Below are 57,295 nucleotides of genomic sequence, written 5' to 3'. Positions count from 1 at the left end.
CTGCTTATTCACTTCTAAAGCGGCCTCAGCCTGACTGACGGCTCCGCGCGCCTGCTCCAGTGCAGAAAGCGACTGATCCTCATTACTCTGTGTCATCACCCCGCTTTTACGCAACGGTGTCACACGATTATAATTCGCCTCGGCTACAACCAAGGTCGCATTCGCACTGTTCAGAACCGCCTGAGCCGATCGCGCCCGCGCCTCTGCCGCAAGTTTATCCTGTGCAGAGTTTGCCAGCGCCGCCTTTTGGGTTTCCAGCATAGCTTCGGCCTGTTTCAGCTTCTGAACATAGATACGATCATCGAGCGTAAACAGCACATCGCCCTTCTTCACCCGCAGATAATCACGGTCCGGTACATCCGTAATATACCCGGCCAGTTGCGGGCTGATAATTGTCACCTGTCCGCGCACATAGGCGTTTTCCGTCATTTCAACGGAGGAGCGAAACGGCGGCAACTGCCACGCATAGAGAATGAACAACACCCCGCAAAAACCAATTGCCAGAATAAAAACGGTTGCCCAATTACGAAAAATCTTCTGCATTTTCAGATACTCACAAATCAAAATTAATTAACTGCGGGCTGATGTGCCGGCAGCGCATGCCTGCGCCCGTAGCGCCAGACCGAAACCAGCACAGGCAAAACAACACGGCGTCCGATCAGGATCGCCAGTGTCGTTGCAGCGATGGCCGAAACGAGCAGAAACAGATCATTATAGGACAACACCGTTGCCTCTTTGACTATTTGCTGGGAGAGCAGAGCAACGCCTTCCGCATGCACATAAACCGGGTCGGTTATCACCTGTGAAATTGCACCGGAAAGTTTAGCAATACGCTGCGTCACAAGCGGATCAGTTAAAACAATCTGATCGTAAAGAGCGCGCATGTGAAATTGCTGCCGCCACGTCACAAAGGTCCCGAAAACTGCCGAGCCGAACAGGCCACCCACACTCTGCGTGAAAATAAAGATCACGATAAAGCTCGTGATATAAGCAGGGCCGTTTTTCAGCGCGCTTACCAAACCTGCGGCCATTGCCGGAGGCAAAAACAATGCTCCGCCAAAGGAAATCATTGCCTGACTGAGATACATCATTTCAGGGCGGATCAGATTATTGGCATGCCCGTCCATGAAAGCACCGGTCATAATCAGAACCAGTGCCACCGCATAAATATAAGCCTCCCTGCCCGGACGGATAACCATCGCGCAGGCAATCCCGCCCATGAAGGAGCTGATAATCAGAACCCAATAGAGCCCCGTGCTCTGCTCATTATAAATGCCAAGCGCCTGAAACATCCCCGTTGCTCCGGCTGTCTGCTCGGACAGGACAACACGAAACACCAGCAACATGCCGGTAAAAGTCAGCGTCTGCCGGCTGGTCAGCCAGCGGATATTAATCAGCGGGTTTTCACGGTTAAACTCAATAGCCGCAGCAAGCGCCAACGCACCAAAGGCGACAGCAAGACAAATTCCTATCCACGGCGCTTCCAGCCACCAATAAAGACGGCCGACAACCAGCATCATAGCCAGCAGACCAAAGCCGATTGCAATCAGCGGATAGCTGATGAAATCCAGCTTTTCGAGCACTTTCTGATGGGGAATTGGTGTTAGTTTCAGTGTGTAAACCGTGGCAAAGCACAGCATCGCCAAACCAATTTCCAGTATATAGAGCTGCGGCCACAATCCGATATCCAGCAACAGCGGAGAAATGATGCGCGCCAGCGGTGCGCCCAAGGTCGTGCATGTCAATGCCAGACACAGACCCCAGCTCATTTTCTTACTCGGCGGAAATGCCTCCAGCATATAGAAAAAGCCCAGTGTCGACATTGGCGAAGCCGCAGCACCAGAAAAGAAGCGTACGATCAGAGCTGAATTCAGATCATGAATGAACCAGTGCAGCGATGTGACGAACACAAAGGTCAAAAGGCCAAGTTCTGTAAAACGGCGCAAGCCATATTGCGTGCGGATTTTCATCAGAAACAATGTCAGGCTGACATTCGGCGCCATATAGGCCGCCAGAAGCCATGTGGTCTCCGCCGTTGTTGCACCCAGACCGCCCTGCAATTGCGGAATATTAACCGCAACCATATTCAGCCCGATGCCTTGTGTGATCCACATCAGCAAAGACGCGCATACAAAAGCAGCAGACAGCAAAAATGGCTTGGCTGGCGGAACAGGCGCTACGGGCGCCGCAGGTGTTGCCGGTTCTTCAGCTTCAGGAGCAACTGTCACCTCTGCAACAGGCACCGGCTTTTCTTCCGGCAACGCAGCTAACGGCTTTATTTCATTTGTTTTTGGATGGTTCACCACAGGCGTATCGGCACTTGCCGGACGCGACACTGCGTCGGTATCATCATGCGCCTCTTTCGGCTCATCCTTCCGGTTTACTCTTATATCTGCCATGATGAAATCAGCTGATTGCTCCCATATTTTGCAAAATTACCCGCATAATGCGCAGCCCCTCGTCCAGATCAGCCTCGCTCAGATCTTTCAGAATGCGGATACGCAATTGCTCGGCGACAACCTGCAACTCCTCCACCTGCTCATAGGCAGCTTCGGTAAGAATGATATGCTTGGCGCGCCTGTCACCTTCTACGGCACGGCGCTCGACAAGGCCTTGTTTTTCCAGACCGTCGATCAGGCGCACCAGCGTCGGCGTTTCAACCTCCAACGCCGCAGCCAGCTCGGTTTGCGTCATGCATTTATGGGTTGAGAGCAAAAACAAAGTCCGGGCGCGCGACAATGTCATGTCGTGCTCTTTGGCAAACGCATCAAATAAAGTGCGCAATTTGCGCCCTGCTACGGACATATCCGTCAAAAAATCGGCGCGTTTCTGGATGATTGGGTTTTTCATAAGTACACACATAAGTAGGATGCTAACTATTTACGCACTAGATAAATTAATTTCTATCCAAATACAAGTCATTATGTTTAAGCTGCAAAGGCATTCTGCAGCCCGTTTTCTTTCAAAAAGAGGATAAACATGTCACTCATCAGATCCGGCAACACATCCGGCTTCATCAAAACAGCAGTGATCGCCGCAGGCTTTATACTCACAAGCCTGAGTGCTTCTTTTGCAGCAGAAACAGGTATTTACGGCAACTGGATTACAGAGCGCATTCAGGGGCACAAAGTGCATTCAAAAGTGCAATCCACGCTTGATATTGCGCAGGACGGCAAAATCTCAGGCACCGGCGGCTGCAACCGTTATATGGGCGGCATGGAAATTACGGGAGACAAGATCAAAGTCACGCCGATTGGCGGAACAATGATGGCCTGCCCGCCACAGATGATGCAGCAGGATGACAAATTCCACGCGGCATTGCGCCTTGTATCGGGCTGGAAAGTCAAAAAAGACCGGCTGATCCTGATTGACACTAAAAATCGTGAAGTGCTGCGCCTGAAGCGCGCCTGACAGACCACAAAAAGAAACGGGACGGTTTACACCATCCCGTTTTCTTACAACTGAAATAACTGTCTATTTATCGCACCTGATCAAGCAGGCGCTTGCATTCTAGCAAATCGAACAGCGCCTCCTGCAACAAGGTACGGTTATCCTTGTTCAGACGTTTTGAATCAGCGCCCGTCGGCCCCTCTTCATCGCCGCGCAGCAGACCAAACAATTTGCGTCCGCCAGAGGACTGGCGCTGCTCTTCAGGATCATAATCCTCAATCGCAGCCTCCTGCGCAGCCACAGCCTGTTTCTGACGCGTGATAGCCTCAACGGCTGCAACATCACCATTGCCAAGCGCAATAATGAATTGTGCATTATTCTCGCGCAGCAGACGCTGCACACCTTTGATCGTATAACCCTGATCATAAAGCAGATGGCGGATGCCCTTGAGCAGCTCCACATCCAGCGGACGGTAATAACGGCGCCCGCCGCCCCGCTTCATCGGCTTGATTTGTGTGAAGCGCGTCTCCCAGAAACGCAGCACATGTTGCGGCAGATCCAGATCTTCCGCCACCTCACTGATCGTTTTAAACGCATCAGGACTCTTATTCATGTACTGCCCCTTTCCGGTCGTAAAGGAGTATCACTCAAACGATACAAATACTTGGATGAATCACATTTCCTGCAAAAACAAGGCACAGCGCTTAATCGCATATAAAATAGTGCTTTTATCCTGAGAAAAGAGATAAATGCGCTGATTATCTAAGCGGTTCTCGATTTAGCAGTTGTAATGATTCTTATTTTTACGAGCATAAAGCAAAATTCATAAGCTGCATAATGCCTTAAACAGAATGCGAGTTATGGTTAAAATTCTCATAACAGCAACACGCATGCCAGCCGCACAAGCCGGTCAAAATCATCCTGCACCTATAAAAAGCAAAACACCGGCCGCTCGCACAGCCGGTGTTTTAAATGTTATGCGCCACAGATCAGGCTTTTGCCTTTTTGCTCTGCCGCTCATGATGCTGATCCAAAATGCGCTGTTTCAGCACGTTGGAAGCCTTGAAGGTCATAACCCGCCTCGGAAGAATAGGAACTTCTTCGCCGGTTTTAGGGTTGCGGCCAATACGCTCATTCTTGTCGCGGACCTGAAATGTTGCAAAAGATGACAGCTTAACTGTTTCACCATTCACAATAGCATCACAGACTTCGTCAAGAATCATTTCAACAAGCGATGCAGATTCAGTGCGCGAAAGCCCTACCTTACGATAGACAGCCTCAGCCAGATCGGCACGCGTGACAGTCTTACCCCCCATGATGAACCTACTCGGCTAGCGTTAAAGGTGATAATCTCTTGTATGTGCAACAGGTTACACAGATGCGACGCCGATGGTCAAGCAGACTTTTGTATCGTTTTGCACTTCTTTTGAACTGATAAACTATTGAAATGGTGTTTGCATGCCCTACCAGCGCAGCAAAACCGCGCCCCAGGTAAAGCCGCCACCCATAGCTTCAAGCAAAATCAGGTCACCTTTTTTGATGCGTCCGTCTTTTACAGCAGTCGCCAAAGCCAAAGGCACTGAAGCCGCAGAGGTATTGCCGTGCTGATCAACGGTGATCACCACCTTATGGTCTGCAATATTCAGCTTCTTGGCCGAAGCATCAATAATGCGCTTGTTAGCCTGATGCGGCACGAACCAGTCGATATCATCTGCACTGAGACCGGTGGTTGCAAAAGAGGCCTCAATCACATCGGTGATCATACCCACAGCATGTTTGAAAACCTCACGGCCTTCCATGCGCAGATGACCAACTGTCCCTGTGGTTGAAGGACCACCATCAACAAAAAGCTTTTCTTTATGCGAGCCGTCCGAGCGCAGATTGGCTGTCAGCACACCGCGATCAGACGTCAGGCCATTGCCCTCACCGGCTTCAAGAATGATTGCCCCAGCGCCATCACCGAACAAAACGCAAGTGGTGCGGTCTTTCCAGTCGAGAAGGCGCGAGAATGTTTCACTGCCAATAACCAGGACGCGCTTCGCCATACCGCTCTTGATATACATATCAGCTGTCGTCACCGCATAGACAAAGCCGCTGCAAACGGCCTGCATGTCAAAAGCAAAACCGTGCTTCATGCCCAGCGCATTCTGAATTTCGACCGCGCTTGCAGGGAATGTGTGATTTGGCGTGGATGTCGCCAGAATGATCAGATCGATATCGGCCACAGTCAGGCCGGCATTTTCCAGAGCGGCCTGAGCTGCTTTTGTGCCGAGCGAAACAGTTGTTTCATGCTCGCCTACGATGTAGCGCTGACGGATACCTGTGCGCTGAACGATCCATTCGTCGGATGTTTCAACAACACCTTCCAGCTCAGCATTTTTTACAACACGCTCCGGTGTAGCTGCACCAATGCCTTTAACGACGGATCTGATCATCAGTAATTTTCCTGTCTGACATATCGGGCACCTTGTCGGGAATCTGGCACAAAGCCAGCCATCCGACGACACCGGATACATATAGTGATTGTATGTGCGCTCATCAGACGATCTGTTCACATTGGACAGATCGCCGGACGGCAACAATATAATAGCAGTCATTACAAAAGCCTGAGCAGAAAGCAATGACTGCCAGAGTCAGCGCTTATATGAAAATCATATAAGGCGAATTTACGATAGCTGAACCAGAGCGTGTCGCGCTTCATCTCACACACGACACCCGCTCAGGATTATTTAGTAGTCGTGTCTCACAGTCAGGCCGGTTTTGCTTCAGCATCAGCAGCATCACTGCCCGCTGCTACCTCATCCGCTTTGTAATGACTGTAGAAAGTGGTCAGATCCGCTTCGATCTTCTGCATGAGACCATTGCGCACCATGTCATAGCCGACTTCAATGGCAGAGCAGAACCCTTCACTGGTTGCGCCGCCGTGGCTTTTAATGACCACGCCGTTGAGACCGAGAAACACACCGCCATTGACCTTATTCGGGTCCATTTTTTCGCGCAAACGATTAAAAGCGCTTTTGGCCAGAATATAGCCGAGCTTGGCCATCCATGTACGATTGATTGCACCGCGCAGATAAGCAGAGATTTGCTTGGCAGTTCCCTCGGCTGTTTTCAGCGCGATATTACCTGTAAAGCCTTCAGTGACAACAACATCCACAGTGCCTTTACCGATATCATCGCCTTCGACAAAACCTTTATATTCAAACCCCGGCAAAGGCGTTGCCCGCAAAGCGGCGCTGGCCTCTTTAACGGCATCGAGGCCTTTGACTTCTTCAACACCAACATTGAGCAAGCCGACGGTCGGGCGCTTAATCTCAAACAAAGCGCGCGCCATACCAGCACCCATCAATGAATAGTCGATCAGCTGACGGGCATCCGCACCGATACTGGCGCCCACATCCAAAACGATGCTGTCACCACGCGCTGTCGGCCAAATTGCTGCAAGCGCAGGGCGCTCAATATTTGCCATCATGCGCAGACAAAATTTTGCCATCGCCATCAACGCGCCGGTATTACCCGCGGAAACGCAAACATCGGCTTCGCCGTTTTTAACCGCTTCAATCGCCTGCCACATGGTGGACTTGCCCCGACCACTACGCAAAGCCTGACTTGGCTTATCATCCATCTGCACAGCAATTTCGCTGAAATGCAGCACTGAGGCAGCCTTTAACTTAGGAAACTTATCCAGAAATGGTTCAACCTGACCAGCCAGACCATAAAAAATAAACCGGATGTCGGGATGACGCTCCAGTGCATTCGCTGCAGCGGGGATAACCACCTCAGGGCCAAAATCGCCCCCCATAGCGTCAATAGAAATTGTGACCACTTGATCGTCCTATACCGGTCCTCACAAAACCATAATGGTTTATTATCAGAGCCTGCCTGCCCGGCATGATTAAAATGCATATTCCGCCGACAAACTGCGCCGGAATATATTCACGTCTAAACTCACAGCCCAGCAAATTTTAAAAATTACTGTGCCTTACCCTGAATTGCGCAAAATAACTTTTTTGCATGCTCGCACAACTTAATTTTAATTTCAGCAGGCAAGCAGCATTTGCAAAGGCGGCAGCTCTCACACCATGTTTTTGAATATAAAGCACTTTACGGGCTTTGCCTATTCAAATTACACGCTGTGTCTGCGCCTCAAAAACAAGGTTTAATTTTTGTCCCGCAATTTTGCCAAACCGGCAAAAGGCGAATCCGGCTTCATATCACCTGCGGCTTCTTCATCCTCATCATCGATAATTTCGATATATTCCGCTTCCGCTTTGCGCGGATAGGGATCAAGTGCCAGCTCAAAGAATTCTTCAGCAACAGCGCCGATATCAATGCTGTCCCCTTCAAAGGTTTCCGGCATATCCGGCCCTTCGGCATCAATCAGCATTTCACCGCTTTCATCAAGACGGATGCGCGCAAGGCGGGAATTTTCCGGCACAAAAACCGTATCAACATCCTCGCTGATCACCGCATCAATGGGCTCCAGCGTTGCAATACAAGCCTGCACGATCTGCGCATCAATATGACCGCGCAGTTTAATGCCGTCTTTTTTCCAATGCGTGATCAGAAACTCCGCAGTAAAAGAAGCAACAGACAACAGCTCATGATTTGCGGCTAACTGAGCGCGTTCTTTTTCATTCGCTTCAATCTTAACCGTAATGCCCTTGCTCGGCACATGAGCCACTGAAACCGGAAACTCAAGCCCTGCACGACCCGAGCCACTATGTCTTGTCATTTTAAGTCCATCTCTGTTCTGCCACCGTGGTAGCATCAATATCTGTATGGTTATTTATGCAAAGGTGAAGCGACCTTCAAGGAACATGCTGTCCGGCTGGCCACGCAAATGCTCATAAACCTGCATCGCATAGGCCGCCATAGCCTTACTATGCTCCCAGACCTTACCTGCTTCAACCAGATCCGGCCGTACATTACGGCTGATTGCTGCGGCCAGTGCCGGAGTATCATTCTTGTCCAATGCATCAGCATAGCTGAGAACGCGCCCGTAATACATGCGCGCCAGTTTTTTCATGCGCTTGGGCACGCCCTGATCGCCGATGCCAAGCTCGCGCAGAGAATGATCAACATCTTTGAAAAACTCTTCGGCAATATCCTGCGTCAGTTCTTTTAAGCCCGCATCTTCAGATTTCAGCCGGTGCATCAGCAAAAAAACGTGTAATGACAGCATTTCATAGCGGCCGATTGGTGTATCGGGCACAAGAAACTCCGCGTAAAAGCGTTTTTGTCGTGCTGCTGCCACGATTTTTTCATAAGCAGACAGTGTAATTGCTTCGTTTACTCGGGATTTGCGTCTTAATAAATTAAGAATCATCGTTTAACGCCCATGCTTTTGTTGCATCCGGATGCAAGGTGGTTTACCCAAGTTCATCTGGATACGGAAGTACCGTTGGGATAATGGTTATGGAGATGTCGTCGTTGCAGCGTATTTTTGCACAAAACCGCAGCAGAAGCTTGCTTGTTACAGGCGCAGCCGTGCTTTTTTCGCTCGGGCTTGCCGGTTGCAATACCGCAAGCACGCTCAATCCTTCAGAAACTTTGACTGAAGGCTATGTCCTTGATGAACAGGCGCTTGATTCTGTTCCGGTCGGCTCCAGCCGTGAGCAGGTTCTGCTGACGCTCGGCACACCGTCAACAACAGCAACATTTGATAGTGAAGTCTTCTACTATATCTCGCAGAAGCGTTATCGTGTTGCCCAGTTCATGACACCGAAGATCATTGATCGCCGTATTCTTGCTGTTTACTTCAACAAAGACGGCAAGGTTTCTCAGATCGCCCATTACGGCCTGCAGGATGGTAAAGTCTTTGACTTCGTTTCCCGCACGACGCCGACCGGCGGTAAAGATCAGAGCTTTATCGGTCAGCTTATGCAGGGTGTTGGCAAAATGCCAACCTCTCTGCCGGGCACGATCTAAGCCTTTAATACCAAACCGCCCTGCGGTTTCTCAGAGTAAAAAACCGCCGCCGGAAACATTCCGGCGGCGGTTTTGTTTAATCAGCCCTTTATTACTGATGTGCAAGCACAGCCAGCAATAACAGAGCCACAATATTGGTGATCTTAATTGCCGGATTAACCGCAGGCCCTGCGGTATCCTTATAAGGATCGCCAACCGTATCACCGGTAACAGAGGCCTTATGTGCTTCCGACCCCTTCATATGCTTCACGCCGTCTGCATCAGTAAAGCCATCTTCAAAGCTCTTCTTGGCATTATCCCATGCGCCACCACCGGAGGTCATGGAAATAGCCACAAACAGCCCGTTGACGATGACCCCAAGCAGTGAAGCGCCAAGCGCCGCAAAAGCGGAAGCCTTGGAGCCGGAGATCAGCAGCACACCGAAATAAACCACCAAAGGCGCCAATACCGGTAGCAAGGACGGGATAATCATTTCCCGAATAGCCGCCTTGGTCAGAATATCCACCGCGCGCGCATAATCCGGCCGTTCTGTGCCACCCATAATGCCCGGCTTTTCACGGAACTGACGGCGCACTTCCTGTACCACAGAGCCCGCTGCACGCCCGACTGCCGTCATAGCGATACCGCCGAAGAGATAGGGAATCAGGCCACCAAAGATCAGCCCCGCCACAACATAAGGATTGGAGAGATCAAAAGAGACTGTGCCCATATCGCTGAAATACGGATAATTCTGGCTATTGGCCGCGAAGAAACTGAGATCGTTGGAATAGGCCGCGAAAAGCACCAAAGCACCCAGACCTGCCGAGCCAATGGCATAGCCTTTGGTTACGGCTTTGGTCGTATTACCCACGGCATCTAGCGCATCGGTTGCCTTGCGCACCTCAGGATCAAGCCCTGCCATTTCCGCAATACCACCGGCATTATCGGTAACGGGGCCGAAAGCATCCAGCGCCACAATCATACCGGCAATGCCGAGCATGGCAGTAACCGCAATGGCAGTGCCGAACAATCCGGCCAGTTGATAGGTCGTGATAATCCCGAACACAATCACAATGGCAGGCAGCGCCGTTGATTCCAGTGACACGGCCAACCCCTGAATAACATTGGTGCCGTGACCACTGACGGAAGCCTGTGCAATGGAATTGACCGGACGCTTGTTGGTGCCGGTATAATATTCCGTAATCACGACGATCAGACCGGTCACAACCAAACCAAGCAGCCCGCAGATAAACAGGTTTGTGCCTGTAATGCTCACTCCGGCCACAGTGCCGATTTCACCCCAACCGATGGTGAGCGTGGTAGCCAGTGCAAGTCCGACGACAGATAACAGGCCGGTAGCAATCAGACCTTTATACAGCGCCCCCATGATGGAGTTATCCGTGCCAAGCCGCACGAAGAATGTACCGGCGACGGATGTGAGAATGCAAAGCCCGCAGATTGCCAGCGGATAGAGAATAATCACCGGCAAAAGCGCACTGCCTGCAAAGAAGATCGCAGCCAGCACCATTGTTGCCACCACGGTCACCGCGTAAGTTTCAAACAAATCTGCAGCCATACCGGCACAGTCACCGACATTATCGCCAACATTATCAGCAATGGTTGCCGGATTGCGCGGATCATCTTCAGGAATACCGGCCTCAACCTTGCCCACCAGATCGCCGCCGACATCAGCGCCTTTGGTGAAAATCCCGCCGCCAAGACGGGCAAAAATCGAAATCAGTGAGGCACCAAAGCCCAGCGCCACCAGAGCATCAATCACCATCCGGTCACCGGAAGCATAGCCCATGCCCGCTGTGAGGAAAGTGTAATAACCGGCAACACCAAGCAGCGCCAGACCTGCCACCAGCATGCCTGTGACAGCACCGGCGCGAAACGCTATCTCCAGCCCCCCTGCCAGACTCATCGATGCCGCCTGCGCCGTGCGCACATTGGCACGAACCGAGACATGCATACCGATGAAACCGGCCAAACCGGACAAAACCGCACCAATCAGAAAGCCAAAGGCCGCATAGGCACCCAGCAACCACCATGTGATTAGAAAAACAATCACGCCCACAAAAAATATCGTCATATATTGGCGCGCCAGATAGGCCTGTGCGCCCTCGCGGATTGCCTCCGCAATTTCCTGCATCCGCGCATTACCAGCATCGGACGCCAGAACCGAACGAATAGCCCAGCCTGCATAGACCAATGCCAATATACCGCAGATAAGAATGAGTATGAGAACTGCCATGCGTATTCCCCTTATTCTTCAGCCTCATAATTCCGGCATTTGGCCGGAAAATTACAATAACGGAGAACGGCATGGAACAAGGCACAGCACAAACAATGAAGCGTCTCGCAACGCTTTCAAAAATGCTCTGCAGTCTGCTCAGACAGAAACAGAAAAATATACAGATATTACAAATTCAGAGTCCGGCATTTCGATTGACCTCATAATCCTGCGTTAAAATTTCAGTCTTCAGGATTATGTTTTTATTCAGCATCTGTCTGATCAGCATGCTTCAGGCTTGTCTTCCGGTATTCTGTGCGCAGGATGCGAAAGCCTGAGACAAAGGTCAAGCGCTTGTTTTCAAAACAAGAAGCAGAAAATTATGCTGACTATACTAAAAAGCCGGCACAAAACTGCACCGGCCATCATGCGTCTAAAACAGAAAACAGAGAACTCATCTGAGTTCCCTGTCAAAACACCGTCAACGCGGGCTTTTCTTCGTTCCGCGGCTCTCGCCACGGATCTCAAATGCCAGACGATCAAGCACAGCATTCACCAGCTTCGGCTCGTCTTCTTCGTAAAATGCCTTAGCAATATCGACATATTCCGAGACAATCACAGCGACCGGCACTTCTTTTTTGGTGCGCAGTTCCCAGATACCGGCACGCAAAATCGCACGCAGTGTCGAATCAAGGCGTGATAGCGGCCAGTCCTCAGTCAGTGACTGACGGATCATCGGATCAAGAATGCGCTGGTCAGCAACCACGCCGGCAATAATTGCGCGGAACCATTGCGGATCGGCATCCAGATACTGATCACCATCAATATCTTTACCCAGACGGAAATTTTCATACTCAGCAGCAATGTCCAGCACGCCGGTGCCGGTGACTTCCATCTGATACAGTGCCTGAACGGCAGCAAGGCGGGCTACGCCTCGCTTATTGGCGGTGCGCGGCGCATTCTGCGGCGTCGCATTGGGGGCGGTCATATCAGACTCCAAATTTTCTCTGTAAATCAATCATTGTCAGGGTAGCGCGTGCAGCAAATCCACCCTTATCTTTTTCACTGCGTTTTGCGCGGGCCCATGCCTGCTCTTCATTTTCAACAGTGAGAATGCCATTACCGATCGCAATGCTTTCTGCCACAGCCAGATCTGTCAGAGCGCGGCAGGATTCATTGGCGACAATATCAAAATGATAGGTTTCGCCGCGAATGACCGTGCCAAGCGCAACATAACCATCATATTCAGTGCCGCCACCCGCCTCAGCATCCAATGCAAAAGAGATCGCGGCAGGCACTTCCAGAGCACCCGGTACAGTCACAACCTCGTAGGTCGCACCGACTTCATCAAGCGCAGCTTTGGCACCATCCAGAAGAGCGTCTGAAAGCGCATCGTAAAAACGGGCTTCAACAATCAGAATATGCGGCGGATAAGCCATATTTCCGGTCATCTCATTCTCCATAATCAGTTGCCTTTATAGCAATTGAATCCACGACTAGAGCGGTTTACGTCCAGATTGGATCATAGCGCTCGCTCTAGATTCTTTATTTGTCGCATTATCACCGGCGTCAAGTTGATCCAACTTGACTGTGAAATGCTCTAATGGCCAAGAACACTGTACTGCTTCCCGCAGACATTGCCGTCCGCGAGAATATATATAAATCATATTCTATAGAAACCTGCGGCACTTACAATGTAAGCAGCCATACATTTTTCAAAGCCTGCGCATTCTTTTAAAATGGCAGCAGGCACCTGCGGCGGCAGATAATTCTCTGCACAGTACCGGTAAACAGCGCCTGAACGATAATAAAGGCTGCTCTACAGCATTATCGCTGAAAAGTAATCCCCGTTCGCGGCTTTTCAGAAATTTTTGTCGCAGAAACAAAACACGAAGCACCACATATAGGAAATATATGGTGCCTCTGTCCGTTCAGACCTGCCTCAGCAAAAGACAGCGCCCATATTTCTTACACTTTGAACTGCGCCAGACGTGCCGCATAACGTGCCAGTTGGTCGATTTCAATATTGACCTTATCTCCGGCCTTACGCTCACCCCATGTTGTCACTTCCAGCGAATGACGTATCAGCAGCACATCAAATTCATTGCCATTAACAGTATTGACCGTCAGGGATGTACCATCCAGCGCAACGGAGCCTTTTTGTGCGATGAAAGGTGCCAGTGCTTCAGGTGCACGAATGGTAAAGCGCACGGCCTCACCTTCCTGCTCTACGCCGATAATTTCTGCCATGCCGTCAATATGACCGGACACCAGATGCCCGCCCATTTCATCACCAAGCTTTAATGAACGCTCAAGATTAACTTTACGTCCGGCTTTCCATTCACCGATCGTGGTCAGGCGCAGCGCTTCTTCCCATGCCTCAACTTCAAACCAGCATGCATTGCTGTCCCGGTCAGGCAAACGGGTTACGGTCAGACAAACACCGGAATTGGAAATGGATGCACCGATATCAATGGTCTTAGGGTCATATGCCGTAGCGATACGCAACCGCACACCTTCGTCCATCGGGCTGACTTCCGAAACTTCACCAATATCTGTCACAATTCCTGTAAACATGCGTAATCCTTCAACAATACGAAACCAAAGCAGTTAACGCCCAGATTGGTAGCCAGATTGGTACGGGGCGTTTGCTCTCGTTTTTTGGGATGCTCCGGTCACTCAAAACTCTTACTTGCGTTTATACTCACTTAAGACGTCAGACGCAAAATGCATCTCGCCAGTCTTTCTGAAGTCAGCATCAATAAAGGCCTGCAAACCTTCCACCGCCAGTGCCTGACCGTCCCCTCCCGAGAGGATCGGATTTGGCCCGTCAAAGATCATCAGACGGTCAACCAGCCCTTGTGCGAGAAAAGCCTGCGCAACTACCGCGCCGCCCTCAACCATCACCGTCGCAATCCCCTGCGCAGCAAGGTCATCCAGCAATTCCGGCAGAGCAATCTTTTCATCTTCGCATTCAGTTGCAAGAATACGGCATCCCGCTTCAATCAGTTGCTGGCGCTTTGCCGGATCTGCAGCATTATTGGCAGCAATCCACAGCGGCACCTGACGCGCCGAGCGCACAAGCTTTGATGTGAGCGGCATGCGCAGCTCACTATCCAGAATAACACGTATCGGCGAGCGATCCTGCAAGCCCGGCAAACGGGTGTTCAGCACAGGATCATCCGCGATCACCGTTCCCACACCAACCATAATCGCATCGGTCTGCGCACGGCGCATATGCACCTGCGCAATACTGACCGCACCGGTAATGGCAATCTGACCACGACCAACGCAGCCGACATAGCCGTCTACCGACAGAGCGAGTTTCAGCATCACTTCCGGACGTTTGCGGAATGAGCGCGACAAATAACCGGCCAGCTCGTCATCACCCTGCTCACGGCAGACATCTGTGATAACTTCCAGTCCGGCGTCGCGCAGAATTTGATAGCCCCGCCCCGCAACACGCGGGTCAGGATCATTGGTTGAAGCTACAACACGCTTGATCCCCGCAGTGACCAGCGCAGAAGCACAAGGTGGTGTGTGGCCATGATGAGCGCAAGGCTCCAGCGTAACATAGGCAGTGGCACCCTTGGCCAGATCACCGGCCTCTGCCAGCGCCTGTGTTTCCGCATGCGGACGCCCGCCTTCAGCAGTAACACCGCGGCCGACAATCACCGGTCCAAAACCGTTATCCGCCACAATCAGCGTCGCAACGGAAGGATTAGTCCCCGTAATGCCCAGATGACGACGCGAATAGCGGATTGCAGCCGCCATAAAGCGCTTATCCAGCTCCGAGGCAATTCCTTCGCCAGAATGGGTCTGACGGGCTGTCGCGTTCTGAGGTTCATTCATATGCCAAATTCCAGTACGGAGCGTTTTGAATATATCCCGATTTTTATTATCAAACGGAAATACTCAAAACCTATTTATTTTATCTCGCATCTTATCTGCAAACCGCTTTACAGTTTTCAGAATGCATTCTGTTTTGAGAGGCGCTGTGTTCAGACTGAACATATATTACACCTCTGATCATAATTCAGAAGCAGGTTTCCTTATTTTGAAAATCCGGAAATGCCTGCATAATCATCTATCATTTTACACAACCGGCAAGCTCATTCCGGCTTCTCCGGTGCGGCAGAAGTATCCGGCTGCCCCAGCTCATCAATGACATTGTGGAAGTCTTTCGCAACGCTGAAATTACGATAAACGGACGCAAAACGAATATAGGCAATATCATCCACGCCTTTCAGCGCTTCCATTGCCAAACGGCCGATCTCTTCTGACGGAATCTCAACCTCGCCGGAACTTTCCAGCTGACGCACAATTCCGGAAATCGCCTGCTCCACGCGGTCAATATCGACCTCGCGCTTGCGCAGAGCCACCTGCACCGAATGCATCAGTTTATCACGGTCAAACGGCACACGGCGTCCGCTTTTCTTAACCACCATCAGTTCGCGCAACTGCACGCGCTCAAAGGTGGTGAATCTGCCGCCACACACCGAACAGACGCGGCGTCTGCGGATAACCGAACCATCTTCTGCCGGACGGGAATCTTTGACCTGCGTATCTTCAGACTGACAAAACGGACAGCGCATCGCTTAACTCTCAACTTGTTCCGCGCATATAGCACGGCAGCCGTTCCGCCCCTGACACAGCCGGAAACGACTATAAATTACTCAGATTGGAATTATCTAATGCAGATAGACCGCTTTGTCATTACCTATATCTGAGACCAATTTCCGCAACCCGTTACGGGCAAGCCCGTTCAAGAAAAACGCCGCGTAACACTTATGTGATACGCGGCGCTTAAAACTACAACATACTCAAATCCGGCTTATCCGAGATAATCATACATCGGGAAGTTAGCTGTCAGATCAACAACCTTCTTCTGAACGGCAGCTTCAACAGCAGCATTGCCTTCATCGGAATTGGCAGTTTTCAGACCATCAAGAACTTCGGTGATCATATCGCCGATCTGTTCGAATTCCTTGATACCGAAACCACGGGTTGTACCGGCAGGTGTGCCGAGACGGATACCGGAGGTAACAAACGGTTTTTCCGGATCGAAAGGAATACCGTTTTTGTTGGTGGTGATATTCGCACGGCCTAACGCTGCTTCAGCGCGCTTACCGGTCGCGTTCTTCGGACGCAGGTCAACCAGCATCAGATGGTTGTCAGTACCGCCGGAAACGATATCGAGACCGTTCTTCTTCAGGTTCTCGGCCAGAGCCTTGGCGTTTGCCACAACATTCTGAGCATAGAGCTTGAATTCAGGCTGCAGCGCTTCTGCCAATGCTACCGCTTTACCGGCGATCACATGCATCAGCGGGCCGCCCTGAAGACCAGGGAATACGGCCGAGTTGAATTTCTTGGCCAGATCACCGTCATTGGTCATGATCATACCACCGCGCGGACCGCGCAGGGATTTGTGGGTGGTGGTGGTGCAAACATGCGCATGCGGCACTGGCGACGGATGCACACCGGCAGCAACCAGACCGGCAATATGCGCCATATCAACCATCAGATAAGCACCGACTTCATCGGCGATCTCACGGAAACGCTTCCAGTCCCAGATGCGGGAATAAGCGGTACCGCCTGCCAGAATCAGCTTTGGCTTTGTTTCACGGGCAAGGCGTGCCACTTCGTCCATATCCAGCAGGTGATCATCTTCACGCACGCCATAGGATACAACATTGAACCATTTACCGGACATATTGACCGGAGAACCGTGTGTCAGGTGACCACCGGAGTTCAGATCCAGACCCATGAATGTATCGCCCGGCTGCAACAGCGCGAGGAACACAGCCTGGTTCATCTGGCTGCCGGAATTCGGCTGCACGTTGACGAATTCTGCACCGAAGAGTTTCTTCGCACGTTCAATCGCCAGTTCTTCAACGATATCAACATACTGGCAGCCGCCATAATAGCGCTTACCCGGATAACCTTCGGCATATTTGTTGGTGAGGATTGAACCCTGAGCTTCAAGCACTGCGCGGGAAACGATGTTTTCCGATGCGATCAGCTCGATTTCGTGACGCTGACGGCCAAGCTCCTTGCGGATTGCGCCGAAAATTTCAGCATCCGCTTCTTCAAGACCCTTATTAAAGAATGCTTCGAGAGAAGCACTGTTCGCCTGCGACATATCCTATTCCTTCCGGTTTCCGGTCAAAAGTCAATCAGACACCATTCCCGCCACCTGTTGCGACGATCATGGAATTCCTTGCTAAAGCGTATCCCGAAAGGTGCGAAGCGGTTTTCGGAACGCGATACGCGTAAAAACAAATAAATAGAGTATTTCCAATGCCCCAGCTTAAAGCGGAAATACTCTGTGCCCTGCCCGCATAACAAAATGCGAAACAAAAATCACGCAGATTTCAATGTGGCTCACGCTTAGCCCATTCCCATGTCGGGTGGCAATATCCCACTTGTCGTGAAGCCTCCATTGCCAGTAGGCGATATACTGTGACGTAAAACGGCTAAAGCCCCATTTATATCGTTTAAATACTAAAAAGCCGCCCGAAGGCGGCTTTAAAATCAGATTATCTCTTTGAAACATGGCATTGAAGCCAAATACTGTCTGTTATCTTTTTTGAAACCGCCCCAGCACACAGACCGGAACATTTTCATCTTTCCCCAGAACAGTTTTAAATAGCAGTGCCGATTGCAAGTTCAGAAGCACCGTCCATCTTGTAAATGTCATCGCGGAACTGCGGAATGCCGTCACCGGTTGACCATGCAGAGATATAAACGAAATACAGCGGCACAGGATCGGTAATCTGGATCGGATTGTTTTGTCCGCTCTTGATTGTGTCCTCAATGGTCTGGCGATCCCAGCCCGCTGTGTTTTTCAAAAGCCACACATCCAGATCGCGGATATTCTGCACACGGATACAACCGGATGAGTCAAAACGCATCAGATTATTAAACGTACCCTTCTGCGGTGTATCATGCATATAAACCGCATGCGCATTATGGAAGTTGATTTTGGTAGACGCCATCGCATTGATTTTGCCCGGATCCTGACGGAACATCAGCTTCACTGCGTCTTCTGTATTCCAGTCCACAGTTTCCGGCGGAACTTCCTGCCCCTGACCATTGTAGAGGCGGATCTTGTTCTTGGTCAGATATTGCGGATCCTTGCGCATCAAAGGAATGATATCTTTGCGGATAATCGACTTCGGTGCTGTCCAGTAAGGATTGAGGATCACTTCATGGATTTTAGAGGTCAGGATCGGTGTCTGACGGTCGATCTTACCAACAACGGCTGTATGGCGCTGTTCAACACGGCCATTTTCAACGGCCTCGATCTGCGCAGCCGGAATATTGACCATGACAAAGCGTGTCTGATCAACATTGGCAAGCGTGCCAAGACGCTGCAGGTTCGTATTAAGCTGGCCAAGGCGCACATCAGCGCTGACATTGAGCGCTTTATAAGTGACATCACCCATCACGCCATCGGCAGGCAGACCATGCCGTGCCTGAAAACGCTTCACTGCGGCGTCAACATAGGTGTCGTAAGAGTTTGACGCGCCGATACCCTCAGGCAGATCGCCGGAGATCATCAGACGCTGGCGCAGAATCGGAACAACCTGACTTTTCATACCTAAGCGCAGGCGTTCATTGCCCGGCACTGTCGGCCAGCCGCCATTGGCAACGATGGTGTTATATTGATTGATGGCCGCGCTGATATAATTCAGCGTCTGCGGGCTCATGATCGGCTGATTGGTCGCAATCGCCTTGGCGCCGCCGGTGCCGCGCGCATCGAATGTATCGCTCCAGTTACCGCGACGACCGGATGACAGCACATCATTGAGGCCGATGGCCTGTGCAAGAGCGCCGGTCGAAACAACCGGCACTGACAGTGCAGCCAGTCCCAGACCAGCCGCTCCGCGCAAAAACAAACGGCGGTCAAGCGCCTTGGATGTTTTGCCGTCTTTTACACTATGCTTCATTCTCTCATCCTTAATCCGCCGCAACAGGATTTTGCTCACAGACATAAAACAGATATTCAAACGTATCAGAGGTATTATCTAAGCGTTACGCAGCTCAGAACATCAAAAACCGGATACCGTTCCTGAAACTGCCTGAACTCAACAGCAGCAGAACTCATTGAACTGACACCAGTTCTGAACGCATATAATCGTCTGCCGGAACTACGGCTATAAACAGTTTTGTGGCTTAAACATGTCTGCAGGCATTCCGGCAAGTCAATATATTTCTCACATGCTGAAAAACACCATCGCCGCGAAGCTTAATCAGTGATTGTGGCCATTTCGCAACGTCCGCCTTATCCGCGTTTGTGCAGATGATTATGGTTTTGCAGTCTGCGTAACGATACATGCATGGATGCAAGCCGCGCTGTGTCCGGCACCTCCCTGCCTGCGCGGACAAGGAAGACATAAGTGTATAGCTCATAAAGGCCATCAGCAACACCCTGCCCTCTGGCAGTCAGTTCCAGCGTTGCAAGTTCCAGCCCCTCCGAATGCTGCATATTACCCGCAGATACAACATAGCCCTGCGCATAAAGACTGGCGAGAATGAAGACCGATTGCGGAGTGACTGGCTCAACCGTCCGCCAAAGCTGCGCGGTATCGCGAAGACCATTGCTGATACAAAACAGCATCAAGGCTTGCTCGGCACTTAAAGGGTAATCTGTATTATCGGAAAATGCTTCCGTGAAAAAAGCCAGAACCCGCTTGTAATGCCTGTTCAACTGCCGTTCGACTTCCAGACATAAGACCTGCATTCCGGAGTTCCGGTTTGCATTCCGGTCGTCCGGGTGTCGTTGTATAGAAACCGGCTCTTGCGTTTGCATTCAGCTTTGTCTCCGCCTAGAGCGTATCGCGTTTATTCTCACTCATGACGCTCGCTCTAGATTTTTTAATTGTCGCATGTTCGCTGACGCGCCATGCTTTAGTTCCGGCACAAACTCAACCTGCCCTAAACTGGTCGTTACAGATGACGACGAGCGTAAAGCTGAGTTTATCTGCCGGAACTTTAGGAAACAGCCGTGAACTTCCGCTTAAGCCACACGGCTAACAAGTGGTTAACAACGGATTATACATGAAAAGCTGAGCCAAGCCGCTCAGTGTACCGGTGTGGCCAGCGCACGTTTACCCTGCAAAAACAAACCGATGCGAAACGCCGCATAGATCAGCAGGAAAGCAATATTGAGCATGGCAAGAGAAGGAAAATATTCAAAGAACCGTGCAAAAACCGTGTAAATCAACGCCTGAGCAACAGCCGTGATCACCCATAGCACAGCGCCCCAAGATGCCCTGATCCACAAACCCGTCGCAACAATAGGCAAAGCGACTGCAAGACTTACGCAGGCTGCCTGCCACTGCCAGGGCATGAGATCGAACCGCCATAACAAGCCCGGATACAGCCCGATCAGCCGCAGCCAGTAATAAACACCACCGGCAAGACAGACCAGCGCCACAAACCGTACAAACAGAACGAACCAGCTATGCAGGGCTGAATCTCCCGTGCGTAATCTCAGCTGATCATCCATCATGCGGCTCTCTACCCTTGTTTATTGTCTTTAAGCGTTAAAAAATCCGGCAATTGCACCTGATCCAGTGATGCTGGGTTCCAGACAGGATTGCCGGTCTTGTCTATCAAAACAGCGCCGACACCGGCATAAAAATCATGCCCTTGCAGCAGAATCTCTGCCAGAGCGTACTCTATTTGCATCTGCCTATCCAAGCGGGCGCTGTAACTCAGCTCTTTATTTGCACGACTAAATGCTTCCGCATCCTGAAAAAGCGTAAAAATTGCCTTCAGACTAGTCGGGGAGCGCTTGCCCAGCACCCCTGTGATAGTTGCAGCTTTTTCATCACCCGCTTCTGCGGCCTGTACAAAATTCGCAATCGATTGCTCGATAGTCCTTGCCTCAAAGCATCGGGCAACGAGCGCTCTGTCCGCTTCCGGCATTTCCCAGTCCGGTGCGCTAAGCTGCATGCCCGATAATATATCATCGGGTTTTTCACCGGCGACCAGCCTCGTACACAGCTCCGTCAACTGTTCCGCTTGCAAGGCATGGGTGGCAATACCGCTGTTCAGACAATCGCCCCAGCGAATGGTCGAACCTGTAAGTCCCAGATAAAAACCAAACCTCTGCGGCAGCGCAGGCAGAAAAGCACTGCCGCCCACATCGGTGAAAAAGCCGATACCGCTTTCAGGCATTGCAAACAGCGTATTCTCCGTCACGATACGATGAGAGCCATGAACCGAAATTCCCGCGCCGCCGCCCATCGTAATGCCGTTGAGCAAAGCGATATAGGGCTTATTGTAAGCACCGATCAGGCGGTTAAGCCGATATTCATCCTGAAAAAAATCATAGGCAGGCTTGCCGCTTTTACCGGCATTATATGCGGCGACCACATCGCCTCCTGCACAGAAGGCTCGTCCTTCACCCTCAACGATCACCGATTTGACCTGCGGGTCATCAGCCCAGTGCAGCAGGGCGCGCTCCATTGCCAGCACCATTTTATGGGTCAGAGCATTCAGGGCTTTCGGGCGTGTTAGCCGGATCAGACCGACAGCGCCGCTTTGAGCGAATGTCATCTCGTCATCGCCGCCGAAATCAAGCGTAACACTGTTTTCATCACGCATATGATCTGTCCTGTCCATGACTTCATCCTCTCCCGCCCTGCATGAATCATTGCAGAGTAGCGCAAGCGCGGCAATGTTTCACACCTTAAAAGCTGTTTTTATCAAGCTGTGACCATGATTTGAGTGTTAAGGCTCCCTGATCTGGCCTGCGCAGTGTATCCGGCTCTGAAAATGAACCCGCACTGCCCCTCCTTACGCCGAAATACGGAAAAGGCATTATGCGTAGTATTGATGAAATCACTCAAAGCCGCCGCTTGCGACGCACCCGCCGCACTGAATGGTCACGCCGTCTGGTGCAGGAAAACACATTAAGTGCGAATGATCTGATCTGGCCGTTCTTTGTTTGTGAAGGCAGCAATGTTGCTACCCCGATTGCGGCAATGCCCGGTGTCAGCCGCTTTTCCGTAGACATGGCTGTGCGTCAGGCAGAAAAAGCCGCCAAGCTTGGCATTCCTGCGATTGCGCCTTTTCCCAATGAGTCTTCGCGTATCAAAACGCAGGATGGTGCCTATATTACCAATCCCGACAATCTGATCAATTCGGTGACCCGTGCGATCAAAAAGGAAATTCCGGAAATCGGCATTATCACCGATGCCGCGCTTGATCCTTTTACCACGGACGGCCACGACGGCATCTTACGCGACGGTATTATTCTCAACGATGAATCCGTTGAGATGGTTGTGCGCGGTGCACTCGCACAGGCTGAGGCCGGTGCGGATATTATTGCCCCTTCCGATATGATGGACGGCCGTATCGGCGCAATCCGTGATGCGCTGGATGCCAATGGTTTTCAGCATCTGCCGATCATGTCCTATGCGACGAAATTCGCCTCTGCCTTCTACGGCCCTTATCGTGAGGCCATCGGCACCGCAGGCGTGCTGAAAGGCGACAAGAAAACCTATTATCTTGATCCGGCCAATACGGATGAAGCACTGCGTGAAGCCGAGCAGGATGTGCTGGAAGGCGCTGATATGCTGATGGTCAAGCCGGGCATGCCTTATCTCGACATTATTCAGCGGCTTAAAAACCAGTTTTCTCTGCCGACCTTTGCCTATCAGGTCTCCGGTGAATATGCGATGATCAAAGCCGCCGGACAAAACGGCTGGATTGACGAAGAGAAAGTCGTGCTGGAAAGCCTGCTCGCATTCAAGCGTGCCGGATGTGATGGTATTTTCACCTATTTCGCACTGGAAGTGGCTGAAAAGCTGAAATCAGCTTAATTCAGAGCACTGCCCCTCGCTCAAGCGCATGTTGTTTCAGGCAGAATGCGCTTTTTTGTATTCTCGCGCTGGCCGGTCACACAATCTTGAAATGACTGCCGTGGCTCCCTATCTCCTTGTTTGTAAGTTTAAAAGGAGAAACCATAAGCCGATGAATGACCGAACAATCAATAATGATATTGTTCTGCCGCGTTTTGAAGACCGCCGCCTCTATGAAGGCGTGCGCACCAGACGCGTATTCGCCTTTCTGATCGACTATTTCATTGTGCTTTTGCTGTGTATCCCTGTCGCGATCATCATCGCCTTCTTGGGTATTCTGACGCTGGGTCTGGGTTGGATGCTCTATGGTATCCTGCTGCCGCTGGTGGCGCTGCCTTATGTATATTTTACAGTCGGCGGACGTAATAAAGCCACCACAGGTATGCGGATGATGGGCATTCGCATCGAGCGTATGGACGGCCATCCGGTTGACGGCCTGTTTGCGGTGGTTCACTCGGTCTTGTTCTGGGCTTCCTGCACAGTGCTTACCCCGCTGATCCTGCTGGCAACCCTGTTTCTGGATTACAAACGCGGCGTACACGATATGCTGCTCGGTGCGGTGATCATCCGTACCAATCCGTAACAACAGCGCGTATTGAATATGAACAGCGCGGGTATCTCCGCGCTGTTTGCATTACCAGCTTTTTTATTGGCTTACTTGCGCTATGAGTGGAACAATCACGAAAGCGGGATTTTACATCCTGCCGAATTCCACTATCATTAGAGCAGCTCCGGTTATGACTGAATCGTTGGAGCCGCTCTAATAATTTGTTTTACGCATTATCCTACGCGAAGGCGTTTTACCCTTTTGCCGGAGATGCTTTAATCATTCTGCAGGCCTTTTGACTGCACAATTTCAGACGTGAGTATCAAGTCGTCTTTATTGTCGTTTTGACGGGCAAATCATGACACAACATCAGCCGCAACCACAACAATTCTACCTCACCGCACCGTCTGAATGTCCGTATCTGGACAACAGGTCGGAGCGTAAGGTTTTCACGCATCTGGTTGGTAGCCGTGCGCCGGAACTCAATGATCTGCTGACGCAGGCCGGTTTTCGACGATCGCAGAATATCGCTTATCGCCCTGCCTGTGAAAGCTGCAATGCCTGCGTTTCCGTGCGCATTCTGGCCGGCGAATTCAAAATGACGCAATCCATGCGCCGTGTCTGGAAACGCAATCAGGATCTGGTCGGCTATGCCAGCAAGGCCGAGCCGAGTTCCGAGCAGTATGCGCTGTTTCATGACTATCTCAATCATCGTCATCAAAGTGGCGGCATGTCCGAAATGTCAGTGCTTGATTATGCAATGATGATTGAAGACAGCCATGTGAACACGCAGATCATTGAATATCGTCTGCGCGGTGTTGATACGATGATCACCGGCAAAGGCGAAGGCCCGCTGATTGCTGCCGCCCTCACTGATGTGATGGGTGATGGTGTATCAATGGTATACTCGTTTTTTAACCCGCACCTGGCTGACCGGTCGCTGGGAACATTCATCATTCTTGACCACATCATGCGCTGTAATGCGCTGGGCTTGCCGCATGTTTATCTCGGCTACTGGGTCAATGGCTCTGAAAAGATGCACTACAAAACCCGCTACAAACCACAAGAACACCTGACCTCTAACGGCTGGCTGCGCACTGATATTGCGGAATAAATAAAAACGCCCCGTATGAAATCATACGGGGCGTTTTATATTGAATAATAAATTCAGTACATTAAGCAGCAAGCTTAAGAAAGAGATTCATTGCTATCGGTATTGGAGCATGAAAAAATCAATCCGCTGAACTGATTTATGCGCAAAGGCGCTTCGCACCTTTACAGCAAATGTGTTAGGCCTTGCGCCCTACTTTATAAGCCATGCCGATAGAAGCAGGTGTTACCGGTGCAAAGCCGTATTTTGTATAAAGATGCTGCGCAGGGCCATCAGCAATCAGGCTGACATAGGCGCTCTCTGGCGCATTTTCATCGAGATAAACCATAATCTCGGTCATGATCAGCTTGCCCAGCCCCTGCCCCTGCTGTTCCGGCAGAACCGCAATATCGCAAACCTGATAGGTTGTGCCGCCGTCGCCGATCACACGCCCCATACCGACAATCTTGTCACCATCTGTAATCTGCACAGCGAATAGTGTGTTCTTCAGTCCGCGCTCCGCAGCTTCAGCGGTTTTTGCGCTCAGGCCGCTCGCAGCGCGCAAATGGCAATAGGTCTGCACATCCGGAACCTGACGCAATACCTGATATTTTGATTCAACCGGCATAATTAACTACTTCTTCCCATTATCAAAAAAGGTAACAGAGCAGGCCCCTCCCAGCCGGAACCCGCTCTGAATTTGTTTTTACGATGCAAACTTACCGGTGCGCGGGAAACCTTTCGGCACCATACGTCCGGCAGAAGCACGCGCCGCTGTCCACTCCAGCAATTCTTCTTTGCTGCGTGTGAATGTGCGGTCTGCTGAATCCTGCCATGTCAGCCCCTGATCCATTGCAAAAGTGCGGATATCGGACACGCCGCCATCCTTGTATTTCTGCAAACGCACACCTTTACCGCGCGACAGTTCCGGCAGTTCAGACAGCGGGAAGACCAGCATTTTGCGGTTTTCACCAACAACAGACACCGTATCACCGGTTACTCGCTGGCAGATCTTCATCTCATCCGGCAGCTTCACATTCATGATCTGCTTACCCTTGCGGGTATTGGCGATCACTTCGCTCTCATTGATTATGAAGCCATAACCTTCATGGGATGCCAAGAGCAGCTTTGCACTCGCATCATGCACAAAGGCAGTCAGGATATCCTGATCATTGTCCATATCTACCATGATGCGGATCGGCTCGCCGTGACCACGGCCACCCGGCAAAGTATTAGCGCCAATGGTGAAGAATTTACCGCCCGTTGTGGCAACCACAATCTTGTCTGTCGTTTCCGCATGGAAAGCCAGCTTCAGCTTGTCGCCCTCTTTGAAAGACAGCGTTGAGAAATCTGCCAGATGCCCCTTCATGGCACGCATCCAGCCTTTTTCAGATACCACAATTGTAACCGGCTCACGCTCGATCATCGCCTGATGAATATCTTCCAGATCATGGCTCGGCGCTTCGGCAAATTGTGTGCGGCGTTTGCCCAGCTTGGTTTCCGGACCAAAAGTCTCACGAACCTTTTTGATCTCAGTGCTGATGGTTTTCCATTGCTTGATTTCCGAACCGAGGAGCTCTTCAAGCTGCGTTTTTTCCAACGTCAGGCCGTCAAATTCCTTACGGATTTCAAACTCTTCAAGCTTACGCAGCGAGCGCAGGCGCATATTCAGGATCGACTCGGCCTGCATATCGCTGAGGCTGAAAACCCGCATCAGTTCCTGTTTCGGCTCATCTTCTTCACGAATGATGCGAATAACTTCATCCAGATTGAGATAAGCGATCAGGTAACCGCCCAAAATTTCAAGGCGCTTAACAATCTCATCAAGCCGGAACTGCGAGCGCCGGATCAAAACCTCTTTGCGATGATCAAGCCATTCTTTGAGTACCTGACCAAGCGACAGAACATTCGGCACCCGCCCGTGGGACAGCACGTTCATGTTCAGGGAAATACGGCTTTCAAGCTCTGTGAGCTTGAACAGCGATTCCATCAGCAATTCAGGATCAACCGTGCGGTTTTTCGGCTCAAGCACAATGCGGATATCTTCGGCCGACTCATCGCGGATATCGTCGAGCAAAGGCAGCTTTTTAGCCAGCAGCAGCTCGGCGATCTTTTCGATCAGGCGGGATTTTTGCACCTGATACGGAATTTCGGTGATCACAACCACCCATGTTCCGCGACCGAGATCTTCCTTTTCCCATTTCGCGCGCACGCGGAAAGACCCGCGACCGGTGCGATAGGCTTCAAGAATATTCGCCTGAGGTTCAACGAGCACACCACCGGTCGGCAGGTCGGGTCCCGGCACCAGCTGCACCAGTTCCTCAATCGTTGCCTGCGGATTGCGGATCAGCAATAATGCCGCATCGCAAAGCTCCGCCACATTATGCGGCGGAATATTGGTGGCCATACCAACGGCAATACCGGAAGAGCCGTTGGCCAGAAGATTTGGGAAAGCACCCGGCAAAACGACTGGCTCTTCATCTTCTTCATTATAGGTCGGGCGGAAGTCGATGGCATTTTCTGTAATACCTTCGAGCAGCAAAGCCGCAACGTCGGTCATACGCGCTTCGGTATAACGCATCGCCGCCGGATTATCGCCGTCGATGTTACCGAAATTGCCCTGCCCGTCGACCAGAGGATAACGCACAGCAAAATCCTGCGCGAGACGCGCCAGCGCATCATAAATTGATGCATCGCCGTGCGGGTGGAATTTACCCATTACGTCACCGACAATACGCGCGCATTTTGCATAAGCACTGCCCGGATTGAGTCGCAGCAGACGCATAGCATGCATGATGCGGCGGTGAACCGGCTTCAGACCGTCGCGCACATCCGGCAGCGCACGATGCATGATCGTGGACAGCGCATAGGCCAGATAGCGCTCTTCAAGCGCCGATTTCAGATCAACCGTTTCAACGTGATCGTCGCCGCCAGAAGGCGGAATCAAATTTTTTCCCATGATTCATGGTTAGCAAGCGGCTGATTCTGCGGCAAGTCAAGATGTGTTTACACCCGCAAAACGGTCAGGTTTTCCGCATTATTCTCGTTATTACATCAAAAATACATCGAATATGCCAACAGATTTTATCTGATACCCAAGTGTGACTTGCAGTGACAGAAACCGGCTGTTACGAAAAAGACAAAATTGTCATGTTATAGGCAAGTACAGTATTTCGCATGTAAATATAGGCAATCACCCAAGGAGCCTTCTTATGTCGGTTATGAAACCGCTTTATACCGCTACCCGTACACTTTCCGTTGCTACAGCACTCACTGTGATCTTTGCAGGTTCAGCCTATGCACTGGACGGAAATGATGTTGCAAAGCGTTTGCAGGCCCGTTTTGAAGAACAGGGTGCAAAGATCGAATTCAGCAAAGTTGATACTGACGGTTCAACAATCACTCTGCGCGACACCAAGATTGATTTCAAAACGCCTGAAGTTGAATCTATCGCTGTTGGTGATGTTGTGCTTTCCGATGTCGCTGAAGATGGCAAAGGCGGCTACACCGCTGAGAGCGCCACTCTGCAGGACATCGAGAAAAAAGACGATAAAAGCACCTTTGTTGTGAAGGGCATTGAAATCGGCAAAATCCATCTGGCATCAGATGACGAACAGGACCCTGTTGTCAAAATGATGTACTACCAAACCATGAAGGCCGACAGCCTGACCGTCAGCGAAGACGGACAGGAAATGGTCAACATGAAAGACCTGTATGCCAGCTCAACACCTTATACAAAAGGCACCCCGATTTCCGTTAATTTCGGTGTGAAATCCATTGATCTCGACATCGAGAAAATGGACGCAATGCGCAAAAAAGCTGAAGAAACTGCCGATGCAGCAGATGCTGATGCGACAGAAGAAACAGCTGAAGATACAGCCACACCAAACCCGCTGCTTGATCTCGGCTATAAAAAGCTGAGCATGGTTGTAACATCCACAGCCGCATGGGAGCCGGAAAAAGGCGATTTCTCCATCGACAAAATGGAGTTTGACGTCAAGGATGTTGGCAAGCTCGACACCACAATGAAGCTTGGCGGCTATGATGTTAAATTCATCAAGGCAGTTCAGCAGGCGAGCGCCGAACTCAACTCCAATAAAGAAAACTCCGATGCCGTTGGCATGGCTATGCTTGGTCTGATCCAGCAGCTTTCCGTCAGCGACCTGTCGATCCGTTATGACGATTCATCCCTCACCCCTAAACTGCTGGAATATTATGCCAAGCAGCAGGGCATCTCGAGCGAAGATATGGTCAACCAGATCAAAGGCATTGCACCTCTGATGGTTGGCTATCTCGGCCATGCGGATTTCGCCATGCAGGCAACCACTGCGGTGAACACCTATTTTGATGATCCTAAGTCTCTGACAATCGCTGCTAAGCCGGAAGCGCCTGTTTCCTTCGCTCTGATTGCAGCAACTGCAACCGCTGATCCTAAGAAGCTTCTCGACCTGCTGGCCGTTAAGCTGACAGCCAATCAGTAAGATTGAGCGACATATAAACAAGAAAAACCCGGCTTTAAGCCGGGTTTTTTATTGCCTAAAACCGAGAGCATTTCACAGTCAAGTTGGGTCAACTTGACGGCCGTGACAATGCGACAAATCAAAGAATCCAGAGCGTGTGCCGCGACCCAATCTGGACGCAAACCGCTCCAGAACATAATTATTATGTGTTAGAGCGCCCAATGGCGAGCACGGCTCTGCGCAATAAAAAACGCCGCGTCCGTTAAGACGCGGCGTTTCAATATGTTACCCTTAAAAAGGATTAGTCTTTTTTCAGCGGGTTCACGCGGATATGCAGATCACGCAGCTGAGCCGGTGTTACTTCCGCAGGCGCGCCCATCAGAAGATCAACAGCCTGCTGGTTCATCGGGAACAGCGAGATATCGCGCAGGTTCTTTGCACCAACCAGCAGCATAACCACACGGTCGATACCGGCAGCCATACCACCATGCGGAGGCGCGCCGTACTGGAATGCACGGTAAAGGCCGCCGAAGCGATCTTCCACATCCTGCTGACTCAGACCAACCAGTTCAAACGCCTTGACCATCACTTCAGGAAGCTGGTTACGGATCGAACCGGATGCGATTTCAAAACCGTTACAAACCAGATCGTACTGGTAGGCTTTGAGCGACAGCGGATCCTGCGTTTCCAGCGCTTCCAGACCACCCTGCGGCATAGAGAACGGGTTATGAGCGAAGTCGAGCTTCTTGTTATCTTCGTCCCACTCATAGAACGGGAAGTCGATAATCCATGCCAGTTCGAAACGATCACGGTCGGTGAGGTTCAGTTCATCACCGGCGCGGTTACGCGCATCACCGGCAAATTTATAGAACTTCGATGGCAGACCAGCCACGAAGAAGCAGGCATCGCCATCTTCCAGACCCATCTGGGTACGGATCGCTTCAACGCGTTCTTCACCGATATTCTTGGCAATCGGGCCTGCGCCTTCAAGCTTGTCGCCTTCTTTACGCCAGAAGATATAGCCGAGACCCGGCTGACCTTCACCCTGCGCCCATGAGTTCATGCGATCACAGAAAGCACGCGAACCACCGGTTTTGGCAGGGATAGCCCATACTTCAACCTTAGCGTCATTGGCGATCATGTTCGCAAAAACTTTGAAGCCCGAGCCGGCGAAATGGTCAGTCACAGCCTGCATTTCGATCGGGTTACGCAGATCAGGCTTGTCCGAACCATAAGTACGGATCGCATCATCATAAGCAATACGACGGAACTGCTGTGTCACCGGCTTGCCATCGGCAAATTCAGTGAAAATATCACGCATCACAGGTTCCATTGTCTCCCAGATTTCTTCCTGAGTGACGAAGCTCATTTCGAGGTCGAGCTGGTAGAATTCACCTGGCAGACGATCAGCACGCGGATCTTCGTCGCGGAAGCATGGTGCAATCTGGAAATAGCGGTCGAAACCGGCCACCATCAACAGCTGCTTATACTGCTGCGGCGCCTGCGGCAGCGCATAGAACTGACCTTCATGAATACGGCTTGGCACGAGGAAGTCGCGCGCGCCTTCAGGCGAAGAAGCAGTCAGGATCGGCGTGGTGAATTCGTTGAAACCGATATCGTTCATATGACGACGCATCGAAGAAATAATCTTGGTGCGCTTCATGATGTTTTTGTGCAGCGTATCGCGGCGCAAATCGAGGAAGCGATACTTCAGGCGAATATCTTCCGGATAGTCCGGCTCACCGAATACCGGCAGAGGCAGTTCCTTGGCAGCGGCCAGAACTTCGATCTCTTTGGCAACGATTTCGATTTCACCGGTTGGCAAATTCGGATTCACAGCCTCGCCTGCACGCGCAGTTACTTCACCGTCAACGCGGATGACCCACTCACCGCGAACAGTTTCAGCAACTTTAAATGCCGGGCTTTCCGGATCAGCAACGATCTGGGTCAGACCGTAATGGTCGCGAATATCGATAAAAAGGATACCGCCGTGATCTCGGACACGATGAACCCAGCCGGAAAGACGAACTGTCTGGCCGACATCCGACTTGCGGAGGGCTTCGCAGGTATGGCTGCGGTAACGATGCATGTTATCTGCCTTCAGAAGAGTGGTAAAAAACGTAAAATCGAGGATAAAATCTGATTTTTATGTTGTCGGACAAGCGCATTTTGGCCGCAAAAAGTCAAGAGTTAGACCCTTATACAGCCAAATTGATTCAATCTGAATGTTCTATAACCGGTCTCAACTGCGAGCAACAGACAACATAGAGCGCATTCCGAAAAGTGTTAAACGGTTTTCGGCGCAAAATGCACGCAAAACAAAGGGACGAAGCATTTCCAACTGTCCAATCTGAACCGGAAATGCTTCAAATCGAAGAATCGTAGTTAAGTCACAATATATGTGATTTTTAAGTTTAGTTTTCCGCGACAAAGCAATTGTGATTGGTTATAGAAAAACAATGGAACTGATTACGACGACACAAGGTCTTGAAGAGGCCGTTTCACAGCTTTCAAAATCTGCTTTTGTGACTGTGGATACCGAATTCATTCGCGAAACCACTTTCTGGCCGGAGCTTTGCCTGATCCAGATGGCATCGCCGGACACGACAGCTCTCGTAGATGCACTGGCACCGGGAATTGATCTACGTCCGTTTTTCGAGCTGATGGCAAACAAGGCGATCGTCAAGGTTTTCCATGCCGCGCGGCAGGATATTGAAATCGTTTTTCATCTCGGCAATCTGATCCCTGAACCGGTGTTCGACACACAGGTTGCGGCGATGGTTTGCGGCTTTGGCGATGCGATCTCCTATGATCAGCTGGTCGCCCGCATTACCGGCGTTAATCTGGACAAGTCGTCCCGCTTTACCGACTGGCGCCGTCGCCCGTTGAGCGACAAACAGCTGGATTATGCGCTGGCCGATGTTACGCACTTACGCGATGTTTATCTCTATTTGCAGGATCGCCTGACAAAAGAAAACCGCGGCGACTGGGTGAGCGAAGAAATTCGCATTCTCACCGCCCGCGAAACCTATGACGTGCATCCTGACGATGCATGGAAGCGTCTGAAAATCCGCCTGCGCAAGCCTGCTGAACTGGCCGTTATGCAGCGCGTTGCCGCATGGCGTGAACGTGCTGCACGCGAGCGCAATGTTCCGCGCGGACGCGTTATCAAAGATGACACGATACAGGAAATCGCCCAGCAACAGCCGCGCGACTCTGAAGCACTGTCACGGCTGCGCACCATTCCGAAGGGCTGGGAGCGTTCGGCCTATGCCAACGGGCTGGTTGAAGCCATCAATGATGCTTTGAGCTTATCAAAAGAGGATATGCCGCGCCTGCCGAAGCAATATAACGCACCGGAAGGCACAGGGGCTGCTTCTGATGTTCTGAAATTGCTGCTCAAAATCATCACGGAAGATCATGGCGTGGCTGCAAAAGTTGTCGCCTCATCCGATGATATTGATCAGATTGCCGCCAAGGGCGATGCTGCTGATGTACCGGCGCTGAAGGGCTGGCGCCGTGAATTGTTCGGGGAAAAAGCACTCCGGATGATCGAAGGTAAAATCGGTATCAAATTCGAGAACCGCAAGATCAAGGCAGTCTCACTGGATTAACAATGGACCACGCAATCAAAGTCAGCGTCTTTCTGGGCATCAGTCTGGATGGTTATATTGCAGGCGCTGACAATGACTTGTCATGGCTTTCAGCAGTCGAAACTGACCTGCCGGAAGATACCGGCTATAATGCACTTATGGCTAGTATTGACGTGCTGGTTATGGGGCGTAACACCTATGAAACCGTGCTGACATTCGGCTTCTGGCCCTATGAGGGCAAACAGGTTGTTGTGCTGACCAGCCGTCCACTCGCTCCACTTCATGGTGAAACCAGCTTTAATGGCTCACTCCGCGAACTGCTGACAGAACTTTCGGCACGCGGGCTTAAGCATGTCTATCTCGACGGTGGTAATGTTGTGCGCCAAGGCCTGCAACAGCAACTGGTCGATGAACTGACCTTAAGCTGGGTGCCAGTCACAATCGGCAAAGGCGTACGGTTATTTGACGGCGATATGTCCATGAACCATTGGAAGCTGACAAGCCATCAGGCTTTTCCGAGCGGGCTGCTGCAAGGGCGTTATAAATTCGATAAAGCGATGTAAAAAAGCCGGTTCTCACGAACCGGCTTTTTTATTCATTCAACCGCAAACGCTATATTTTGCTCTATTCAATTGCAAAACGAAGTGTTTTGCCGGTTACCTTAGCCAGAACATTCAACCGGTTATCCAGCCGTTCTGAGACCAGATCGCGATAAGCTTCCGGCACCACCAGCGCCAATGCATCGCCGTCTTCACGCAATTTAAGCTGCGGTATAACCCCTGGCATCGACGCGGAAAACAGATAAACTACCCGCAACAAAGCCCCCAGAATGCGCGCACGCTCACGAAGACGCGGCGTAGCAATGCGAATGATTTCAGGTGCAACCTCATCATCCATCACACCTTCATGGCGGTAGTAATTGGCCAGCGCCATATAGGCGCGCCCCGGATGATCAATACCAATGAAAGAACCGTGAGCAATAATATTCAGCGCCTGCGGCCCGCGATAATCGGGATGCGCCCGCCAGCTGATATCGGCCAGAAGACAGGCCGCACGACGATAGCGGCTTTCATCCTCGGTCTCGTCATAACCCAGCTTCTCAAAGGCATAGCCTGTCCAGTCAGCCAGCTCATGAGCATGGCGCGGCGAACGCGAGCGCAGCACAGCCTGCTCTTCGGCAGCGGAAAGCAACGGATCGAGCTTCTGCTCTTTTTTGGCTAACAGCGAATAGAGATAACCTTCACGCACACCCATTGCCGAAAACACGATCTGCGCGGGTTCCATACGCTTCACAACTTCCATCAGCACTGTCGCACCATAGGACAACAATTGCCGGCGGTTTTTCGACACAGCCTCAATGCCGCGCATATGGTCAATGTCAAACCGCGCCACACGGTAGAGGAAGTGATAAGCGTCTTCCGGATCCATCGCATAGCCATGCATAACATGGAGCGGATAATGTTTGGCGCTCATATGCAGTTTGGCGAGATTTCGCCATGTGCCGCCCACCGCATAGAATGTGCGCCCCTTTCCTTCTTTCAGGAAAGAAACATCGCCGACATATTTGCGGGTAATTTTGGCAGCTTCTGTAATCTTGCCGCCGGATAAATCCTGAAGGCGCAAGCCGCCCAGCGGCAGTGTAATACCGCTGCCAATTGCTTTATCCGGATTGTCCCCATGCACATCCACCAGCTCAAGACTGCCGCCGCCAAGGTCACCGGCAATACCGTCAGGATGATGAAAACCGGAAATAATACCGAGCGCGGAATAATAAGCCTCTTCGCGTCCGGACAGGATCTGAATGTTTTCACCCAGAATTTCTTCCGCCCGCGCAATAAAGTCAGGTCCGTTTTCAGCCTCACGGGCAGCGGCGGTAGCAATCGTATAGATTTTTGTCGCACCGGCCTGTTTGGCGAGTGCACGGAAACGCCGCAGCGCTTCAAGCGCACTGGCAACCGACTTGTCATTCAGACGACCGGTTTGTGCCAGCCCCTTGCCCAGGCCGCTCAGAATTTTCTCGTTAAAGAAAATCGTCGGAGAACGCACAATACCTTCATAGATAACCATACGCACGGAGTTGGAACCGATATCAATGACTGCGACCGGTTCCAGACCTTTCAAACGGCCCTGTGCCAGTGTCAAAGTCATGCGTTACGGTTTCGCTCTGCGCGAACGCGGTTGTGGCGCGCAATCAAACGCGGTGCTGACGATTTCAGAGACTTGCCGCGACCGGACAGGCTGGGATTGGTCATGAAATATTCCTGAGCGTTAAAAGCTTCTTCCCCGTCCACGGGTTTAATCCGCTTGGAGGTTCCGTCTGAAAGTACCTCAAAGCTTTGTTGATTATCGTAGAGATTTGCAAGCATAATCTGCGATAAAATCTGTTGATGCACGGTCACATTTGTAACAGGCACCAGCGTTTCTACGCGACGGTCGAGATTTCGCGGCATCATATCCGCTGAGCTGATATAGACAATCGCCTCTTTTGACGGCAAATCCTGCCCGTTACCGAAGCAAAAAATACGCGAATGCTCAAGAAAACGGCCGACAATTGATTTAGCGCGTATATTTTCAGAAAGCCCCGGCACTTGCGGACGCAGACAACAAATACCACGCACCACCAGATCAATTTGTACCCCTGCACTGCTGGCTTTATACAGTGCATCAATAATCTGCGGATCAACCAGCGAATTCATCTTCATCCAGATCGCCGCCGGCCGACCTGCTTTCGCGTGCTCAATCTCATTTTCAATATGGCTCAGTATCCGGCGGCGTAACGTAAAAGGCGAGATGGCCAGCTTCATGCCATCGGCCGGCTGCGCATAGCCGGTGATGAAATTGAAAATATGAGCCACATCGCGGGCAGTATCCGCATCTGATGTGAAGAAGGACAGATCGGTGTAAATCTTCGCGGTGATCGGATGATAATTACCGGTGCCAAGATGCACATAGGAGCGCAGTTTTTCGTCTTCACGACGCACAACGAGCGACATTTTAGCGTGGGTTTTCAACTCGATAAAGCCGAACACCACCTGTACGCCCGCGCGTTCCAGATCGCGTGCCCAGCGAATATTCGCTTCCTCGTCAAAGCGGGCTTTCAGCTCCACCAGCGCGGTCACCGACTTACCGGCCTCAGCCGCATCAATCAGCGCACGCACAATCGGCGAGTTGTTAGACGTGCGGTAGAGCGTTTGCTTGATCGCGAGCACATTCGGATCAATTGCAGCCTGACGCAAAAACTGCACCACCACGTCAAAAGATTCATACGGGTGATGGACAACAATGTCCTTCTCGCGAATTGCCGCTAAGCAATCCCCGCCATGCTCGCGGATGCGCTCAGGAAATCGCGGATTGTAAGGGATGAATTTCAGATCATCGCGGGGAATACTGACAATCTCTGAGATCATTGTCAGTGCCAGCAATCCCGGCAGAATACTGACACGGCTCTCGGACACACCGAGCTCCATTGTCATAAAGACCCGCAGCGCCTCCGGCATATCACTGTCAAATTCAATGCTGATCACCTTGCCGCGACGACGGCGCTTCAGCGCTGTTTCAAAATGGCGTACCAGATCTTCAGCGTCTTCTTCCACTTCAATATCACTGTCGCGAATGATGCGGAATGTACCGGCACCACGCACTTCGTATCCCGGAAACAGGCGTTCAATAAACAGGCTCACCACATCTTCAAGCGTGATGAAGCGGTAGGTTCCGGACTCTGACGGTATCTGTACAAAACGGCTGAGCGCGACCGGCAGGCGCAACAGCGCCACCATCGGATGCTTGTCCGTTATGCGGGACAGTTGCAGCCCCATCGAGAAGCCAAGGTTCGGAATGAACGGAAACGGATGCGCAGGATCAAGCGACAATGGTGTGAGAACCGGAAAAATCGTATCCAGAAAATGATGTTCAAGCCATTTCTTGTCATGTTTTTTCAGGCGGTCAGAGCGGATAATCTCAATCTTTTCCTGTGCCAGTTCATGACGCAGCATTTGCAGCGTTTCCTGCTGCGCAGCCTGCAAGGTTGCAACCTCTGCCAGCACGAAATCCAGCTGTTCCTGCGGCGTGCGGCCATCGGCCGAGCGTGTGGCCACGCCTGCTCGCACCTGACCGGCCAGACCGGCGATGCGCACCATAAAAAACTCGTCTAGATTGGCAGCCGAGATCGACAGGAAGCGCAAACGCTCCAAGAGCGGTTGATGCTTGTTCACCGCCTCGGCCAGAACACGCTTATTAAACTGCAACCACGAAAACTCACGATTGACAAAACGCTCAGGGCTTTCAAACAAATCCGGAACCATGCTTTCCGCATGCCCGCCCGCAGCAGCGACAATTTCTGTTTTTGCGACTAATGCCGGCACGTTACCCACAGGTTCAGCCTCTTTCACCGATCCATGACTTTTTTTATGCGACACGTTAACAATCCCTCTGAAATCGCCGGAAAAACCGAGGCGATAGTCGACCCTACAAACAGTGTTTCTGTTACGGTTCGTTTATGCATTCTGTATGACAATTTCTTAACAAAGCGGAGATTAAAGCAGAAACAATAAAAAACACTTCCGCTCCTTCATTATTCGCGATACATCAGAGCCAAATTATGCGTCAGAGCGGTACGATATTCTTTAGTTTCTGCGACTTCTCTCACGCTTTGTTGTTGCCCGTTTGCGCTGCGAGTGATTCCGCTCAAAGAACAAATGCTATAAGGTAATGCCATTACCGGAGTTGTCACATGTCTGATCATATCATCCCTCATTTCCAGAATGATGCCGGCCACAATGCTATCAGCATCGGCGTTAAAGAATTCATGTGCGTCGGCGCCAATCCGCCGTTTGACCATCCGCATGTTTTTCTCGACATGGGTGATGCAGAGGAAGTTGTCTGCCCTTATTGCTCAACGCTCTATCGTCATGACGCGACTTTAAGTGCAGAGCAGACCATTCCTGCCGGTTGCAATTTCAACGACCCGCTCGTTGCGGCAGCTGAATAACTCAAATTGACACCTGGTGAAAAATCCGCCCCCGCTTTTCACCGTTCATAACACGGACAAGGGCGACCATGAACAGCCAGATTGATAAGCGCATACTCATTGCCGGTGCCGGTCTTGCGGGTCTCACGACTGCTCTGGCGCTGGCGGATCGCGGTTTCTCCGTTCTGATCATGGAAAAAGCCCTTGCGCTTTCTGAGGTCGGTGCCGGATTGCAACTGGCTCCCAATGCGACCCGTCTGCTTGAGCGGCTGGGGGTTATGGAAGACCTTCTGCCACAGGCGGTCAGCCCTGATGCCCTCTACCTGATGGATGGCGTAAAAGCACAGCCGTTAATGCGCATGGAACTCGGCGCGCGGGCAGCGCAACGATGGCAGGCGCCCTACATCACCTGTCATCGCGCAGACCTGCAAGCAGCTCTGCTTAAAGCCGTGCGCAGACAGCCGCTTATTACCCTTCATCTGGGCGCCAATGTCCTGTCGCACCATGTTATGGCTGACAAGGTCACGATCCGCGTTGATCTCAATGATCAGATCACAGACTATAGCGGGCAATTACTGCTCGGCTGTGATGGTGTGTGGTCGGCACAGCGCAGCAATCTGGCCGTTGCCGGTCAATCCGCACCCGATCAAAACCGTGCTCGTTTTACCAATCATATTGCATGGCGTACAACCCTGCCCGTTACGCAGGTTCCGCAAAACTTCCTCAGCAGTCTCAAAGATAACCTCTCAGTCTCTGCATGGCTCGGTCATGGCGCACATCTGATTGCCTATCCGATTAAAAACGGTGAGGCTTATAATTTTGTGGCAATTACCGATGGCGAAGATATCGGCACGAGCTGGGATCTGAAGGGCGATAGTGCAGCGCTGATCCGCAGTTTTACAGGCTGGTCACAGGCAGTCACGGATGTGCTCAAAGCCGCGCCGCAATGGACATTCTGGCCAATGTTCCAGATGCCCGAGCCAAAAATGGTGATTGATAAACGCTTTGTTTTGCTGGGCGATGCCTCCCATGCCATGACACCTTTTGCGGCGCAGGGCGCGGCAATGGCCGTTGAAGATGCTGCATCTCTTGCTGCACATTTATCACCGGAACAAACCGACCATAGCAGTGCCCTTGCCGCTTTTGAACGGCAAAGGCTGGCGCGTATTGCCAAAGTTGCCCGCCGCGGCCAGCTTAACCGCATTGCCTATCATGCAGGCGGGCCACTGGCACTCGGCCGCAATTTGCTTTTCAAGCTGCGCAAGCCTGAGAGCTTTCTGCATGATCTGGACTGGCTCTATCAATATGATGCTGCGGATATCAAATCATAATCCGCAGCATTCATCTGAGCGCCGGTAAAATCCGGTTTTACGATTTTGCCATAGCCTGCTTTGCAGCTTCCATATCCATCCACATAACCTCCCAGATATGGCCGTCTAAATCTTCAAAACTGCGGCCATACATAAAGCCATAATCCTGCACTGCCGACGGATCTGCTTTCCCGCCTGCATTTGCAGCTTTACTGACAATAGCATCCACTTCCTGCTTATCTGATGCTGAAATACAAACCAGCACTTCGCTCACCGAACGGGCATCTGCAATGCTTTTCGGGGTGAACTGGCGAAATTTCTCGTGGCTCAACACCATGACATGAATGACTTCCGACAGCACCATGCAGGCTGCGGTTTCATCGCTGAACATTTCATTTTTAGTCGCGCCAATCGCCTCGTAAAACCTTATTGCCTGAGCAACATTGCTGACTGGGAAATTGACAAAAATCAGTCTGCTCATAACATTCTCCTCCTTGTTATTATTAGCGGACACCATAAAATTCTCTGAGGCAGTGTCAGAAAACTGCAACCCGATTTTGACCGGAGGTAAAAATTGACGATCTATCGCAATGCATTATCCGGTGATGCGGTTCGACTTGCGGCATTATCAATTGAGGTATGGCTGAACACTTATGCGAAAAGCGGCATCAGCAATATATTCGCCGATTATGTTTTACAGCGTTTCACGTCAGAGAATTTTCAAAGCATCATAGCTGATGCTGAGAGACAGGTCATCCTTTGTGAGGAAGATGACCGGCTGCTTGGCCATATTGCACTTGATTACAAACCCACCCTGCCTGACAGCCTCACGACACGCACAGGTTCTGCTGAAATCACAACACTTTATGTCAGATCCCGTCATGCCGGTCGCGGCATTGGAAAAGCATTAATGCAACAAGCCAGAAATGCCGCATCAGCTCGAAATCTAGGTCATATCTGGCTTTCAGTCTTGCATGACAATCAACGTGCGCTAAACTTTTACCAACAGCAAGGCATGGAAAGACAAGGCTCGGTCTGGTTCGAGCTTTCCGGTGAGCGCCATAAGAATTTTGTGTTGATACAGCCTGTATAGGTAAATCTATCCAAGGGAGGAAATACGATGTCGACAGTTAAGCCGATACTCGGGCGGATACTCGGATTGGATCATATTCAGCTTGCAATGCCCGCTGGCGGCGAGGACAAAGCCCGCACTTTCTATTCCGGCCTGTTAGGCATGACCGAGGTCGCAAAACCGGACAATCTTGCAAAGCGTGGCGGATGCTGGTTTGAGCTCGGCTCAATCAAGGTTCATATGGGTGTGGAGCGGGGTTTCACGCCTGCGCAAAAAGCCCATCCCGCATTTTTGGTCGATGATCTCTCAGGCTTTCTGAAAACACTGGCGGCTCATGAAATTGAGGCGACAGAAGACGAACCGATCAGTGGTTATCATCGCGCCTATATCAACGACCCTTTCGGCAACCGCCTTGAACTGATGCAAAAACTCTGATCACAGAGTTCCGCATTGTTGAAACATCAGGCTTGATGAGCCTTTAACAAAGCCCTGTTTTTCATAAAATGGTATCAGGCGCTCCGGACAATACAGTTCAAAACTCTGCACCTGATGTAAATCAGGGTGATTGAGTATGCGTGTCATAATCTCCTGCCCAAGCCCCTGCCCGCGCACGCTATCATCCACGATCACATCAAATATCAGCGCTTTGAACGTGTAATCCGTCAGCACACGAGCAAAAGCAATGACACGATCCTGCATATCACAACAGGCAATAATCAGACCGCAATGGTCAAGCATTTTGATTGCATCATCGTAGGAACGGTTTTGCGTCCACCATTCTTTCGTGTAGAGCTGATAAAAACTCTTGTGATGTTTTTGTTCCAGACGGTTGAGCCACTGATATTGCAATTCTGCTCTCCTTGTTCTGCCCGACAGATGTTTTTTAATATGAATTTTACAGGCATATTTTATAATAGGTGCGAATTTGACAGCGGAGCGCGCCCCACATGAATACCGTTCAGTTTGAACAAGTCTGCCCGATTTTCAGAATCTTCGACATTGATAAAGCCAAAGAATTCTATCTCGATTATCTGGGATTCCAGTGTGATTGGGAGCATCGTTTTGCAGCCAATATGCCGCTTTATATGCAGATTTCACGCGGCAATCTCATTCTTCACTTAAGTGAGCATCATGGTGACGGCAGCCCCGGCGCCAATATTTTTGTGCGCCTGCAGGGAGTGGATGCCCTGCATCAGGAGATCAGCGCCCGTAAATACCGTTTTCTGCGCCCCGGCATAGAAAGCCAGCCTTGGGGGCGTATTCTGGCCGTGATTGATCCGTTCGGAAATCGCATTCAGTTTTGCGAAGGCCCTCACGACGAATAGCAGAAATAAAAACACCCGCAGTTTTCGCTGCGGGTGTTTTTTATTCAAAGTACAGAACTGATTAATGCAGAATCTGGCTGAGGAAGAGTTTTGTACGTTCATGCTGCGGATTATCAAAGAATTCAGCTGGTGAATTCTGCTCCACAATCTGTCCCTGATCCATGAAGATCACGCGATTGGCAACCTGACGTGCAAAGCCCATTTCATGGGTTACGCAGATCATGGTCATGCCTTCTTCCGCCAGACCAACCATTGTATCCAGCACTTCTTTGATCATTTCAGGATCAAGAGCTGAGGTCGGCTCATCGAACAGCATAATACGCGGATTCATGCAAAGGGAGCGGGCAATCGCCACACGCTGCTGCTGTCCACCGGAAAGCTGACCCGGATATTTATTGGCCTGTTCCGGAATCTTCACGCGTTCCAGATAATGCATCGCAATTTCTTCTGCCTTTTTCTTCGGCATTTTGCGAACCCAGATCGGAGCAAGCGTACAATTTTCAAGAATTGTCAGATGCGGGAAGAGATTGAAATGCTGGAAAACCATACCGACTTCGCGGCGCACTTCGTCAATCTTTTTCAGATCATTGCTAAGCTCTTTGCCATCGACAATGATCTGGCCTTTCTGATGCTCTTCAAGGCGGTTGATGCAACGGATCATCGTTGATTTACCGGAGCCGGATGGTCCTGCAACGACAATGCGCTCCCCACGCATCACCCGCAGATTAATGTCGCGCAGCACATGGAATTCACCATACCATTTATGCATTCCGACAATATCGACTGCCACATCGGTTTTGGATATTTCCATAATTGCTCCCGTTTCTTCAGCGGTCGGCTTCAGCAAAGCGCCCGATTGCATGCTCATTCTTATTTCCTCACTGATCATCCGTGACTTAAATCACGGATGATTTTCCCAATTTATTACCGATGGCCCGTATCCAGCCTTCGTTCCATATATAACGAATATCGCGACATACAGAAACAGAAAATCCAGAAGACAAATCCGGCAAAGACAAGACCCGTTGCCGGTGTCTGTGGTGTTGCCCAACTGGCATCCGAAAAATTCTGCCTGACGATTCCAAGCAGGTCGAACATACCGATAATGTAAACAAGACTTGTGTCTTTGAACAAGCCGATAAACGTATTTACAATGCCCGGCAGAGCAAGTTTCAGCGTTTGTGGCAGAATAATAAACAATGTTTTCTGCCAATATCGCAGGCCGAGTGAATCCGCACCCTCATACTGCCCCGCAGGGATAGCCTGCAAACCGCCGCGGATAACCTCAGCCATATAGGCCGAAGCGAACAGCGACACGCCGACAAGTGCCCGCAAAAATTTATCAAAGCTGGTGCCTGGCGGCATGAAGAGTGGCAGCATCACGCTGGCCATAAACAACAGAGCCACCAGCGGCACACCACGGATAACCTCAATAAAGATCACGCACAGTGCCTTGATAACCGGCATATTGGAGCGCCGCCCCAGAGCCAGCAAAATCCCCATCGGCAGAGATACAGAGATCCCGACAACGGAAAGGATCAGCGTGACAAGAAGACCGCCCCAGAGTGATGTTTCAACATGAGGCAAGCCAAAGGAGCCGCCAACCAGCAGAAAATATGTGAAAACCGGAAAGACGATAAACAGCAAAAATGCGTTCAGCATTTTATGCGGCAGCTTACCGATCAGCATAGGGATAAGCAGGAGCACAAAAACCAGTGCCACAAGCTGCACCCGCCAGCGTTCATCTACCGGATAACGCCCGTAGAGGAATTGCTGGAGTTTGGCATCGACAAAAGCCCAGCATGCGCCGGACCAGCCATCGGGCTGCAAACCACCCTGCACGGCAGTCGTGCAGAATGTGCGGTCAGTTCCCGTCCATACCGCATTCACAAACAGCCAGTTAATCAGTCCCGGTAAAAACCAGACAATCAGTGACAGCCCCATAATCGTCAGGATCGAATCTTTGACCGAAGAAAACAGATTTTCTCTCAGCCATGACGCAATTCCCTTCTGATTGGCAGGAGCCGGCATCGGATCAACCATTTGGGAGCGAACGTAATGCAAGCCAGTATTTGTCATCTTACCGCTCCACCAATGCCATTTTTGCGTTGAACCAGTTCATCAAGCCGGAAGTAACAAGGCTGATCCCCAGATAAACGACCATCCAGATTGCAACCACCTCAACTGCCTGCCCTGTCTGATTGAGCACTGTGCCGCCTACCGCCATCAGATCAGGATAACCGATGGCAATGGCCAGAGACGAGTTTTTGGTAAGATTGAGATACTGGCTCGAGAGCGGCGGAATAATAATCCGCATCGCCTGCGGCACTACAACCAGCCGCATCGCCTGCGGTCTGCGCAAACCAAGGGCGGCAGCAGCTTCAGACTGCCCTTTATTGACCCCTTTAATACCACCACGCACAGTTTCAGCGATAAAGGACGCTGTATAAAAGGACAGCGCCAGATAAAGCGCCAGAAACTCCGGCTTAACCTGTGTCCCGCCTGTCAGATTGAAAGAGCCAAGTGTCGGCATATCAAAACTGACCGGCATTCCGGTGATCAAAAATGTGAGAAGCGGAAGCCCTAGAACCAAAGCAAAAGCATAGCGCCAGAACGGGAAAATCTGTCCGGTTCTGATTTGGCGTGCACGCGCCCAGCGATGCAAAACAAAAGCCGCAACGAGCGCCAGTATGAAAACCGCCAGTGTGAGCCATGCTTTCTCTCCCCAAATCATGGACGGGAAGAAAAAGCCGCGTTTGTTCAGATATGTTCCAAGCGGCAGCGCATAACTACCCCGCACCTCCGGCAAAACGGCCAGAACGCCGAAATACCAGAAAAAGATAACCAGCAATGGCGGGATGTTACGAAAAATTTCGACATAGATTGTACAGATTTTAGCGATCAGCCAGTTGCCAGAAAGACGGCCGATACCGACCAGAAATCCGATCACCGAGGCTGTGATGATCCCTAAAACCGCTACATAAAGTGTATTGAGAAGCCCAACCAGAAAAGCGCGCGCATAATTTGAATCTGCGTCATAACTGATCAATGACTGGCTGACATCAAAGCCGGCGCGGCTTTTTAAAAAATCAAAACCTGAAGCAATGTTCAGTTTTTGCAGGTTAGCCGCCGTATTACCTATTATCCAATAAACCAAACCAAAAACGGAAATAAAAACCACTGCCTGATAAAATAATCCGCGCATTTTCGGATTATTCAGGAGGGAAACCCGCGTTTCCTGTCGCTTGCCGGTTACGACACCTTGATCTGCCATGCGCACCTCATTCCCCGCTGTCAGATATTTGACCAGATATTTGAAATGTCTGCTGTCTGTCTTCGTCCTCAGCACCAATTGTACCTTGGTGAAAAATGCAGCAGGAATATTTGGCCAGTCTGAGGTAATACCGTCAACACCGATATCACAAATCAGCTATCTTATTGTTTTTATTGCACTCTCATAGACATGAATGCCTATGCAGAATGGAACGCTAAAATGATTAAGTCTGCAATTCAGATACAAAAGGCCAGTCTGCATCACATAATGTGATGCAGCTGCCCTCTTGCATTATAGTCTTAAAATCAACGGATAGGTATACCGTATTGCAGACCACCTTTGGTCCACAATGCATTGATGCCGCGTGCAATCTTCAGCGGGCTGGTTGTTCCGATATTACGTTCAAAAATCTCGCCGTAATTGCCGACATTTTTAACGATCTTTACAACCCAGTCATTTTCCAGACCCAGATCGATACCAATCTTGGTTTCAGCCTCTGTTCCGAGCATACGTTTGATTTCTGGTGAATCAGACTTTTTCATCTCTTCAACATTAGCCTGTGTAATGCCTGCTTCTTCAGCGTTCAGCAGCGCATTGTGCACCCAGCGTGCCACATCAGCCCATTGGGCATCACCCTGACGGACAACAATACCGAATGGCTCTTTGGAAATAATTTCCGGAAGCACAACATGGTCATCCGGGTTGGAAAGCGCCAGACGCACGCCATAAAGGCTGGACTGGTCCGTTGTATAGGCATCGCAGCGACCGCTGTCATAAGCAGCATTCGCTTCTTCGATTTTTTCAAATACAACCGGATTATATTCCATTTTATTGGATTTGAAGTAATCGGCCATATTCATTTCAGTTGTTGTGCCAGCCTGAACGCAAATTGATGCGCCGGAAAGCTGCAACGCTGATTTGATATCCGGAAGTTTCTTGCTGTTGACCATAAAGCCCTGGCCATCAAAATAGTTCACACCGGCAAATTCCAGCCCCAGTGATGTATCACGGCTGATTGTCCAGGTTGTATTACGGATAAGAATATCGATTTCACCAGACTGCAGGGCGGTAAAGCGCTCTTTAGCATTCAGCGGGGTGAATTTAGCTTTCGTTTTATCACCGAAAATAGCAGATGCTACCGCACGGCAGTAATCCACATCAAAACCGGACCATTCGCCTTTATTATCCGGCGCAGCAAAGCCCGGCAGACCGGTGTTCACACCGCATTGCACAAAGCCTTTTTTCTTAACATCGTCCAGTGTGCCAGCCGTTGCTGCAGAAGCAGTAAAAGTCAAAGCAGCCAGACCAGCCAATTGGATTAAAGTCGTTTTTTTCATGTGATGCTCACCCTCTTTATCGTTTAATTTATAATCGTATTCAAAAATTAATTTCGGCATTCTGTCATGTCCGGACAAATCAATAGATTTGCACGGATATTACTCTTGTCTCTACAGACTTAACCTCCGGTCTCCGCCGTTCAGTTCAGCCTGCGACCCGCAATCGCGGAGACGGCATGCAATTAAAACTGTGTCTATCGAAAGCTATTATTTTCCGCGGGTCAAGCCTGCAAACACGAAAAATTGTTTATGTGAAATGAAGAGCTGTTTATCCGCTTCGTTGAAACTGCGTATTTGTGCGACGGATGCGTAGTTTTTACCCTGCTTTGTACTTAAGTTCAGGAAGCACCTGCCCGCAGTTTAAGCGAAATAATAAACCGGACTGCGCTAAAAAACGAGCCAGAATCAAAGTTGTAACGGTACCGATTCCGAAGCCGATCAAGACATCGCTGGGATAATGTGCCTGCACAAAAACCCGGCTTGAGGCAATCAAAGCCAGTCCGGCATAGGCAAAAATCCGGTAACGAGGGAACCAAAGCGCCAGCAATGTTGCGAGCACCGCAGCCGTGCACGCATGACCGGACGGGAAGCTGACATAGGCATGACTGAAATCAAAAGGTTTGAAGCCAAATGGCCCCACTGCATCAATCAAAAACGGTCGTGGTCTGCCTACAATATATTTCAGAATATTCACAATCAGTCCGGCACCGAGAATCGCTGAAATGGCAAACAGGCTATGGCCCGCAACTGAACCCAGACGATTATAGTTATGCATCGCTTCCGGAATTTTCAGACGAAATCCCTCCTGCCCCCGCATCCGCCATCGCACGATCAATACCGTCACAATAACGAGGGTAAACAACACAACATAAGGTGCGGCCAGAACCAGATTAGTCAACTTTTTCAATAGCTGTATCGGAAGCCAATCAATTGAAACAGCAAGACGGGACAAGTTCCCGTCAAAAGGCACGACTAGTCCGGCAACAACAATCGTTATGAGCACCGCAACGGATATAACAGGGAGCCATAATTTTGGCTCAGCAACAGCTTTTTGCTCTGTTGTGCGCCGCATAAAGCCTGTTTTCAGCGCCGTTTTAAATTCTGAAAACTCGTATTGTAAACTCATCAAACACTCACACCGGAATTGTGTCAGACAATATTTATCTATTGTAACTCTGACTTAATTTTCTTTATGCGCCAAATTACTTCGGCTGCTTCGCTTTTTAAAAGCATAATGCTCTCGGCAAAAAACAAGGTTTATGCTCTAGTCTCATCGTCTATTCTCAGAATCTGGACAGAGATGAACCACGGACAGATTAACCTGTTGAAATTTTATACTTTTTTCTGACAGATCGATTCCGTTCTCAGCCCTGCCCAACTCAGACTCACACAACATGATACAGACTAAACAGGCAGCAGGAGGCGTTTTTATGGTCACTTCAGGAAAGGCAACAAGGGATTTGGGTATCAATACGATACTCACGCATTGCGGTAACGATCCTCATGAGTATCACGGTTTTGTAAACCCGCCGGTTGTGCGCGCCTCCACCGTTCTCTTTCCTGATGCCGGAACAATGGCATCCGAAAACCAGAAATACACCTATGGCACGCACGGCACGCCAACGACAGATGCCTTGTGCAACGCTATTGACCAGCTTGAAGGCTCCGCAGGTACATTATTGGTTCCCTCTGGTCTGGCCGCAGTGTCCGTTCCCCTGCTCGCATTCCTGAAGCAAGGCGATCACATTCTTTTTGTTGATACAATTTATCATCCGACACGCCGCTTTGCGAACAGCATGCTCAAAGGCTTTGGCATTGAAGTTGAATATTACCCGCCGCATATCGGTGCGGATATTGCCACTCTGATCCGTCCGAATACCCGTGTTGTCTTCACAGAATCACCGGGCTCCAACACATTTGAAATTCAGGACATTCCGGCAATCGTAAAAGCTGCCCACGCACATGATATCGTTGTCATGATGGATAATACCTGGGCAACACCGCTCTACTTTAAAGCGCTTGATTACGGTGTGGACATTACAATTCATGCCGGCACGAAATATCCTTCCGGTCATTCGGATGTGCTGTTCGGAATGATTTCCGCCAATGAAAAGCACTGGAAGCAACTGGAAGACTCCTACACAGCGCTGGGCATGTGTGTAAATTCCGATGATGCGTATCAAATTCTGCGCGGCTTACGCAGCATGGGACTTCGCCTTAACCACCATCAGCAAAGCGCTTTGACCATTGCCCGCTGGCTGGAACAGCAACCGCAGGTTGCCCGCGTTCTGCACCCTGCTCTCGAAAGTCATCCTGATCATGCGCTGTGGAAACGTGATTTCAAAGGTGCCAGCGGCGTCTTCTCCATTGTGCTCGCGTCGGGTGGTAAGGAAGAGGCTCACAAACTGCTCGACAGCCTGAAACTATTCGGCCTCGGTTATTCGTGGGGTGGCTATGAAAGTCTGGCAGTCCATGTGAATCTGGGTGACCGTACAGTTGCTGCACATACTTATGAAGGCCCTGTTATCCGTCTGCAGATCGGGCTTGAAGATACGCAAGATCTGATCAATGACCTGCAACAGGGACTCACCACAATCTCAGCGGGATAAAGCTGCCTGTTTCATCAGGGCTGTCAGACTTAAAAAGCAATTCAGCAGAGCTTCTTGCGAGCTCTGCAATCTGCAATGGCCTAAATTTTCTAAAAGCGAAGACAAAACAGTGGCTTTGTCTTCGCTTTTATCATGTGACATTCATGCATTTTTGAAGGCAAGTGCTGATTTGCCTCTTGCACTCCTGCACTGAAAATTCTAGACAACATCTTGTCCTTTGAGGATAACGGAGCGTAGCGCAGCCTGGTAGCGCACCTGATTTGGGATCAGGGGGTCGGAGGTTCGAATCCTCTCGCTCCGACCATGACAAGTACTGAATATTTTAGTGAATTTTGTCGTCAGTTTAACAGACCAGCAATCATAAGATTTGACGGTCGCTTTTGTGCCCTGAGGTATATGAATATGGTAGCCCGTATTTATCGTCCAGCCAAGACAGCCATGCAATCCGGTAAAGCTAAAACCGAAGCCTGGCTTCTGGAATATGAGCCTGAAGTGGCCCGTAAAATTGAGCCGCTGATGGGTTATACTTCTTCCAGCGATATGAAGAGCCAGATCCGCATGAGCTTTGAGAGCCTCGAAGAAGCCCTCGCTTATACGCAGAAATATGGCATTCCATACCGGATTGAAGAACCTAAAGAAGCCAAACGCCGCAAGGTCTCCTATACGGATAATTTCCGTTCAGACCGTCAGCAGCCTTGGACTCATTGATTTAAAACCGCTTCAGAAATATGCGGTCCCGTAGCTCAGCTGGATAGAGCACCGGCCTTCTAAGCCGACGGTCACTGGTTCGAATCCAGTCGGGATCGCCATATAAATCAATACCTTATTGATAGTATAGCAAAGGCTGGTTTACAGCTTTTTTCTACCGGTTTACATTTTTATTCATTTTCTGTTCTCACGGTCACCACCCCACATTAACAATTCACAGCTCTGTCAGGCCATGAATAATCCCTGTTGACTCTTTCGCGTTTTGAGAACATTTGTAGAACAAATTAGTAATTATTAAAACTTTTACCCTGCTTTTGCGCACTCGTTTGCGCCACGGAGGAGTGCGCCTAAATGGGCAACTGGAAAACCAATTACAGGGTCAGTGATTTATCTGACACTCAAAAGCTGGAAATGATCTGTAAAAAATGCAGCAGGCTTGTTTACATTAACAAGGCCACGATCTGCACAGCCAAAGGTCGTGAACAGCTCTATCTGGATGAAATAGAGAAACGCGCCCGATGCAAAGCACGAGGCTGCAAAGGTCAGATGCGCATGGCTATGGTTCGGATGGATGAAATGTCCGGCTTTACCGGAGGGCTGGCATGATGCCAACTTTACGCAGCTTAAGTCATCTTGACCTGCTGCGCCTGACCTGTGGAGGGTGTGGACGGGTCAGAGATATACCGTCGCGATTCATGGCCATGATGTGCGGGGAAGAAACAGAAATACTCACTATGCCACGTCGAATGAGGTGCCATGTCTGCGGTTATCGCGGCATCAGTAGCGTGGATATACTTGCTGGTCAGGTCGATCTACAGGGATCGTACTTTATTTATCAGGAAGATGACGGTATGAGGAGATTGTTTTGAATAAGGACTCAGCACAATGAGCGATGATACCCCGCCATGGGAAAACAAACCGGCCAAACAGGAGGCACTCTATATCCACTGGTGTATGCACGAGGGTTGTAAGAAATGGGGTGGCTGGGGATTTAACGGCCGGTATGGCGTCGAATGGTTCTGCTTTGACCACAAAGAGGACGGCAATAAAGCAGTTAAGTGACTTACATATACTGACGCTCTATAGACTGCTGTTTTAATTCTCCAACATGAGGGATTGACCAACTCATATTGGGTCGTACTGCTTAAATTCAACCACAACTTAAAATTGATATAAATAGAATTAAAAACTAATGATTGACAAAAAATATTAATAGTCCATATTGGTGTTATCGATATTTTACTTGTTTAGCTTTGCTTTTTGCGCAGCATCTGCGCCCTTAACGAACCTTTCATCTCAAAAATCGCTATCATACTCGTAACGCTATCCTGCGTTATGAGCACCTTATGTTGCTATGAAAGGGTTCATTATGACCACCGGCACAGTTAAATGGTTTAATTCCACAAAAGGCTTCGGCTTCATTCAGCCTGACAACGGCAATGCAGACGTATTTGTTCACATTTCAGCCGTTGAACGCGCTGGCATGCGTGAAATCGTTGAAGGCCAGAAGCTCGGTTACGACCTTGAGCGTGATAATAAGTCAGGCAAAATGTCAGCTTGCAATCTGCAAGCAGCATAACTTGGTGTAACTCACTCCTTTGACCACGGATGTACTGGCACTGGAGAGAATACACATAATGAGAGGTCAGGCATTTTTGTCTGGCCTTTTTTATTTCTCACATCAAGATTGGCTACCAGATGAAATCAATGCATAGCTTATTACGTCAAAATGCAGAAATTGCCTTTGAGAAAACACAACTTCAAAGCAGTGTTCATGCACGTATCTCCGATGAAATCGAAGAAAGTGTGAAACTTCGTGATGAGAAGACCGCGCGATTAAAAGCACAAAGACTTGCTCAAGCGGCGATCACTCCACCGTTAAAAACAAAGAAAACGAAACCCACGAGTATCGTTAAGGCACATTAAAACCACCCTTTAGCATGAAGCTGACAACTCCAAGGATCAGAGCGCTTATTATAAGCCAAACGACCTTCGCCAGAGTATCACTCACACCGGATATCTTCTTTTCCAGATCATTGAACCGGTTGTCCATGTGCTTCCACTGCTCATCTTTGCGTGCACCTGCGATTTCAGACTGAACCTGAAACTTCTCCAGAACCACAAGGCGCGGGAGAATACCGGTCAGCTGCTGCTCAAGATTTACAACGCGGGAACGAAGATCGAAATCATTCTCTGTTGGCGACATTACCAGCACCCCGCCTTGTTTCCGTAGGCATTGTGACCGGCAATGCCTTTGCCCGCGCTCTGGTCATTACCTGCCATATAGACAGCGGTTTCCGGTTTAAGGCTGATTTTCTGCCATCCCGCGCAATTGTTCGCACTGGTCTGACATCCCGCCAAGCTCAACACACAGAGCAACGCTGTCCAAATTTTCGATTGTCTCATTAATCCCTGCCCTGTTCTGAATTGCCTGTGTGACAGCTTGAGCAGCTTTTAATGCCGCATCCTGTTTGCCGTCATGTTGCCCGAGCGCATAAAAAAAGAGGCCTGAAACTGCCCCTCCGATAACCGCACCAGTGATGTGTTGAAAGTTGATCTTCATGCCGCCTGATCCTGCATGCGCTTGATGAGGAAATAAACACCGGTGGCAAATGCTCCGACCATGATAATTGCAAGCGCCCATTGGATCGGACCCGAGCCGGAAGCCATACCGCCAAGACCGGATAAAAGGCCGCCAATTGATGCCCATGCCTCTGGCTTTTTAAATGTTTCCATGAGAGATTGATCTTTGGGGTTGGCCTTAGCCGAGGAAGTATTCACATCGGTATTTACTTGGAATCCCCGTATGAGCTGACGTGATTGCGCCTCCACACTGATCACCCGCTTTTGCCAACCCCGACCAAACACCGGCCAAGTTTTCAATGTCTTCATGAACCGAAGACGCTCCGCCGCATAAGCGGCGATCAGATCGCCCTTATATGCCTTCACAGCCGCAACGGTATGAGCGCCGACAATACCATCAGCCGTCACGCCAACAATCCGTTGTAGCGATTTAATCGCCTGTGCTGGGCCACTGTTCACACCATAGTCAAAAGCCATGAAGTCAATGCCAACCGGAAGCAGATCGCCGCCGGATTGCACCCAATAGGAGCGCCGATAAATCTTTGCAGCTTCTTCCTTGGTGAGTGCTTTGACCTGTGCAGGTGTAACGCTGGCAACACCACGGTGAGCGGCCAATGTCCTGTGTGTGATGCCGTACTTCGTGGCACCGCCCGGGTCTTTCGGATTATTCACATATCCGCCCTCATGACCAAACATCAGGTCAAGCGCGGTCGTTAAGGTCTCACGCATAGCGTTCCTTTCATAAAAAAAGCCCCGCAAAAGCGAGGCATCAGTTCATTGTTGAAAATAATAATTACAAAGCTTAACTGCTACAGACAAATGAATATGCGTTTTCACATGACTGTTGCTGTCATGTAACAGCTATTTTTCACTTGCCAGTGTAGAAAATAACTCAAGAATCATCTTTTGGGAGATCAATATGTTTAAAAGCCTTACCCTTGCAGCATCCGCCGCACTTTTGTTCACCAGCTCCGCTATGGCCGCCGATGCCGTAGTTTATAACGAACCAGCACCAGTTGTGGTTGACACCTTCTCTTGGACAGGTGGTTATATCGGTGTGAATGCCGGTTATGCAGGCGGAAAATTCAAAACTGATTTCAACGAATTGCTTGGCGACCTGTCACTCAAAGGTAATGCCAGTGGTTTTATCGGCGGTGTTCAGGCCGGTTATAACTGGCAGTTTGACCAGGCAGTTGTTGGTATTGAAACTGATATTCAAGGCTCCGGCGTAAAATCCGATTTTGATGTCAGTGTCCCAGGCGGTACATTGGTGAACCTCGGAACAAAGGTAAGCTGGTTCGGTACAACACGTGTCCGTCTTGGTTACACACCGGTTGACCGCTTTATGGTCTACGCAACTGGTGGTGTTGCATATGGTAAAGTTAAAACCTATGCGAACGATTACATGGGTGGCTCGTCTCAGTCTGACACCAAAGTTGGCTACACTGTTGGTGCCGGTGCAGAATATGCAATCACAAACAACGTGACGCTTAAAACAGAATATCTGTACACTGACCTTGGTAAGCTGAAACTCGATGCTTATGATGGTGTGCGCGATGTTCGTATCGGCGAAGCTAAATCTCAGTTCCACACTGTGCGCGTTGGCTTGAACTACAAGTTCTAATTCTTTGTATTCGGAACTGCATTGCAGCCTCAGATCAACGTCTGGGGCTGTTTTCGTTTTAAGCGCTTAACGCCTGCTGCCACATTACATCAACCTGCTCCTGCGTTAATGACAGATGCGCTGCCACTTCGTTGAGTAATGGGTGCAAACGCAGGTATTCAGAAGCGTCCTGCCACTCGATTACAGCTTCATCACCCATTGCCAGAATGGCGGTATATTAGTGTCCACGTCGAAGCGCAAAATCCTCTTGCCCCTAAACCATCCTGCTCTGACCTTCGACCGTCAGGAGGGGAAAGAAATTCAGACTATTCCGCCTATTTTTACAAACAATCAAAGTTGCACTTATTGGAAATGACAATGTAAGATTTCTATGCTAATTGCGAGAAATGTTACAGTTTTATGACAAATTTATCACTTATTTATTTTCCAGAAGAAAAGACACTTGGCTCTTTATATTCTTAGTATTCACGGCGCTGGCATTTGAACGTTTTAATTTTCCACGTGACGCCGAAAGCAGAGCGCTAATCGATAGCTTCCCTTACTACGCAAGTATCACAATTTGGGTAGCTATTTACTCCTTACTGTCTATAGTAATCACCCCTATACCCAGCTTCCTGATACTATCAGGGAGCATCTACGCCATATACAAAACATCAAAATTAAAATTAATTGCCACTGGTGAACCTCTTATACTTGGTGATATTAGTCATATTAACCACATTTCTATAGCCGCGAAATACGCACCAAAATTTTTTATTATATTAATATTAATATCATTAATTTCATTATTTTTCTACATGATATTTAGAATGTTAAAAATGAGTAACCTTAAACGACTACTAGCAGTCGTCTGCGTATCTTCACTAATACTCTCATATCAGGTAATTTCACAGTTAGTTTCTTATTACCAACAAAACGGATCATTAAAATATTATGCAGCTGTATGGCAGCATAATGCAAATGCAAATGGTTTATTATTACATCTAATTCAAACCGGACAGAGACCGATCCCTGATAAGCCAACCAAAGCACAAGCAGAATTATTCAATCAACTTGCTGAAAAGCCCTCTATTAATGCGGCTACTAATACATTCATTGCGATTCTTTGTGAGTCATGCTGGCACGATGATCAGCTTTTCTCTGATGAGTTTGACCCCTTAACCAAAGAGGGCATGATTGGTATGCGGGGGATTTCCCCTATCTTTGGGGGAGGTACCGTTAACTCCTCGTTTGAAATTTTGACAGGACTCCCAACTCTTAATGGTTCAGTTGGAGGTATAATCTATCAGGAATATAGGGACTTATTACGCAAAAACACTGTAACACTTCCAAGCATACTCGCAGAAAATGACATTCATACTGAATCGCTGCATAATCACGATGGAAGCTTTTGGTTCCGGAACAGAGTAGAGCCTCGGTTAGGTTTTAACCAGTTCTTTGGGTTAGAAGACATGCCCCCTCCTATGAACTATCCCAATGGATTTCCTAGAGATAAGGTTCTATTCGATTTTGCGTTAGACAGAATTGTGGCTTCTAACAACAAAAATATTTTTTTACACTTAGCTACAGTTCATGGTCACGGTCCTTATGACGAAGTCAATGGTGATAATGGGCATGGATCTTACATAAGTAAGATGAAAGCAACCGTTGAAGACCTCGTGGAGTTCATTCAAAAAATCAAGAGGATTAAGCCGGATACAGTGATATTAGTCTACGGAGACCATAAACCGGCTCTTCCCTCTCTTTCGCCTTTTCTTAATGAGTCAAGCCACATCCGTGGCGATGTGCCTATATGGGTTCTGGACAGCAATCAAAATAGAGTAAGTGCGCTAAAACACAGTATTGATGGGAAACCATTTTACTGTTTTCCATCCGCTATATCAAAAATATATTATAATTTCGATTATGCGGTATCAAATTTTACGTCTGATGCATGTACGCAATACGAACCTGAGCAATACCTTGATTTAAGCGCATCCATCCCAGGATGGGTTTACACCGCTGCATTGCTAAAACTTTAGATATTGCCTTATCAATATTTAACCTACGCCCTAATGCCGCACGATTTTATTAAGTATAAAAGCTGATGACTGGAAAAACCTTAACGATGATGTATTGTATCTACCAATTAAAAGGTGTCATGCGCTTCATTAGTTTTTCATGGTTAAAAATGCAGTCGATGTGTTGTAGTAGATATCCCCTTGCAAAAGACCAGCCGCCCCCGCAGACGCATCGTCTGGATACTTCCGGTCACTAAATACCCCCCTCATATTTACGAGTGTGTTCGTGGTGAAGTCAGGCAAAACTTGCCACGAATCAGCCCCATTCGTTCGAACAGAACTAGACACACTAAGGACCCCACCCGCTCCCGGGTTGTAATACCTGTTGGGCAAGTCGGCGTTCACGGACGGTGAATTTACGACAACGCAGTCGGAGAAAGTGACTGAACCGTTAAAGGAGGCCACATTCCAAATGGCGGCTCCGGGAGAAGTTGAATCCGGCTGGAATAGACAGCCATCGACCTTCACTCCTAGAAAATTCACCGCTCCTCCTGAATTATAGGTAGCAAACACCCCGGTTTTACACATCTCCATCCAACAGCCATAAAACTGACAAGGGCGGATGAGGGACCCGTCAAACGTGACATCAAAATTGTTCTGAACCCACACGCCGCCGAAAAAACGAGGCCCTCCAATACTACCACCAGCAAGATAGGCAATACGAACCCCGTCTCCACACACACGAAAAGTACATCCATAGAAGTTCATGCCTGAACCCTGAATGAAGGCACCCGCGCCAGTACACTGTATAAAATCTACCTTGGTAAGAGAACTATCAAATAAGGCAAACACGCCCGCTCCATCCAAACCATTCAAGTGGTTTACAAACTGCACGTCGCTCATTTGAAGATGACCAACGGTCTCGCCTGTTCCTACCACCGTTTGCTCCACATAAAGACCAACTGTCTGCCCCTGTACCCCATCTACCCTGAATCGTTCCAAGGATACACCTGACAACCATAAATTTATCATGCTAATCATACGCACCATAGACCCGGTTGCTTTAATGGTGCTTGATGTCTGCCCTTCACCCCTCATTGAAACGTGGTCTTTCCAGATCAGTGATGATGATATTAGGTGAACCCCGTTAGCTAGTCGGACCATCCCCCCGGAAAACTTTGCGGAACAATAGTCAATCGCCGCCTGTAAAGAGGCCGTGTCATCGTTAGCTCCATCAGCCTTAGCTCCGAACATTTTTACGCTAGGCTCTTCCTCAGATAGCTCCCACCACGCGCCATCTGCTGACTGCACTTTACCTGCGTGGGCAGGCTCAGAGATTACACGCTTATATAGCGCGTCTCCACCATCACCGGTGGCGTAATAACCGG

Annotated in this window: 58 protein-coding genes and 2 tRNA genes (1 of these 60 cut by a window edge); 23 read left to right on the top strand and 37 right to left on the bottom strand. The window is 49.9% G+C overall.

Translation table 11 applies throughout. From position 1 onward, the window contains the following. The 3 genes from P8H26_RS04140 to P8H26_RS04130 form a co-directional block, all read right to left on the bottom strand. On the bottom strand, positions 1-543 hold the 5' portion of the coding sequence (locus P8H26_RS04140; protein ID WP_289631612.1) for an HlyD family secretion protein. 504 nt of this gene lie to the left of the window's left edge; the window shows 543 of its 1,047 coding nt (coding positions 1-543); it begins with the start codon at positions 541-543; its stop codon lies off the left edge, out of view. A 23-nt stretch (positions 544-566) separates the two neighbouring features. Then, positions 567-2,228 carry an MFS transporter gene (locus P8H26_RS04135; RefSeq protein ID WP_374708227.1) on the bottom strand — a complete coding sequence of 554 codons (1,662 nt, stop codon included), beginning with the start codon at positions 2,226-2,228 and terminating at the stop codon, positions 567-569. Positions 2,229-2,406: 178 nt separating this feature from the next. Continuing rightward, on the bottom strand, positions 2,407-2,850 hold the full coding sequence (locus tag P8H26_RS04130; protein ID WP_289631610.1) for a MarR family winged helix-turn-helix transcriptional regulator: 444 nt from the start codon (positions 2,848-2,850) through the stop codon (positions 2,407-2,409). 129 nt (positions 2,851-2,979) lie between these two features. Here P8H26_RS04130 and P8H26_RS04125 point away from each other — a divergent pair, with 129 nt between their 5' ends. Further along, the gene (locus P8H26_RS04125) at positions 2,980-3,411 is read left to right on the top strand and encodes an META domain-containing protein (protein WP_289631609.1); all 432 of its coding nucleotides are present in this window, start codon (positions 2,980-2,982) and stop codon (positions 3,409-3,411) included. Positions 3,412-3,478: 67 nt separating this feature from the next. Here the strand turns inward: P8H26_RS04125 and P8H26_RS04120 are convergent, their stop codons facing one another. From P8H26_RS04120 to P8H26_RS04095, 6 genes are all read right to left on the bottom strand, one after another. Then, complete coding sequence (locus P8H26_RS04120) at positions 3,479-4,003, bottom strand: MerR family transcriptional regulator (RefSeq protein WP_289631608.1); 525 nt, start codon at positions 4,001-4,003, stop codon at positions 3,479-3,481. Between the two features lie 376 nt (positions 4,004-4,379). Beyond that, on the bottom strand, positions 4,380-4,706 hold the full coding sequence (locus P8H26_RS04115; RefSeq protein ID WP_289631607.1) for an integration host factor subunit alpha: 327 nt from the start codon (positions 4,704-4,706) through the stop codon (positions 4,380-4,382). 147 nt (positions 4,707-4,853) lie between these two features. Then, the gene (locus P8H26_RS04110) at positions 4,854-5,825 is read right to left on the bottom strand and encodes a beta-ketoacyl-ACP synthase III (RefSeq protein WP_289631606.1); all 972 of its coding nucleotides are present in this window, start codon (positions 5,823-5,825) and stop codon (positions 4,854-4,856) included. A 314-nt stretch (positions 5,826-6,139) separates the two neighbouring features. Next, positions 6,140-7,216 (bottom strand): phosphate acyltransferase PlsX, encoded by a 1,077-nt coding sequence (gene plsX / locus P8H26_RS04105; protein WP_289631605.1) that lies wholly within the window; start codon positions 7,214-7,216, stop codon positions 6,140-6,142. A gap of 333 nt (positions 7,217-7,549) precedes the next feature. Continuing rightward, positions 7,550-8,125: a DUF177 domain-containing protein gene (locus tag P8H26_RS04100; protein WP_289631604.1), complete on the bottom strand. Its 576-nt coding sequence runs from the start codon at positions 8,123-8,125 to the stop codon at positions 7,550-7,552. Positions 8,126-8,179: 54 nt separating this feature from the next. Then, positions 8,180-8,719 (bottom strand): ubiquinol-cytochrome C chaperone family protein, encoded by a 540-nt coding sequence (locus tag P8H26_RS04095; RefSeq protein WP_289631603.1) that lies wholly within the window; start codon positions 8,717-8,719, stop codon positions 8,180-8,182. A gap of 89 nt (positions 8,720-8,808) precedes the next feature. Between P8H26_RS04095 and P8H26_RS04090 the strand changes: the two genes are divergently transcribed. Beyond that, positions 8,809-9,321, top strand: a complete 513-nt coding sequence (locus P8H26_RS04090) for an outer membrane protein assembly factor BamE (protein WP_289631602.1) — start codon at positions 8,809-8,811, stop codon at positions 9,319-9,321. Positions 9,322-9,412: 91 nt separating this feature from the next. Here the strand turns inward: P8H26_RS04090 and P8H26_RS04085 are convergent, their stop codons facing one another. The 11 genes from P8H26_RS04085 to P8H26_RS04035 all read right to left on the bottom strand — a co-directional run bounded on the left by P8H26_RS04085 (position 9,413) and on the right by P8H26_RS04035 (position 22,168). Then, the gene (locus P8H26_RS04085; RefSeq protein WP_289631601.1) at positions 9,413-11,554 is read right to left on the bottom strand and encodes a sodium-translocating pyrophosphatase; all 2,142 of its coding nucleotides are present in this window, start codon (positions 11,552-11,554) and stop codon (positions 9,413-9,415) included. A gap of 460 nt (positions 11,555-12,014) precedes the next feature. Next, positions 12,015-12,521, bottom strand: a complete 507-nt coding sequence (gene nusB / locus P8H26_RS04080) for a transcription antitermination factor NusB (RefSeq protein WP_289631600.1) — start codon at positions 12,519-12,521, stop codon at positions 12,015-12,017. Between the two features lies 1 nt (position 12,522). After that, entirely contained in the window at positions 12,523-12,984 is a 462-nt protein-coding gene (locus P8H26_RS04075; RefSeq protein WP_289631599.1) for a 6,7-dimethyl-8-ribityllumazine synthase, read from the bottom strand. Between the two features lie 517 nt (positions 12,985-13,501). Then, the gene (locus P8H26_RS04070) at positions 13,502-14,110 is read right to left on the bottom strand and encodes a riboflavin synthase (RefSeq protein WP_289631598.1); all 609 of its coding nucleotides are present in this window, start codon (positions 14,108-14,110) and stop codon (positions 13,502-13,504) included. Between the two features lie 111 nt (positions 14,111-14,221). Continuing rightward, the gene (gene ribD / locus P8H26_RS04065; protein ID WP_289631597.1) at positions 14,222-15,385 is read right to left on the bottom strand and encodes a bifunctional diaminohydroxyphosphoribosylaminopyrimidine deaminase/5-amino-6-(5-phosphoribosylamino)uracil reductase RibD; all 1,164 of its coding nucleotides are present in this window, start codon (positions 15,383-15,385) and stop codon (positions 14,222-14,224) included. 260 nt (positions 15,386-15,645) lie between these two features. After that, positions 15,646-16,128, bottom strand: a complete 483-nt coding sequence (gene nrdR / locus P8H26_RS04060) for a transcriptional regulator NrdR (protein ID WP_289631596.1) — start codon at positions 16,126-16,128, stop codon at positions 15,646-15,648. 239 nt (positions 16,129-16,367) lie between these two features. After that, positions 16,368-17,675, bottom strand: a complete 1,308-nt coding sequence (gene glyA / locus P8H26_RS04055; RefSeq protein ID WP_289631595.1) for a serine hydroxymethyltransferase — start codon at positions 17,673-17,675, stop codon at positions 16,368-16,370. Between the two features lie 502 nt (positions 17,676-18,177). Then, entirely contained in the window at positions 18,178-19,485 is a 1,308-nt protein-coding gene (locus P8H26_RS04050; protein ID WP_289631594.1) for a murein L,D-transpeptidase, read from the bottom strand. Positions 19,486-19,820: 335 nt separating this feature from the next. Beyond that, entirely contained in the window at positions 19,821-20,279 is a 459-nt protein-coding gene (locus tag P8H26_RS04045; protein WP_289631592.1) for a hypothetical protein, read from the bottom strand. Between the two features lie 339 nt (positions 20,280-20,618). After that, the gene (locus P8H26_RS04040; RefSeq protein WP_289631591.1) at positions 20,619-21,050 is read right to left on the bottom strand and encodes a DUF6163 family protein; all 432 of its coding nucleotides are present in this window, start codon (positions 21,048-21,050) and stop codon (positions 20,619-20,621) included. A gap of 8 nt (positions 21,051-21,058) precedes the next feature. After that, entirely contained in the window at positions 21,059-22,168 is a 1,110-nt protein-coding gene (locus P8H26_RS04035; RefSeq protein WP_289631590.1) for an enoyl-CoA hydratase/isomerase family protein, read from the bottom strand. 200 nt (positions 22,169-22,368) lie between these two features. On the opposite strand from P8H26_RS04035, the gene hemB reads away from it, so the two are divergent. The 3 genes from hemB to P8H26_RS04020 all read left to right on the top strand — a co-directional run bounded on the left by hemB (position 22,369) and on the right by P8H26_RS04020 (position 25,070). Further along, a complete protein-coding gene (gene hemB, locus P8H26_RS04030) occupies positions 22,369-23,370 on the top strand; it encodes a porphobilinogen synthase (RefSeq protein WP_289631589.1) in 1,002 nt (333 codons plus the stop codon). Positions 23,371-23,521: 151 nt separating this feature from the next. Beyond that, positions 23,522-23,992, top strand: coding sequence for an RDD family protein (locus tag P8H26_RS04025; RefSeq protein WP_289631588.1), 471 nt, complete (start codon positions 23,522-23,524; stop codon positions 23,990-23,992). 322 nt (positions 23,993-24,314) lie between these two features. After that, positions 24,315-25,070: an arginyltransferase gene (locus P8H26_RS04020; RefSeq protein ID WP_289631587.1), complete on the top strand. Its 756-nt coding sequence runs from the start codon at positions 24,315-24,317 to the stop codon at positions 25,068-25,070. Between the two features lie 175 nt (positions 25,071-25,245). Here the strand turns inward: P8H26_RS04020 and P8H26_RS04015 are convergent, their stop codons facing one another. Then, complete coding sequence (locus tag P8H26_RS04015; RefSeq protein ID WP_289631586.1) at positions 25,246-25,674, bottom strand: GNAT family N-acetyltransferase; 429 nt, start codon at positions 25,672-25,674, stop codon at positions 25,246-25,248. Positions 25,675-25,752: 78 nt separating this feature from the next. Continuing rightward, on the bottom strand, positions 25,753-28,005 hold the full coding sequence (gene parC, locus P8H26_RS04010) for a DNA topoisomerase IV subunit A (protein ID WP_289631585.1): 2,253 nt from the start codon (positions 28,003-28,005) through the stop codon (positions 25,753-25,755). A 253-nt stretch (positions 28,006-28,258) separates the two neighbouring features. Between parC and P8H26_RS04005 the strand changes: the two genes are divergently transcribed. Further along, entirely contained in the window at positions 28,259-29,527 is a 1,269-nt protein-coding gene (locus P8H26_RS04005) for a hypothetical protein (protein ID WP_289631584.1), read from the top strand. Between the two features lie 280 nt (positions 29,528-29,807). On the opposite strand, the gene aspS is transcribed toward P8H26_RS04005, so the two are convergent. After that, positions 29,808-31,595 (bottom strand): aspartate--tRNA ligase, encoded by a 1,788-nt coding sequence (gene aspS / locus P8H26_RS04000; RefSeq protein WP_289631583.1) that lies wholly within the window; start codon positions 31,593-31,595, stop codon positions 29,808-29,810. Positions 31,596-31,965: 370 nt separating this feature from the next. On the opposite strand from aspS, the gene rnd reads away from it, so the two are divergent. Together rnd and P8H26_RS03990 are read left to right on the top strand one after the other, a co-directional pair. Beyond that, a complete protein-coding gene (gene rnd, locus P8H26_RS03995; protein WP_289631582.1) occupies positions 31,966-33,120 on the top strand; it encodes a ribonuclease D in 1,155 nt (384 codons plus the stop codon). A gap of 2 nt (positions 33,121-33,122) precedes the next feature. Then, positions 33,123-33,662: a dihydrofolate reductase family protein gene (locus P8H26_RS03990; RefSeq protein WP_289631580.1), complete on the top strand. Its 540-nt coding sequence runs from the start codon at positions 33,123-33,125 to the stop codon at positions 33,660-33,662. Between the two features lie 61 nt (positions 33,663-33,723). Here P8H26_RS03990 and ppx read toward each other — a convergent pair whose 3' ends face one another. Together ppx and P8H26_RS03980 are read right to left on the bottom strand one after the other, a co-directional pair. Next, complete coding sequence (ppx, locus tag P8H26_RS03985) at positions 33,724-35,247, bottom strand: exopolyphosphatase (RefSeq protein WP_289631579.1); 1,524 nt, start codon at positions 35,245-35,247, stop codon at positions 33,724-33,726. After that, positions 35,244-37,400: an RNA degradosome polyphosphate kinase gene (locus tag P8H26_RS03980; protein ID WP_374708226.1), complete on the bottom strand. Its 2,157-nt coding sequence runs from the start codon at positions 37,398-37,400 to the stop codon at positions 35,244-35,246. The genes ppx and P8H26_RS03980 overlap by 4 nt, the downstream gene beginning before the upstream one ends. Positions 37,401-37,828: 428 nt before the next feature. Between P8H26_RS03980 and P8H26_RS03975 the strand changes: the two genes are divergently transcribed. Together P8H26_RS03975 and P8H26_RS03970 are read left to right on the top strand one after the other, a co-directional pair. After that, entirely contained in the window at positions 37,829-38,086 is a 258-nt protein-coding gene (locus tag P8H26_RS03975; RefSeq protein WP_289631578.1) for a zinc-finger domain-containing protein, read from the top strand. A 68-nt stretch (positions 38,087-38,154) separates the two neighbouring features. Then, positions 38,155-39,396, top strand: a complete 1,242-nt coding sequence (locus P8H26_RS03970; protein ID WP_289631577.1) for an FAD-dependent monooxygenase — start codon at positions 38,155-38,157, stop codon at positions 39,394-39,396. Between the two features lie 37 nt (positions 39,397-39,433). Here P8H26_RS03970 and P8H26_RS03965 read toward each other — a convergent pair whose 3' ends face one another. Beyond that, positions 39,434-39,856 (bottom strand): VOC family protein, encoded by a 423-nt coding sequence (locus tag P8H26_RS03965; protein ID WP_289631576.1) that lies wholly within the window; start codon positions 39,854-39,856, stop codon positions 39,434-39,436. Between the two features lie 93 nt (positions 39,857-39,949). Here P8H26_RS03965 and P8H26_RS03960 point away from each other — a divergent pair, with 93 nt between their 5' ends. Both P8H26_RS03960 and P8H26_RS03955 read left to right on the top strand, forming a co-directional pair. Further along, positions 39,950-40,468: a GNAT family N-acetyltransferase gene (locus P8H26_RS03960; RefSeq protein WP_289631575.1), complete on the top strand. Its 519-nt coding sequence runs from the start codon at positions 39,950-39,952 to the stop codon at positions 40,466-40,468. Between the two features lie 27 nt (positions 40,469-40,495). Beyond that, positions 40,496-40,882 carry a VOC family protein gene (locus P8H26_RS03955; protein WP_289631574.1) on the top strand — a complete coding sequence of 129 codons (387 nt, stop codon included), beginning with the start codon at positions 40,496-40,498 and terminating at the stop codon, positions 40,880-40,882. Here P8H26_RS03955 and P8H26_RS03950 read toward each other — a convergent pair whose 3' ends face one another. After that, entirely contained in the window at positions 40,883-41,296 is a 414-nt protein-coding gene (locus P8H26_RS03950; RefSeq protein ID WP_289631573.1) for a GNAT family N-acetyltransferase, read from the bottom strand. Between the two features lie 98 nt (positions 41,297-41,394). Between P8H26_RS03950 and P8H26_RS03945 the strand changes: the two genes are divergently transcribed. Beyond that, complete coding sequence (locus P8H26_RS03945; protein WP_289631572.1) at positions 41,395-41,772, top strand: glyoxalase superfamily protein; 378 nt, start codon at positions 41,395-41,397, stop codon at positions 41,770-41,772. Between the two features lie 61 nt (positions 41,773-41,833). Here the strand turns inward: P8H26_RS03945 and P8H26_RS03940 are convergent, their stop codons facing one another. The 5 genes from P8H26_RS03940 to P8H26_RS03920 all read right to left on the bottom strand — a co-directional run bounded on the left by P8H26_RS03940 (position 41,834) and on the right by P8H26_RS03920 (position 47,509). Beyond that, complete coding sequence (locus tag P8H26_RS03940; protein ID WP_289631840.1) at positions 41,834-42,583, bottom strand: amino acid ABC transporter ATP-binding protein; 750 nt, start codon at positions 42,581-42,583, stop codon at positions 41,834-41,836. Between the two features lie 113 nt (positions 42,584-42,696). Then, positions 42,697-43,851, bottom strand: a complete 1,155-nt coding sequence (locus P8H26_RS03935; RefSeq protein WP_289631571.1) for an amino acid ABC transporter permease — start codon at positions 43,849-43,851, stop codon at positions 42,697-42,699. 1 nt (position 43,852) lies between these two features. Continuing rightward, on the bottom strand, positions 43,853-45,046 hold the full coding sequence (locus P8H26_RS03930) for an amino acid ABC transporter permease (protein WP_289631570.1): 1,194 nt from the start codon (positions 45,044-45,046) through the stop codon (positions 43,853-43,855). 305 nt (positions 45,047-45,351) lie between these two features. Then, positions 45,352-46,383 (bottom strand): amino acid ABC transporter substrate-binding protein, encoded by a 1,032-nt coding sequence (locus P8H26_RS03925; protein ID WP_289631569.1) that lies wholly within the window; start codon positions 46,381-46,383, stop codon positions 45,352-45,354. Between the two features lie 316 nt (positions 46,384-46,699). Continuing rightward, on the bottom strand, positions 46,700-47,509 hold the full coding sequence (locus tag P8H26_RS03920) for a phosphatase PAP2 family protein (protein ID WP_289631568.1): 810 nt from the start codon (positions 47,507-47,509) through the stop codon (positions 46,700-46,702). 304 nt (positions 47,510-47,813) lie between these two features. Here P8H26_RS03920 and P8H26_RS03915 point away from each other — a divergent pair, with 304 nt between their 5' ends. The 8 genes from P8H26_RS03915 (at position 47,814) to P8H26_RS03880 (ending at position 51,626) form a co-directional block, all read left to right on the top strand. Beyond that, positions 47,814-48,992 carry a cystathionine beta-lyase gene (locus tag P8H26_RS03915; RefSeq protein ID WP_289631567.1) on the top strand — a complete coding sequence of 393 codons (1,179 nt, stop codon included), beginning with the start codon at positions 47,814-47,816 and terminating at the stop codon, positions 48,990-48,992. A 227-nt stretch (positions 48,993-49,219) separates the two neighbouring features. Then, positions 49,220-49,296 (top strand) — tRNA-Pro (locus P8H26_RS03910). A gap of 98 nt (positions 49,297-49,394) precedes the next feature. After that, the gene (locus P8H26_RS03905) at positions 49,395-49,700 is read left to right on the top strand and encodes an ETC complex I subunit (protein WP_289631566.1); all 306 of its coding nucleotides are present in this window, start codon (positions 49,395-49,397) and stop codon (positions 49,698-49,700) included. A 24-nt stretch (positions 49,701-49,724) separates the two neighbouring features. Further along, a tRNA-Arg gene (locus tag P8H26_RS03900) sits at positions 49,725-49,801 on the top strand. 250 nt (positions 49,802-50,051) lie between these two features. Then, positions 50,052-50,306, top strand: a complete 255-nt coding sequence (locus P8H26_RS03895) for a hypothetical protein (RefSeq protein WP_289631565.1) — start codon at positions 50,052-50,054, stop codon at positions 50,304-50,306. A gap of 279 nt (positions 50,307-50,585) precedes the next feature. Beyond that, the gene (locus P8H26_RS03890) at positions 50,586-50,762 is read left to right on the top strand and encodes a hypothetical protein (protein WP_289631564.1); all 177 of its coding nucleotides are present in this window, start codon (positions 50,586-50,588) and stop codon (positions 50,760-50,762) included. Between the two features lie 307 nt (positions 50,763-51,069). Next, on the top strand, positions 51,070-51,279 hold the full coding sequence (locus P8H26_RS03885) for a cold-shock protein (protein WP_028233511.1): 210 nt from the start codon (positions 51,070-51,072) through the stop codon (positions 51,277-51,279). Between the two features lie 119 nt (positions 51,280-51,398). Then, entirely contained in the window at positions 51,399-51,626 is a 228-nt protein-coding gene (locus P8H26_RS03880) for a hypothetical protein (RefSeq protein ID WP_289631563.1), read from the top strand. Here the strand turns inward: P8H26_RS03880 and P8H26_RS03875 are convergent. The 3 genes from P8H26_RS03875 to P8H26_RS03865 form a co-directional block, all read right to left on the bottom strand. Beyond that, complete coding sequence (locus P8H26_RS03875; protein WP_289631562.1) at positions 51,613-51,906, bottom strand: hypothetical protein; 294 nt, start codon at positions 51,904-51,906, stop codon at positions 51,613-51,615. The genes P8H26_RS03880 and P8H26_RS03875 overlap by 14 nt on opposite strands. 96 nt (positions 51,907-52,002) lie before the next feature. Then, the gene (locus P8H26_RS03870; protein WP_289631561.1) at positions 52,003-52,263 is read right to left on the bottom strand and encodes a hypothetical protein; all 261 of its coding nucleotides are present in this window, start codon (positions 52,261-52,263) and stop codon (positions 52,003-52,005) included. Then, complete coding sequence (locus P8H26_RS03865) at positions 52,260-53,012, bottom strand: glycoside hydrolase family 108 protein (protein WP_289631560.1); 753 nt, start codon at positions 53,010-53,012, stop codon at positions 52,260-52,262. The genes P8H26_RS03870 and P8H26_RS03865 overlap by 4 nt, the downstream gene beginning before the upstream one ends. 190 nt (positions 53,013-53,202) lie before the next feature. On the opposite strand from P8H26_RS03865, the gene P8H26_RS03860 reads away from it, so the two are divergent. After that, positions 53,203-53,907, top strand: a complete 705-nt coding sequence (locus P8H26_RS03860) for an outer membrane protein (protein ID WP_289631559.1) — start codon at positions 53,203-53,205, stop codon at positions 53,905-53,907. A 58-nt stretch (positions 53,908-53,965) separates the two neighbouring features. Here the strand turns inward: P8H26_RS03860 and P8H26_RS03855 are convergent, their stop codons facing one another. After that, positions 53,966-54,106, bottom strand: a complete 141-nt coding sequence (locus P8H26_RS03855) for a hypothetical protein (RefSeq protein WP_289631558.1) — start codon at positions 54,104-54,106, stop codon at positions 53,966-53,968. Between the two features lie 187 nt (positions 54,107-54,293). Between P8H26_RS03855 and P8H26_RS03850 the strand changes: the two genes are divergently transcribed. Then, positions 54,294-55,928: an LTA synthase family protein gene (locus P8H26_RS03850; RefSeq protein WP_289631839.1), complete on the top strand. Its 1,635-nt coding sequence runs from the start codon at positions 54,294-54,296 to the stop codon at positions 55,926-55,928. A 129-nt stretch (positions 55,929-56,057) separates the two neighbouring features. Here P8H26_RS03850 and P8H26_RS03845 read toward each other — a convergent pair. Beyond that, a partial coding sequence (locus P8H26_RS03845) for a glycosyl hydrolase family 28-related protein (RefSeq protein ID WP_289631557.1) occupies positions 56,058-57,295 on the bottom strand: 1,238 nt, incomplete at its 5' end.

Source organism: Pseudochrobactrum sp. sp1633, assembly GCF_030376605.1.
GTDB lineage: Bacteria > Pseudomonadota > Alphaproteobacteria > Rhizobiales > Rhizobiaceae > Pseudochrobactrum.
The sequence above is the reverse complement of the archived record's forward strand: the minus strand, read 5'-3'. Positions and strand labels throughout refer to the sequence as shown.

What these genes read in the sequence shown, in the direction of transcription:
- P8H26_RS04130 (WP_289631610.1), bottom strand. Translation starts at nt 2,850, where the DNA reads ATGAAAAACCCAATCATCCAGAAACGCGCCGATTTTTTGACGGATATG.
- P8H26_RS04125 (WP_289631609.1), top strand. Translation starts at nt 2,980, where the DNA reads ATGTCACTCATCAGATCCGGCAACACATCCGGCTTCATCAAAACAGCA.
- P8H26_RS04120 (WP_289631608.1), bottom strand. Translation starts at nt 4,003, where the DNA reads ATGAATAAGAGTCCTGATGCGTTTAAAACGATCAGTGAGGTGGCGGAA.
- P8H26_RS04115 (WP_289631607.1), bottom strand. Translation starts at nt 4,706, where the DNA reads ATGGGGGGTAAGACTGTCACGCGTGCCGATCTGGCTGAGGCTGTCTAT.
- P8H26_RS04110 (WP_289631606.1), bottom strand. Translation starts at nt 5,825, where the DNA reads ATGATCAGATCCGTCGTTAAAGGCATTGGTGCAGCTACACCGGAGCGT.
- P8H26_RS04100 (WP_289631604.1), bottom strand. Translation starts at nt 8,125, where the DNA reads ATGACAAGACATAGTGGCTCGGGTCGTGCAGGGCTTGAGTTTCCGGTT.
- P8H26_RS04095 (WP_289631603.1), bottom strand. Translation starts at nt 8,719, where the DNA reads ATGATTCTTAATTTATTAAGACGCAAATCCCGAGTAAACGAAGCAATT.
- P8H26_RS04090 (WP_289631602.1), top strand. Translation starts at nt 8,809, where the DNA reads ATGGAGATGTCGTCGTTGCAGCGTATTTTTGCACAAAACCGCAGCAGA.
- P8H26_RS04085 (WP_289631601.1), bottom strand. Translation starts at nt 11,554, where the DNA reads ATGGCAGTTCTCATACTCATTCTTATCTGCGGTATATTGGCATTGGTC.
- nusB (WP_289631600.1), bottom strand. Translation starts at nt 12,521, where the DNA reads ATGACCGCCCCCAATGCGACGCCGCAGAATGCGCCGCGCACCGCCAAT.
- P8H26_RS04075 (WP_289631599.1), bottom strand. Translation starts at nt 12,984, where the DNA reads ATGACCGGAAATATGGCTTATCCGCCGCATATTCTGATTGTTGAAGCC.
- P8H26_RS04070 (WP_289631598.1), bottom strand. Translation starts at nt 14,110, where the DNA reads ATGTTTACAGGAATTGTGACAGATATTGGTGAAGTTTCGGAAGTCAGC.
- ribD (WP_289631597.1), bottom strand. Translation starts at nt 15,385, where the DNA reads ATGAATGAACCTCAGAACGCGACAGCCCGTCAGACCCATTCTGGCGAA.
- nrdR (WP_289631596.1), bottom strand. Translation starts at nt 16,128, where the DNA reads ATGCGCTGTCCGTTTTGTCAGTCTGAAGATACGCAGGTCAAAGATTCC.
- glyA (WP_289631595.1), bottom strand. Translation starts at nt 17,675, where the DNA reads ATGTCGCAGGCGAACAGTGCTTCTCTCGAAGCATTCTTTAATAAGGGT.
- P8H26_RS04050 (WP_289631594.1), bottom strand. Translation starts at nt 19,485, where the DNA reads ATGAAGCATAGTGTAAAAGACGGCAAAACATCCAAGGCGCTTGACCGC.
- P8H26_RS04045 (WP_289631592.1), bottom strand. Translation starts at nt 20,279, where the DNA reads ATGCAGGTCTTATGTCTGGAAGTCGAACGGCAGTTGAACAGGCATTAC.
- P8H26_RS04040 (WP_289631591.1), bottom strand. Translation starts at nt 21,050, where the DNA reads ATGATGGATGATCAGCTGAGATTACGCACGGGAGATTCAGCCCTGCAT.
- P8H26_RS04035 (WP_289631590.1), bottom strand. Translation starts at nt 22,168, where the DNA reads ATGGACAGGACAGATCATATGCGTGATGAAAACAGTGTTACGCTTGAT.
- hemB (WP_289631589.1), top strand. Translation starts at nt 22,369, where the DNA reads ATGCGTAGTATTGATGAAATCACTCAAAGCCGCCGCTTGCGACGCACC.
- P8H26_RS04025 (WP_289631588.1), top strand. Translation starts at nt 23,522, where the DNA reads ATGAATGACCGAACAATCAATAATGATATTGTTCTGCCGCGTTTTGAA.
- P8H26_RS04020 (WP_289631587.1), top strand. Translation starts at nt 24,315, where the DNA reads ATGACACAACATCAGCCGCAACCACAACAATTCTACCTCACCGCACCG.
- P8H26_RS04015 (WP_289631586.1), bottom strand. Translation starts at nt 25,674, where the DNA reads ATGCCGGTTGAATCAAAATATCAGGTATTGCGTCAGGTTCCGGATGTG.
- parC (WP_289631585.1), bottom strand. Translation starts at nt 28,005, where the DNA reads ATGGGAAAAAATTTGATTCCGCCTTCTGGCGGCGACGATCACGTTGAA.
- P8H26_RS04005 (WP_289631584.1), top strand. Translation starts at nt 28,259, where the DNA reads ATGTCGGTTATGAAACCGCTTTATACCGCTACCCGTACACTTTCCGTT.
- aspS (WP_289631583.1), bottom strand. Translation starts at nt 31,595, where the DNA reads ATGCATCGTTACCGCAGCCATACCTGCGAAGCCCTCCGCAAGTCGGAT.
- rnd (WP_289631582.1), top strand. Translation starts at nt 31,966, where the DNA reads ATGGAACTGATTACGACGACACAAGGTCTTGAAGAGGCCGTTTCACAG.
- P8H26_RS03990 (WP_289631580.1), top strand. Translation starts at nt 33,123, where the DNA reads ATGGACCACGCAATCAAAGTCAGCGTCTTTCTGGGCATCAGTCTGGAT.
- ppx (WP_289631579.1), bottom strand. Translation starts at nt 35,247, where the DNA reads ATGACTTTGACACTGGCACAGGGCCGTTTGAAAGGTCTGGAACCGGTC.
- P8H26_RS03980 (WP_374708226.1), bottom strand. Translation starts at nt 37,400, where the DNA reads ATGGTTCCGGATTTGTTTGAAAGCCCTGAGCGTTTTGTCAATCGTGAG.
- P8H26_RS03975 (WP_289631578.1), top strand. Translation starts at nt 37,829, where the DNA reads ATGTCTGATCATATCATCCCTCATTTCCAGAATGATGCCGGCCACAAT.
- P8H26_RS03970 (WP_289631577.1), top strand. Translation starts at nt 38,155, where the DNA reads ATGAACAGCCAGATTGATAAGCGCATACTCATTGCCGGTGCCGGTCTT.
- P8H26_RS03965 (WP_289631576.1), bottom strand. Translation starts at nt 39,856, where the DNA reads ATGAGCAGACTGATTTTTGTCAATTTCCCAGTCAGCAATGTTGCTCAG.
- P8H26_RS03955 (WP_289631574.1), top strand. Translation starts at nt 40,496, where the DNA reads ATGTCGACAGTTAAGCCGATACTCGGGCGGATACTCGGATTGGATCAT.
- P8H26_RS03945 (WP_289631572.1), top strand. Translation starts at nt 41,395, where the DNA reads ATGAATACCGTTCAGTTTGAACAAGTCTGCCCGATTTTCAGAATCTTC.
- P8H26_RS03940 (WP_289631840.1), bottom strand. Translation starts at nt 42,583, where the DNA reads ATGGAAATATCCAAAACCGATGTGGCAGTCGATATTGTCGGAATGCAT.
- P8H26_RS03935 (WP_289631571.1), bottom strand. Translation starts at nt 43,851, where the DNA reads ATGACAAATACTGGCTTGCATTACGTTCGCTCCCAAATGGTTGATCCG.
- P8H26_RS03930 (WP_289631570.1), bottom strand. Translation starts at nt 45,046, where the DNA reads ATGGCAGATCAAGGTGTCGTAACCGGCAAGCGACAGGAAACGCGGGTT.
- P8H26_RS03925 (WP_289631569.1), bottom strand. Translation starts at nt 46,383, where the DNA reads ATGAAAAAAACGACTTTAATCCAATTGGCTGGTCTGGCTGCTTTGACT.
- P8H26_RS03920 (WP_289631568.1), bottom strand. Translation starts at nt 47,509, where the DNA reads ATGAGTTTACAATACGAGTTTTCAGAATTTAAAACGGCGCTGAAAACA.
- P8H26_RS03915 (WP_289631567.1), top strand. Translation starts at nt 47,814, where the DNA reads ATGGTCACTTCAGGAAAGGCAACAAGGGATTTGGGTATCAATACGATA.
- P8H26_RS03905 (WP_289631566.1), top strand. Translation starts at nt 49,395, where the DNA reads ATGGTAGCCCGTATTTATCGTCCAGCCAAGACAGCCATGCAATCCGGT.
- P8H26_RS03895 (WP_289631565.1), top strand. Translation starts at nt 50,052, where the DNA reads ATGGGCAACTGGAAAACCAATTACAGGGTCAGTGATTTATCTGACACT.
- P8H26_RS03890 (WP_289631564.1), top strand. Translation starts at nt 50,586, where the DNA reads ATGAGCGATGATACCCCGCCATGGGAAAACAAACCGGCCAAACAGGAG.
- P8H26_RS03885 (WP_028233511.1), top strand. Translation starts at nt 51,070, where the DNA reads ATGACCACCGGCACAGTTAAATGGTTTAATTCCACAAAAGGCTTCGGC.
- P8H26_RS03880 (WP_289631563.1), top strand. Translation starts at nt 51,399, where the DNA reads ATGAAATCAATGCATAGCTTATTACGTCAAAATGCAGAAATTGCCTTT.
- P8H26_RS03875 (WP_289631562.1), bottom strand. Translation starts at nt 51,906, where the DNA reads ATGTCGCCAACAGAGAATGATTTCGATCTTCGTTCCCGCGTTGTAAAT.
- P8H26_RS03870 (WP_289631561.1), bottom strand. Translation starts at nt 52,263, where the DNA reads ATGAAGATCAACTTTCAACACATCACTGGTGCGGTTATCGGAGGGGCA.
- P8H26_RS03865 (WP_289631560.1), bottom strand. Translation starts at nt 53,012, where the DNA reads ATGCGTGAGACCTTAACGACCGCGCTTGACCTGATGTTTGGTCATGAG.
- P8H26_RS03860 (WP_289631559.1), top strand. Translation starts at nt 53,203, where the DNA reads ATGTTTAAAAGCCTTACCCTTGCAGCATCCGCCGCACTTTTGTTCACC.
- P8H26_RS03855 (WP_289631558.1), bottom strand. Translation starts at nt 54,106, where the DNA reads ATGGGTGATGAAGCTGTAATCGAGTGGCAGGACGCTTCTGAATACCTG.
- P8H26_RS03850 (WP_289631839.1), top strand. Translation starts at nt 54,294, where the DNA reads ATGTTACAGTTTTATGACAAATTTATCACTTATTTATTTTCCAGAAGA.